This is a genomic window from Lactobacillus sp. HMSC08B12 (assembly GCF_001808415.1).
Lineage (GTDB): Bacteria > Bacillota > Bacilli > Lactobacillales > Lactobacillaceae > Lactobacillus > Lactobacillus delbrueckii.
The window spans coordinates 1-40,518 of record NZ_KV793116.1; the positions used below are offsets into that span (position 1 = coordinate 1).

The 40,518-nt window shown below is 50.7% G+C and carries 36 protein-coding genes and 1 pseudogene; 28 read left to right on the forward strand and 9 right to left on the reverse strand.

Annotated features, from left to right (window positions below; genetic code table 11):
- Positions 1 to 45: 45 nt before the first annotated feature.
- From HMPREF3168_RS01750 to HMPREF3168_RS01795, 10 genes and pseudogenes are all read left to right on the forward strand, one after another.
- Positions 46 to 774: a tyrosine-type recombinase/integrase gene (locus HMPREF3168_RS01750; protein WP_246825667.1), complete on the forward strand. Its 729-nt coding sequence runs from the start codon at positions 46 to 48 to the stop codon at positions 772 to 774.
- A gap of 113 nt (positions 775 to 887) precedes the next feature.
- Positions 888 to 1,829, forward strand: a complete 942-nt coding sequence (gene ribF, locus HMPREF3168_RS01755) for a riboflavin biosynthesis protein RibF (RefSeq protein ID WP_003613798.1) — start codon at positions 888 to 890, stop codon at positions 1,827 to 1,829.
- A gap of 136 nt (positions 1,830 to 1,965) precedes the next feature.
- A complete protein-coding gene (hrcA, locus tag HMPREF3168_RS01760) occupies positions 1,966 to 3,009 on the forward strand; it encodes a heat-inducible transcriptional repressor HrcA (protein ID WP_003613789.1) in 1,044 nt (347 codons plus the stop codon).
- Positions 3,010 to 3,020: 11 nt separating this feature from the next.
- Positions 3,021 to 3,638: a nucleotide exchange factor GrpE gene (gene grpE / locus HMPREF3168_RS01765; protein WP_003613758.1), complete on the forward strand. Its 618-nt coding sequence runs from the start codon at positions 3,021 to 3,023 to the stop codon at positions 3,636 to 3,638.
- 59 nt (positions 3,639 to 3,697) lie between these two features.
- Entirely contained in the window at positions 3,698 to 5,542 is a 1,845-nt protein-coding gene (gene dnaK, locus HMPREF3168_RS01770; protein ID WP_003613738.1) for a molecular chaperone DnaK, read from the forward strand.
- An 82-nt stretch (positions 5,543 to 5,624) separates the two neighbouring features.
- Positions 5,625 to 6,764 (forward strand): molecular chaperone DnaJ, encoded by a 1,140-nt coding sequence (dnaJ, locus tag HMPREF3168_RS01775; RefSeq protein WP_070488183.1) that lies wholly within the window; start codon positions 5,625 to 5,627, stop codon positions 6,762 to 6,764.
- 121 nt (positions 6,765 to 6,885) lie between these two features.
- On the forward strand, positions 6,886 to 8,724 hold the full coding sequence (gene lepA, locus HMPREF3168_RS01780; RefSeq protein ID WP_003613756.1) for a translation elongation factor 4: 1,839 nt from the start codon (positions 6,886 to 6,888) through the stop codon (positions 8,722 to 8,724).
- Positions 8,705 to 9,414, forward strand: a pseudogene (locus tag HMPREF3168_RS01785) (class A sortase). Before lepA ends, HMPREF3168_RS01785 begins: the two are co-directional and overlap by 20 nt.
- On the forward strand, positions 9,411 to 11,687 hold the full coding sequence (gene recJ / locus HMPREF3168_RS01790; protein ID WP_070488185.1) for a single-stranded-DNA-specific exonuclease RecJ: 2,277 nt from the start codon (positions 9,411 to 9,413) through the stop codon (positions 11,685 to 11,687). The pseudogene HMPREF3168_RS01785 and the gene recJ overlap by 4 nt, the downstream one beginning before the upstream one ends.
- Positions 11,677 to 12,204, forward strand: coding sequence for an adenine phosphoribosyltransferase (locus tag HMPREF3168_RS01795; RefSeq protein WP_003613786.1), 528 nt, complete (start codon positions 11,677 to 11,679; stop codon positions 12,202 to 12,204). The genes recJ and HMPREF3168_RS01795 overlap by 11 nt, the downstream gene beginning before the upstream one ends.
- A gap of 78 nt (positions 12,205 to 12,282) precedes the next feature.
- Here HMPREF3168_RS01795 and HMPREF3168_RS01800 read toward each other — a convergent pair whose 3' ends face one another.
- A complete protein-coding gene (locus HMPREF3168_RS01800; protein WP_070488187.1) occupies positions 12,283 to 12,594 on the reverse strand; it encodes an ArsR/SmtB family transcription factor in 312 nt (103 codons plus the stop codon).
- A gap of 111 nt (positions 12,595 to 12,705) precedes the next feature.
- On the opposite strand from HMPREF3168_RS01800, the gene HMPREF3168_RS01805 reads away from it, so the two are divergent.
- The 3 genes from HMPREF3168_RS01805 (at position 12,706) to HMPREF3168_RS01815 (ending at position 16,072) form a co-directional block, all read left to right on the forward strand.
- Positions 12,706 to 13,593 (forward strand): cation diffusion facilitator family transporter, encoded by an 888-nt coding sequence (locus HMPREF3168_RS01805; protein ID WP_003613792.1) that lies wholly within the window; start codon positions 12,706 to 12,708, stop codon positions 13,591 to 13,593.
- 202 nt (positions 13,594 to 13,795) lie between these two features.
- Positions 13,796 to 14,821, forward strand: a complete 1,026-nt coding sequence (locus tag HMPREF3168_RS01810) for a branched-chain amino acid aminotransferase (protein ID WP_070488189.1) — start codon at positions 13,796 to 13,798, stop codon at positions 14,819 to 14,821.
- 117 nt (positions 14,822 to 14,938) lie between these two features.
- Entirely contained in the window at positions 14,939 to 16,072 is a 1,134-nt protein-coding gene (locus HMPREF3168_RS01815) for an AI-2E family transporter (protein ID WP_003613762.1), read from the forward strand.
- 282 nt (positions 16,073 to 16,354) lie between these two features.
- Here HMPREF3168_RS01815 and HMPREF3168_RS01820 read toward each other — a convergent pair whose 3' ends face one another.
- Entirely contained in the window at positions 16,355 to 18,613 is a 2,259-nt protein-coding gene (locus HMPREF3168_RS01820) for an HAD-IC family P-type ATPase (RefSeq protein WP_070488191.1), read from the reverse strand.
- Between the two features lie 177 nt (positions 18,614 to 18,790).
- On the opposite strand from HMPREF3168_RS01820, the gene HMPREF3168_RS01825 reads away from it, so the two are divergent.
- On the forward strand, positions 18,791 to 19,645 hold the full coding sequence (locus HMPREF3168_RS01825) for a LysR family transcriptional regulator (RefSeq protein WP_003615387.1): 855 nt from the start codon (positions 18,791 to 18,793) through the stop codon (positions 19,643 to 19,645).
- Between the two features lie 47 nt (positions 19,646 to 19,692).
- On the opposite strand, the gene HMPREF3168_RS01830 is transcribed toward HMPREF3168_RS01825, so the two are convergent.
- Positions 19,693 to 21,195 carry an ABC transporter substrate-binding protein/permease gene (locus HMPREF3168_RS01830; RefSeq protein ID WP_070488193.1) on the reverse strand — a complete coding sequence of 501 codons (1,503 nt, stop codon included), beginning with the start codon at positions 21,193 to 21,195 and terminating at the stop codon, positions 19,693 to 19,695.
- A 24-nt stretch (positions 21,196 to 21,219) separates the two neighbouring features.
- Positions 21,220 to 21,960 (reverse strand): amino acid ABC transporter ATP-binding protein, encoded by a 741-nt coding sequence (locus tag HMPREF3168_RS01835; protein ID WP_070488195.1) that lies wholly within the window; start codon positions 21,958 to 21,960, stop codon positions 21,220 to 21,222.
- Positions 21,961 to 22,468: 508 nt separating this feature from the next.
- Here HMPREF3168_RS01835 and HMPREF3168_RS01840 point away from each other — a divergent pair.
- Positions 22,469 to 23,077 carry a DUF4230 domain-containing protein gene (locus HMPREF3168_RS01840; RefSeq protein WP_003618661.1) on the forward strand — a complete coding sequence of 203 codons (609 nt, stop codon included), beginning with the start codon at positions 22,469 to 22,471 and terminating at the stop codon, positions 23,075 to 23,077.
- Between the two features lie 256 nt (positions 23,078 to 23,333).
- On the opposite strand, the gene eno is transcribed toward HMPREF3168_RS01840, so the two are convergent.
- The gene (gene eno / locus HMPREF3168_RS01845; RefSeq protein WP_002879863.1) at positions 23,334 to 24,611 is read right to left on the reverse strand and encodes a phosphopyruvate hydratase; all 1,278 of its coding nucleotides are present in this window, start codon (positions 24,609 to 24,611) and stop codon (positions 23,334 to 23,336) included.
- A gap of 306 nt (positions 24,612 to 24,917) precedes the next feature.
- On the opposite strand from eno, the gene HMPREF3168_RS01850 reads away from it, so the two are divergent.
- Positions 24,918 to 25,754, forward strand: a complete 837-nt coding sequence (locus tag HMPREF3168_RS01850; RefSeq protein WP_003613785.1) for a DegV family protein — start codon at positions 24,918 to 24,920, stop codon at positions 25,752 to 25,754.
- A gap of 95 nt (positions 25,755 to 25,849) precedes the next feature.
- Here the strand turns inward: HMPREF3168_RS01850 and HMPREF3168_RS01855 are convergent, their stop codons facing one another.
- Positions 25,850 to 26,437: a phosphatase PAP2 family protein gene (locus HMPREF3168_RS01855; RefSeq protein ID WP_002879859.1), complete on the reverse strand. Its 588-nt coding sequence runs from the start codon at positions 26,435 to 26,437 to the stop codon at positions 25,850 to 25,852.
- Between the two features lie 272 nt (positions 26,438 to 26,709).
- Between HMPREF3168_RS01855 and HMPREF3168_RS01860 the strand changes: the two genes are divergently transcribed.
- Positions 26,710 to 27,507 (forward strand): hypothetical protein, encoded by a 798-nt coding sequence (locus HMPREF3168_RS01860; RefSeq protein ID WP_060598058.1) that lies wholly within the window; start codon positions 26,710 to 26,712, stop codon positions 27,505 to 27,507.
- Between the two features lie 70 nt (positions 27,508 to 27,577).
- On the opposite strand, the gene HMPREF3168_RS01865 is transcribed toward HMPREF3168_RS01860, so the two are convergent.
- Positions 27,578 to 28,480 carry a LysR family transcriptional regulator gene (locus tag HMPREF3168_RS01865; protein WP_070488197.1) on the reverse strand — a complete coding sequence of 301 codons (903 nt, stop codon included), beginning with the start codon at positions 28,478 to 28,480 and terminating at the stop codon, positions 27,578 to 27,580.
- Between the two features lie 394 nt (positions 28,481 to 28,874).
- On the opposite strand from HMPREF3168_RS01865, the gene HMPREF3168_RS01870 reads away from it, so the two are divergent.
- From HMPREF3168_RS01870 to HMPREF3168_RS01890, 5 genes are all read left to right on the forward strand, one after another.
- Positions 28,875 to 30,617, forward strand: a complete 1,743-nt coding sequence (locus HMPREF3168_RS01870) for an ABC transporter ATP-binding protein (RefSeq protein WP_070488199.1) — start codon at positions 28,875 to 28,877, stop codon at positions 30,615 to 30,617.
- Positions 30,614 to 32,386 carry an ABC transporter ATP-binding protein gene (locus tag HMPREF3168_RS01875; RefSeq protein ID WP_070488202.1) on the forward strand — a complete coding sequence of 591 codons (1,773 nt, stop codon included), beginning with the start codon at positions 30,614 to 30,616 and terminating at the stop codon, positions 32,384 to 32,386. Before HMPREF3168_RS01870 ends, HMPREF3168_RS01875 begins: the two co-directional genes overlap by 4 nt.
- Before the next feature lie 166 nt (positions 32,387 to 32,552).
- Positions 32,553 to 32,963, forward strand: coding sequence for a hypothetical protein (locus tag HMPREF3168_RS01880; RefSeq protein ID WP_231521212.1), 411 nt, complete (start codon positions 32,553 to 32,555; stop codon positions 32,961 to 32,963).
- A complete protein-coding gene (locus tag HMPREF3168_RS10570) occupies positions 32,963 to 33,478 on the forward strand; it encodes a hypothetical protein (RefSeq protein WP_231521211.1) in 516 nt (171 codons plus the stop codon). Before HMPREF3168_RS01880 ends, HMPREF3168_RS10570 begins: the two co-directional genes overlap by 1 nt.
- Positions 33,479 to 33,724 carry a hypothetical protein gene (locus HMPREF3168_RS01890; RefSeq protein WP_002880208.1) on the forward strand — a complete coding sequence of 82 codons (246 nt, stop codon included), beginning with the start codon at positions 33,479 to 33,481 and terminating at the stop codon, positions 33,722 to 33,724. It begins immediately after the preceding gene.
- 34 nt (positions 33,725 to 33,758) lie between these two features.
- Here the strand turns inward: HMPREF3168_RS01890 and HMPREF3168_RS01895 are convergent, their stop codons facing one another.
- Positions 33,759 to 34,658, reverse strand: coding sequence for a YitT family protein (locus HMPREF3168_RS01895; RefSeq protein ID WP_050952542.1), 900 nt, complete (start codon positions 34,656 to 34,658; stop codon positions 33,759 to 33,761).
- An 81-nt stretch (positions 34,659 to 34,739) separates the two neighbouring features.
- Between HMPREF3168_RS01895 and HMPREF3168_RS01900 the strand changes: the two genes are divergently transcribed.
- A complete protein-coding gene (locus HMPREF3168_RS01900; RefSeq protein WP_003613764.1) occupies positions 34,740 to 35,930 on the forward strand; it encodes a CCA tRNA nucleotidyltransferase in 1,191 nt (396 codons plus the stop codon).
- Between the two features lie 25 nt (positions 35,931 to 35,955).
- On the opposite strand, the gene HMPREF3168_RS01905 is transcribed toward HMPREF3168_RS01900, so the two are convergent.
- Entirely contained in the window at positions 35,956 to 36,618 is a 663-nt protein-coding gene (locus HMPREF3168_RS01905) for a PAQR family membrane homeostasis protein TrhA (RefSeq protein WP_050952540.1), read from the reverse strand.
- Between the two features lie 108 nt (positions 36,619 to 36,726).
- Between HMPREF3168_RS01905 and HMPREF3168_RS01910 the strand changes: the two genes are divergently transcribed.
- The 5 genes from HMPREF3168_RS01910 to dprA all read left to right on the forward strand — a co-directional run bounded on the left by HMPREF3168_RS01910 (position 36,727) and on the right by dprA (position 40,455).
- The gene (locus HMPREF3168_RS01910) at positions 36,727 to 37,599 is read left to right on the forward strand and encodes a DegV family protein (protein ID WP_003613742.1); all 873 of its coding nucleotides are present in this window, start codon (positions 36,727 to 36,729) and stop codon (positions 37,597 to 37,599) included.
- A gap of 3 nt (positions 37,600 to 37,602) precedes the next feature.
- Positions 37,603 to 37,833 carry a YozE family protein gene (locus HMPREF3168_RS01915; RefSeq protein WP_003613715.1) on the forward strand — a complete coding sequence of 77 codons (231 nt, stop codon included), beginning with the start codon at positions 37,603 to 37,605 and terminating at the stop codon, positions 37,831 to 37,833.
- A gap of 74 nt (positions 37,834 to 37,907) precedes the next feature.
- Complete coding sequence (gene ylqF / locus HMPREF3168_RS01920; protein ID WP_003613736.1) at positions 37,908 to 38,765, forward strand: ribosome biogenesis GTPase YlqF; 858 nt, start codon at positions 37,908 to 37,910, stop codon at positions 38,763 to 38,765.
- Positions 38,755 to 39,525, forward strand: a complete 771-nt coding sequence (locus HMPREF3168_RS01925; RefSeq protein WP_003613711.1) for a ribonuclease HII — start codon at positions 38,755 to 38,757, stop codon at positions 39,523 to 39,525. Before ylqF ends, HMPREF3168_RS01925 begins: the two co-directional genes overlap by 11 nt.
- A 90-nt stretch (positions 39,526 to 39,615) precedes the next feature.
- Entirely contained in the window at positions 39,616 to 40,455 is an 840-nt protein-coding gene (gene dprA, locus HMPREF3168_RS01930; RefSeq protein WP_003613722.1) for a DNA-processing protein DprA, read from the forward strand.
- Positions 40,456 to 40,518: the final 63 nt, after the last annotated feature.

A 40,518-nucleotide genomic window follows, 5' to 3' on the forward strand; every position in this document is an offset into this window, starting at 1 on the left:
TTATTTACACAAAAGAATTGACAGTGTCCTAAAAGCTTTGATAGAATGATAGTTTGGACTTCAAAAGTCCTTAAATATGCTTTCAAGGTCGGCCTAATAGATAGCAATCCTTTTGATCGTGTTATCGTGCCAAAAAAGCCAGCCAAAAGGAAGAAAGACAACTTCTATACTAAAGATGAGCTGGAAACACTCTTGAACGGTGCCAGGGATGCTGGAATGATGAAATATACTTTATTCCGCCTGCTGGCCTTCTCCGGAATGCGGATCGGGGAACTGATCGCTTTGGAATGGTCGGATGTTGATTTTGCAAGCCAATCAGTTTCCATAAATAAAACGTTAACGCTGGACAAGTACGGACAAGCGACGGTAGGGAGCCCAAAAACGACGAATAGCAATAGAGCGGTCTTGCTGGATGATGTAACGATGACCATTCTTAGACAATGGCGGGCTGAACATGCAAGGCGAATCATCTATTTTGGCAAGCCCCGCAATAACCTTGTTTTTGCTAGCGAACACGGGGGGCACCTAAGCAATGGCACAATTAAAGGCTGGAACAAAAAAATCGCTGAAAACAAGGGACTAAGGGCAATTAGTTTGCATGGGTTCAGACATACACACGCAAGTTTATGTTTTGAAGCTGGTTTGACTATGCAAGATGTTAAAGAACGATTAGGACATTCAAGCATTTCAACCACTATGGAGATTTACACTCATGTAACCAATGATAGAAAGGAAGAAAGTGTTCAACAACTAGCCAAATTCATGCGGGCTTAGGTGCTTTTGGTGCAATATTAGGTGCAATATTTTTATGTTAGCTTGCTGAATGGCGGTATTGCGCTATTCTGTGATATTATGTAATTAAGTAATGAGTAATTGAGGGATTAAGTTTGAAAGTGATAAATCTAAGCTATCCGTTCAAGAAAGAGCTGACGGCTGGCAAGGTTGTTCTGGCCCTGGGCTTTTTTGATGGAGTTCATATCGGCCACCAGAAGTTGATCAAGGAAGCCAGGATAATTGCAGTTGAGAAGGATCTACCATTGATGGTGCTGACCTTTGACCGCCACCCCAAGGAGGTCTATGCCGGAGTTAAGGACTTTGAATACTTGAACACACCGGAGGAAAAGGCCTACGAAATGTCCAAGATCGGGGTCGACTACCTGGTGATTCTCAAGTTTACGCCGGGGTTCAGCCACCTGGCTCCCCAGGCCTTCGTTGATGAGATCATCATGGGCCTGAAAGCAGACACGGTGGTAGCCGGCTTTGACTACAGCTACGGCCCAAAGGACGTGGCCAATATGGAAAATCTGCCGGCCTTTGCCAAGGGCCGCTTTGACATCAAGGTGGTTCCAAAGCAGATCTTTGCCGGGAAAAAAATCGGTTCAACTGAAATCCGCCAGGCTGTTAAAAGCGGCAATCTCCGCTTGGCCACGGAACTTCTGGGCCACCCGTATTTGACCAGTGGCAAGGTCGTCCACGGCTTCAGAAACGGCCACAAGCTGGGCTTCCCAACCGCGAATTTGGAGCTGGCCTGGCCAAAAGTTTTGCCGAAAATCGGAGTCTACGCGACCATGACCCAAGTAGGGGACAGCTGGCACCAGTCAATGACCAGTGTCGGCTACAATGTCACTTTCAATGATGAGAAGAAGATTTACATCGAATCTAACATCTTTGATTTTGACCAGGACATTTACGGCCAGCAAATCACCATCGCCTGGTACAAATACTTGCGCGGGGAAGAAAAGTTTGCCGATATGGCGGCTTTAAGCGAGCAGCTGAAGCTGGACCAAGTCGCTAGTGAAAACTATTTTAGTTCACTGATTGAGCAGTAATAAGAACGGTCTTTTAAGCGAGACCGTTTTTTTGCGGGATTTTTTTAGCATTCTCCTTGACTAACTGCTAATTTCTTGTTAATCTATGCCATGTTAGCACATGAAAGTTGTGAGTGCTAAAAGCGAGGGCGATGTTATGTTGACCGAACGTCAAGAACTTATTCTAAAGACAATTATTCAAGACTTTACCAAGACGCATGAGCCGGTTGGCTCAAAGACAGTCATGAATCAATTGGCGATTAAAGTGTCCAGCGCGACAATCCGCAACGAGATGGCGGTTCTGGAAGAGCATGGCTTGATTGAAAAGACCCACTCCTCCAGTGGCCGGGTGCCATCGACTGAGGGCTATCGCTATTACCTGGACAATTTGGTGCAGCCGCTGCAGCTGCCGGAAGAAATGTACAATCAAATTGGCTACCAGTTTGACCAGCCGTTCAACCAAGTGGACGAAATCGTCAAGGAAGCCGCCAGGATCCTGTCAGACTTGACTGACTACACGGCCTTTGCAGAAGGGCCGGAAGCCAAGAATGTCAGCATCACTGGCTTCAGAATCGTGCCCCTGGCTCCCCGGCAGGTCATGGCTATTCTGGTAACCAGCGATGGCAGCGTCAAGAACCAGCTCTACACCTTGCCGCGGCACATCTCAGGGGATGAAATTGAACAGGCGGTCCGCTTGATCAATGACCAGCTGGTTGGCAAGAATTTAAGCGAAATCAACAAGCAGACCTTTGAGCAGCTGTCCAGCAGCCAGATCGTGGGCAAGAATGCCCCGGAATTTCTGGAATTGCTGGAAGCCGTCATTAAGGACGCGGCAAGCGAGCAGATGTATGTTGACGGTCAGCTGAACCTGCTCAACAATACTGAAAACAGCGATTTAAAAGCCATCAAGTCGCTATATGAACTGATCAATTCCAGCTCTCTGGCTGGAGAACTGATCGATCTCAGCGACAGTCCCAGCCATTACCCTGTCCATGTCCGCTTAGGAGCGGAACTAGAGAACGACCTGCTGAAGGATTTCAGCCTGGTAACGGCTGAATATAGCGTTGGCCACTACGGGCGGGGGACGATCGCCCTGCTGGGGCCGAGAAACATGCCTTACTCGGAAATGATCGGATTGATGGAATACTTCCGCCAGGAACTGGCCCGCAAGTTGTTAGATTACTATGGCAGATTTAAATAAGGAGGTTTGTCGTGAGCAAAGAAGAATTTCCAAGTGAGAAAGATTTGCCGCAAGAAGACCAGGAAAAGCAAGCCAAGTCAGCTGAAGCTGACAAGGCCGGCGTAAAAGAAGACAAAAAGGCAAAAGACAACAAAGAAGAAGCAGCCAAGCCAGCTGATGCAGAACTGGACCAGCTCAAGGCTGAAGTTGCCGCTTTGACCCAGAAGAACAAGGACCTGGAAGACAAGTACTTGCGCAGCGAAGCTGAGATTCAAAACGCCCAGCGCCGCTACAGCAAGGAAAGAGCCAACCTGGTCAAGTACGAGTCCCAGCGTCTGGGCAAGGATATCCTGGCCAGCGTGGACAACTTGGAAAGGGCTCTGCAGGTCAAGGCCGACGACGAGGCTTCCAGTCAGCTGAAGAAGGGGATCGAAATGACCCTGGAAGGCCTGGTCAGAGCCTTGAAGGACAACGGCATTGAAGAAATTAAGGCTGACGGCGAAAAGTTTGATCCGACATTGCACCAGGCGGTCCAAAGCGTACCGGCTGAAAATGATGATCAAAAAGGCCATGTCGTACAGGTCCTGCAAAAGGGTTACGTCTACAAGGACCGGACCCTGCGGCCAGCCATGGTTGTCGTTGCCCAGTAAGGCAATTTTTTAACAAAGCAATAAACAAGCAAAAATAAAGCAAAGGAGATAAAAAGACAATGTCTAAAGTTATTGGGATTGACTTAGGTACCACCAACTCAGCAGTTGCGGTTTTGGAAGGCAAGGAACCAAAGATTATTACCAACCCGGAAGGCGCTAGAACTACCCCTTCAGTAGTTGCCTTCAAAGACGGCGAAATTCAAGTCGGTGAAGTTGCCAAGCGGCAAGCCATCACCAACCCGAACACCATTGTTTCCATCAAGCGGCACATGGGCGAAAGTGACTACAAGGTTAAGGTTGGCGACAAGGCTTACACCCCGCAGGAAATTTCAGCCATGATCCTGCAATACATCAAGAAGTTCTCAGAAGACTACCTTGGTGAACCAGTTACTGACGCGGTTATCACTGTTCCAGCCTACTTCAACGACGCGCAACGGCAAGCAACCAAGGACGCCGGCAAGATCGCGGGCTTGAACGTGCAACGGATCATCAACGAACCAACTGCTTCAGCCCTGGCCTACGGCTTGGACAAGGATGAAGACGACGAAACTGTTCTGGTTTACGACCTTGGTGGTGGTACTTTCGACGTTTCCGTCCTGCAATTAGGTGACGGCGTCTTCCAAGTTCTGTCAACCAACGGTGACACTCACCTGGGTGGGGACGACTTTGACAACAAGATCATCGACTGGCTGGTTGATGGCTTCAAGCAAGAAAACGGCGTTGACTTGTCCAAGGACAAGATGGCAATGCAACGTTTGAAGGATGCGGCTGAAAAGGCCAAGAAGGACTTGTCAGGCGTATCTTCAACCCACATCTCCCTTCCATTCATCTCTGCTGGTGAAGCAGGTCCTCTGCACTTGGAAGCAGACCTTACCCGGGCTAAGTTCAACGAACTGACTGACGACTTAGTGCAAAGAACCAAGATCCCATTTGACAACGCCCTGCGTGACGCTGGCCTGTCAGTTGGCGACATCGACAAGGTTATCTTGAACGGTGGTTCAACCCGGATTCCAGCAGTTCAAGAAGCTGTAAAGCAATGGGCCGGCAAGGAACCAGACCACTCAATCAACCCAGACGAAGCCGTTGCTTTGGGTGCCGCAATCCAAGGCGGGGTTATCTCCGGTGACGTTAAGGACATCGTTTTGCTTGACGTTACTCCGCTTTCCCTGGGTATCGAAACCATGGGCGGGGTCTTCACCAAGCTGATCGACAGAAACACCACCATCCCAACTTCCAAGAGCCAAATCTTCTCAACTGCCGCTGACAACCAACCAGCTGTTGACATCCACGTTTTGCAAGGTGAACGGCCAATGGCAGCTGACAACAAGACTTTGGGCCGCTTCGAACTGACTGACATTCCAGCTGCTCCACGTGGCGTGCCACAAATCCAAGTTACCTTCGACATCGACAAGAACGGTATCGTTAACGTTTCAGCCAAGGACATGGGGACTGGCAAGGAACAAAAGATCACCATCCAATCAGCTTCCGGCCTGTCAGACGAAGAAATCGAAAGAATGAAGAAGGAAGCTGAAGAACACGCTGACGAAGACGCCAAGAAGAAGGAAGAAGTTGACCTCAGAAACGAAGTTGACGGCTTGATCTTCCAAACCGAAAAGACTTTGAAGGAAGTTGACGGCAAGCTCGCAGACAGCGACGTTCAACCAGTTAAGGATGCCCTGGAAGACTTGAAGAAGGCCCAAAAGGACAACAACCTGGACGAAATGAAGGAAAAGAAGGACGCTTTGAGCAAGGTTGCCCAAGACCTGGCTGTCAAGCTCTACCAGCAAAACGCCCAAAACCAGCAAGGTCAAGGCGGTCAAGCAGGCCCAACTGACGATGGTTCAAATGGCGCAAACGGCGACACGGTTGACGGCGACTTCACCAAAGTAGACCCAGACAAGTAAAGCGACTATAATTAAACAAAAGGAGAAGAACTGCTTGATGTAGTTCTTTTCTTTTGTTAGTAAAAGGAGCAATAATAAACAGATGGCAGCAAACCGTGACTATTATGACGTCTTAGGCGTGAGCCGGGATGCCAGTGACGCAGAAATCAGCAAGGCCTACCGGAAGTTGGCCAAGAAGTATCACCCGGACTTAAACCACGAAGCAGGGGCAGAAGAAAAGTACAAGGAAGTCAACGAAGCTTACGAAGTGCTTCATGACCCGCAAAAGCGGCAGCAGTATGACCAATTTGGCCAGGCTGGCATGAACGGCCAGGGCGGCTTTGGCGGCCAGTATGGGGGCCAGGGCTTTGGCGGAGCTGATTTTGGTGACTTTGGTGACATCTTTAACAGCTTCTTTGGCGGCGGCGCCCGCCAGCAGGTAGACCCGACCGCTCCGCAGCGGGGGGCTGACCTGGACTACACCATGACGATCGACTTTATGGATGCCATCAAGGGCAAGACCAGTGAAATCAGCTACAGCCGGTCAACCACCTGTGAAGTCTGCAAGGGTTCCGGGGCTGAAAAGGGCACCCACCCGATCACCTGCGACAAGTGCGGGGGCAGCGGCATGATGACCATTACGCAAAGAAGCGTTTTGGGCATGATCCAGCGGCAGACGACCTGTGACAAGTGCGCGGGCAGCGGGGTCATCATCCAGCATCCATGCCAGAATTGCCACGGCAAGGGGGTCAAGACCCAGAAGCAGACCCTGCAGGTTAAGGTGCCAGCCGGCATCGACAACGGCCAGCAGATCCGCCTGGCCGGCCAAGGCGAAGCCGGCAAGAACGGTGGCCCATACGGGGACCTGTACATCGTCTTCCGGGTGCGGCCAAGCAAGGACTTCACCAGACGTGGCCAGACCATCTACACGACCGTGCCGATTTCCTTTGCCCAGGCAACCTTGGGTGACGAGATCAACGTCAAGACAGTTTACGGCGACACGAAACTGAAGATTCCGGCCGGCACCCAGCCAAACCAGAAGTTTACTTTAAAGGAAAAGGGTGTTCCGAGCCTGCGCGGCGGCAGCACTGGTGACCAGGTAACCACGGTTGAGATCGTGATTCCGAAGTCCATCAACGAGGCCCAGCGCAAGGCCCTGCTGGAATTCGTCAAGGCCAGCGGTGGCTCCATTGCCCCGCAGGAAAAAGGCTTCTTTGAACGCTTGAAGGAGAAGCTGAGCTAAATTTTTAAGCAAATTAAGGAGGCAGTCTGCAAGGACTGCCTTTTTTGATGACTGGGAAAAGACAAATGCTTTGTTTTCGGGTATAATTGTTTAGTACTTTAGTAAGGATGCGAGAAAATATATGGACTTAGAAAAATTAAAAGACTACCAAAAGCACATCCGCAATTTTTCAATCGTGGCCCACGTTGACCACGGCAAATCAACGATTGCCGACCGGATTCTGGAACTGACGGACACGGTTTCCAAGCGGCAGCTGAAAAATCAAATGCTGGATGACATGCCCCTTGAACGGCAGCGGGGGATCACCATCAAGATGAACTCGGTGCAGGTCAAGTACCACGCCAATGACGGGGAAGACTACATTTTCCACTTGATCGACACCCCCGGCCACGTCGACTTCTCCTATGAAGTTTCCCGGTCCCTGGCTGCCTGTGAAGGGGCTGTCCTGGTCGTTGACGCCTCCCAGGGTGTCCAGGCCCAGACCCTGTCCAACACTTACCTGGCTTTGGAAAACGACCTGGAAATCCTGCCTGTTTTAAACAAGATCGACCTGCCAAGCGCCGACCCGGACATGGCTAAGAGCGAAATCGGCGACATGCTGGGCTTAGACGCCAGCGACGCCGTGGAAGTTTCCGGCAAGACCGGGGCAGGGATTCCGGAACTTTTGGAAAGAATCGTGACCGACATCCCAGCGCCGACCGGGGACTTGACCAAGCCCCTCAAGGCCTTGATCTTTGACTCCAAGTATGATGACTACCGGGGGGTGGTCATGTCAGTCAGAATTGAAGAAGGCATGGTTAAGCCAGGCGACGAAATCATGATCATGAACACCGGCAAAAAGTATGAAGTAACCGAAGTCGGCGTTTCCAGCCCCCACCCGGTTAAAGAAGATATCTTGATTGCCGGGGACGTTGGCTATATTACTGCCAACATCAAGTCTGTCCGGGAAACCCGGGTCGGGGATACCATCACCAGCGCTGAAAACCCGACGGCAGAAGCTTTGCCAGGCTACCGGCAGATTCCGCCAATGGTCTACTCTGGTATGTATCCAACCGACAACCGGGACTATGACGACTTGAAGGAAGCCCTACAGAAATTACAGCTTAACGATGCGTCTCTGGAATTTGAGCCGGAAACTTCCCAGGCCCTGGGCTTTGGTTTCCGCTGCGGATTTTTGGGCCTTTTGCACATGGACGTCGTGCAAGAGCGCTTGGAGCAGGAATTTGACGTGGACCTCATCATGACCGCGCCGTCAGTTGACTACCACGCCATCATGCCGACTGGGGAGGTCAAGCTGATCGACAACCCGGCTGACCTGCCGGATGCCGGTGAATACAAGGAATTGCAAGAGCCTTACGTCAAGGCGGAAATCATGGCGCCAAACGACTTCGTCGGTGCTGTAATGCAGCTGTGTGAAGGCAAGCGGGGCGAGTTCCAGACCATGGACTACCTGGACAAGTACCGGGTCAACGTGATCTACGAAATGCCCCTGGCAGAAATCATTTACGATTTCTTTGACCAGCTCAAGTCTTCAACCAAGGGCTATGCTTCTTTGGACTATGAAATCATCGGCTATAAGGCCACCAACCTGGTCAAGATCGACATTCTCTTGAACAAGGAACCGATCGATGCCTTGAGCTTCATCGCCCACCGCGAAGAAGCCCGGGACCGGGCTGTCCAAATGTGCAGCCTGTTGAAGAAGCTGATCCCGCGGCAAAACTTCCAAGTCGACATCCAAGGAGCAATCGGGTCCAAGATCATTTCCCGGGCTACGATCAAGCCTTACCGAAAAGACGTTACCTGGAAGATCCACACCGGTGACCCGGACCGGCGGTCCAAGCTTCTGGAGAAGCAGAAGCGGGGCAAGAAGCGGATGAAGTCAGTTGGCCGGGTGGAAGTCCCGCAGGACGCCTTTATGGCAGTATTACGGATGAATGACGATGACATCAAAGGCAAGTAAAAATACAAAAGGCCACCCAGTCCGCCGGATTATTCTGCGCCTAGTTGCCGTAATCCTCTTTTTGCTGGGCCTGGCTTTGGTCTTTAACCAGCAGATCAGCGCGTTTTTGGTCAAGCAGAACCAGAACGCGGCTTTAAAGGGCCTGACCCGGGACCAGGTCGTGCAGAACCAGAAAAAGAAGGGGATGTATGACTTCAAGAAGGTCAAGTCAATTGACTTTGCCCAGACCACCCGCAGCCGGGTCAAGAACACAGCTGGCGCAATTGGGGCAATTTCCATCCCCAGCGTCAAGCTCTACCTGCCAGTTATGCAGGGCCTCTCAGACGCGGCTCTGTCAACAGGGGGCGGCACCATGCGGGCTGACCAGAAGATGGGCAAGGGGAACTACCCTTTGGCCGGCCACTACATGACCGACCAGTGGGCCCTTTTTTCACCCCTTGAAAGGGTCAAGCTGGGCAGCATGGTCTATTTGACTGATTTAAAGAAGGTCTATGCGTCTATGCATACAAGATCTACTACAAGAAGGTGGTTGACCCTAGCGCCGTTTGGCTGGTTGCCAACACCAAGAAGGAGATCGTGACCTTGATCACCTGTGCCGATGGCGGGGTAAACCGCTGGTCTTTAAGAGGGAAGCTGACCGCGGTCAAGCCGGCAAGCAAGCAGAATTTGGAGATGTTTAAACTTCGATGAAATGGCAAGAAAGAACAGCTGCTCCTTTGGCCAGTGACCTGGTTGAGGAATTTCAACTTAGCCCATTAACGGCTAAGTTGTTTTCTTTGCGGGGAATTGACAACGAGGAAAAAATCGACTATTGGCTCCACGCCAGTGAAAATGACCTGGCTGATCCCTTTTTGATGCATGACATGGACAAGGCAGTCGGCCGGATCAACCAGGCCCTGGACGAGGGCGAAAAGATCACTATTTACGGGGACTATGACGCTGACGGGATCACCGCCACGGCCATCATGACGGAAATACTGACCATCATGGGGGCTGATGTTCATTACTTCATTCCTGACCGCTTCAAGGACGGCTATGGGCCAAGTTTAGACCGCTACAAGGATATTGTGGCAGACGGGACGAAATTGATCATCACCGTTGACAATGGGGTAACCGGGATTGAAGAAGTGGCATATGCGCAGTCTCACGGCGTGGACGTGATCGTTACCGACCACCACACCTTCAAGGAGGAAAAGCCCGACGCTTATGCCCTGGTGCACTGCAACTACCCAGGCCAGGCTTATCCTTTTGACGACTATTGCGGGGCCGGGGTAGCTTATACTATTGCCCGGGCAGTCTTAGAAGACACGGCCAGCGAATTTTTGGAACTGGCCATGATCGGGACCATTGGGGACATGGTCAAAGTTTCCGGTGAAGGGCACGTTATCGTTAAGCGGGGCTTGGAGATGCTGAATGAAAGCTCCCGGCCGGGCCTGGAGGCTCTTATCCGCAATGCCGGCCTTACCCCGGGGATGATTGATGAAGAAGACGTCGGCTTTAGCATCGCTCCCCGTTTAAACGCCTGCGGCCGCCTGGCTGATGCCAGCCTGGCCGTAAGGCTGCTTTTGGCGGAAAGCCCGGGCGAGGCCCAGGAATTAGCCGATCAGATTGAAAAGCTGAACAATGAGCGAAAAGACCTGACCCAAGCGACCATGCAGGCGGCTGAGGCTCAAATTAAGAGCCGGGGCTACCAGAAAGAAGCGACATTGACCCTGTATGACCCGGCCTGGCATGAAGGGGTCATGGGCTTAGTCGCCAACAAGATCGTGGAAAAATACCACAAGCCAACCTTGATGCTGACGAAAAACGAGGCCGGCCTGGTCAAGGGGTCTGGCCGGTCCAGCCAGGGCTTCAACTTGTTCAATGCCTTGAAGCCTTTTGAAGGCAAGTCCATCACCCAGTTTGGCGGCCACGACTTTGCCTGCGGCCTGTCGACGACTGAGGAAAATCTGAACCAGCTCAGGCGCGACTTTAACCAAAGCTATAAGGCGGGGGAGAAGGCTCCGGAAAAGGTCCAGGAATATGATGGCACGATCAGTCCATTAGATGTTGATTTGACCAGCGTTTATGACCTGGCCCAGGCCGGGCCTTTTGGCACGGACAACCCCCAGCCGGTCTTTTTGCTTGACAAGCCGCAGATCTCTAACTTCCGCCCTATGCGGAAGGGCTGCAGCTTCATGGTGGGCCCGGTCAGGGCGGTGGACTTTGACCACGGCTTAAACCAAACTGTCCTGCCTTATTTGCAGCAGATGTTGGTTAAGCTTGCTTCTAACACTTTTAAAGGCAAAACCAATGTCCAGTTCCGGATTGTTGACCTGCATTACGGCCAGTCCTTGTACGCGCCATCCGCCCGGATTGTGGACTTTCGCGGGCAGGAGAATTTGCTGGGTTTTGCGGACAAGTATTTCTTATTTGATGAGAAAAATCTCAGCCAGGCCATGAATCATTTTGGCATAACTAAAGAGCAGATTTCTCTGGCCAAGGACAATGAAGACCTCAGCCAGCAGGTCGTGTCAGTTCTTGACGTGCCGGCCAATGAGGCCCAGCTGAACTTTGTCCTGGCCAAGCCTTACCGCCAGCTCTACCTGCGCTTTCAGTTGGACCAGCTGCCAGGGGAGACCCTGCCCAGCCGGGGCAACTTCGGCCTGGTCTGGCAGTACTTTTTAGCCCACCCGGGACTAAAACCGAATGATTACATGCAGGCTGCCGGCCAGCTGGGGATGGATCCGGACAGCATCATGTTTATTTTGAGGGTGTTTTTTACCCTTGATTTTGTTAAAATGGAAGAGGACAGATTGCTCCCTAAGCCGAGTCCGACAAAGAAGTCTTTGGACGATTCAGCCTATTACCGGTCAGTGAAAGCAGAATATGCCTTCGTTAACAAATTACGAACAATCTCTTCGAATGAATTAATTCGCTATGCCAGTGGTCTAGCAAATGGAGGATTACAAAATGTCAATTGATTTTAAGAAGTACATTGCCAGCGTCAAGGACTTCCCGAATGAAGGAATCATCTTCCGGGACATTACCCCGATCCTGCAAGACGGTGAAGCCTTCGCGGCAGCTACTCACGAAATTGCTGAATACGCCAAGAGCCGGCAAGCTGACGTGATCGTCGGGCCGGAAGCCCGGGGCTTCCTGGTCGGGACTCCGGTAGCAATCGAACTGGGTATCGGCTTCGTGCCAGCCCGTAAGCCCCACAAGCTGCCACGGGAAGTAGAAGCTGCGGCTTACGACCTGGAATACGGGTCAAACGTCCTGGAAATGCACAAGGACGCGATCAAGCCTGGCCAAAGAGTAGTCATCTGCGACGACTTGATGGCTACGGCCGGCACCCTGCACGCCACTAAGGAATTGATTGAACGCCTGGGCGGGAAGGTTGTCGGGGCAGCCTTTTACATTGAACTGACCGACCTTAAGGGCAGAGAAAAGTTCCCGGACGTGGACATCTTCTCCCTGGTTAAATACAACGGCGCTTAATTTTAAGAGCAAGACAGAAAAAGCGGCTTTACCGGAAGGTAGAAGCCGTTTTTGTTTGTATTAAAAATAAAAGTAAAACTATTGCAGCCGGTCCAGGTGGTCCAGGTGGTCCAGGTGCTCGGTCATCGCGTCGATGATCTGCACGATGTCCTGGTCGTTGATTGAATAGTAGACAAAAGTGCCTGCTTTGCGTTTCTGCACGAAATCGTATTTTTTCAAAATACCGAGCTGCTTGGAAATTACCGGCTGAGAGACACCCAGGTGGCCGACGATTGCCGAAACCGGGCTTTCGCCGTGTTTTCTCAGGTAAAAGAGAATATGGATCCGCAGGCTGTTACCCAAGACCTTGAAAAGGCGGGCCGCCTGGTCGATCAGTTCTTCGTGTGTCATGCGGGTCTCCTTTCCAGTTTCCCCCTTGATTATATATCATTTTTGTAATATAGTGTATGCAAGAGTAAATATACCAAAAACGATATATAAAAGATTGCGCAGGTAAAAATCATGAAAGACCAAGCATCAAAAAGGTATTTGTGGGTGACTGTCTTCAATGTCATCATTACTGCCGCGGAAATTGCCGGCGGGATTATCTCCGGTTCCCTGGCCCTCTTGTCAGATGCTTTGCATAACTTGAGTGACGTTGTTTCCATCGTGGTTGCCTTTGCGGCTAATTTGATCGCCAAAAGAAGCAAGGACCAGCACAAGACCTTTGGCTACAAGCGGGCCGAAACCCTGGCTGCCTACACCAACGGCCTCTTCTTGCTGGCCATCAGCATCTATCTCTTTATTTCAGCCATTAAGCGTTTCAGCAAGCCTGAACCGATTGAAGGGGGCGTCATGTTCATCGTCTCCTTGATCGGCCTGGCCGGCAACTTGATCTCCATGCTGATCCTGGGCAAGGGGAGCAAGGAGAATTTGAATGCCCGGGCCCTCTTTTTGAATATGATGTCGGACACCTTGTCCAGCGTGGCTGTCGTGGTGGGGTCACTCTTGATTTACTACCAAAACTGGACCCTGGTGGACCCGGTCTTAACTATGGCCGCGGCAATTTTCCTCTTGAAAGAGGCTTTTGAAGTCACCAGGGACTCAGCTAACGTCTTGATGGAAGCTAACCCCGACCTAGACCTGGAAGCCATTGAAGAGGCTGGTTTGGCCTTTAAGGAGGTAAGACAGCTCCACCACCTGCATGTCTGGCGCTACAGTGATGACACCATCATGCTGGACGCCCACATTGTGGTTGACTCCGGTTTAACCGCCAAGCGGATTGAAGAGCTTGATGAAGAGATTGCTGCTTGTCTGAAGGAAAAGTTTGCCATCAACCACGTTACCCTGCAGGCAGAATGCAGCCGGGGCCTGGACGAGGACCTTTTGTCAACCAACAAGGAAAATTAAGAAAAGATTAGCTAACTTCAAAAAAAGAGAAAATTAGGGTCAAAAGGCTTGTCTTCGCAAGGCTTAGGCCTTAGAAGAATTAAAGTTAGCAAAAAATAGCAAGAAAATGAAAATGATTTTAAAAAGGCCTTGCGAACCTTCAGAAAGAGTATTATAGTTACAACTATAAAAACTAGTGATTGAATTTTTAGGAGGTAATATCATGGCAAAAAAAGATCTCGATTGGGCAAATATCGGCTTTGGCTATCATCAAACCGACAAGCGCTACGTGGACTATTTCCACGGCGGTGCCTGGGAAGGCGGCAAGCTGACCGACGACCCTAATGTCGTATTGAATGAATGTGCTGAAACCCTGCAATACGCCCAGCAAGTTTTTGAAGGGATGAAGGCCTACACCTGGAAGGACGGCTCTGTTGTTGTCTTTAGGCCAGACCAGAACGCGGAACGGATGTACAACTCCGCTAAGCGGATCGAAATGCAGCCTTATCCAAAGGACAAGTTCGTTGAAGCAATCGACCAAGTAGTCAAGGGCAATGTTGACTGGGTACCGCCATACGGTTCAGGCGCGACTCTTTACCTGCGTCCATACGAAATCGGCACTACACCAATCATCGGCGTTGCTCCGGCAACTGACTACATGTTCAGAATCTTTGCAACTCCAGTTGGCCCATACTACAAGGGCGGGGCTACTCCAGTTGCCGTTCAGGTTGCCCAATATGACCGGGCTGCACCTCGCGGGACTGGCAACGTTAAGGCCGCTTTGAACTATGCCATGAGTTTGAAGGCGACTGTCGCTGCCCACCAGGCAGGTTTTGCTGAAAATATGTACCTGGACCCAGCTACCCAAACTTACATTGAAGAAACGGGTGGCTCAAACATTATCTTCATCGACCAAAACAACCACTTGGTCGTTCCTAAGTCAAATTCAATTTTGCCATCAATCACTAGACGCTCCATTGTATACTTGGCTGAACACTACCTCAACTTGACGGTTGAAGAAAGACAAGTCCGCTTCGACGAAGTTCCATCCTTCAAGGAATGTGCTTTGGTCGGCACGGCTGCCGTATTGTCACCAGTTGGCCGCATCGTCAATGGCGACCAGGTCATCGACCTGCCATCAGGCATGGACAAGCCAGGCAAGTTCATGGAAGAACTTTACAACACTTTGACTGGCATCCAAAACGGGGAAGTCGAAGCCCCAGAAGGCTGGATCCACCACGTGATGTAAAAATCATAATCGAGAAGAAGATAAAAAATAGCAGTTTTCGCAACTGCTATTTTTTATTGCTTTGGCCAGGGCCGGAAACTGTTATAATAAAAGCTAGTCAAACTAGCGAGGTGTATGATGAACAAATTTTGGAACCACATTGATCAGAAGTATTTTAAGATTGCCCTCTACTGTCTGGGCACGGTCTTTGCCGGTCTCTTCATCCTGCTTTTAGCCTATGAGTCAACTGGCTTCTGGGTCCGGGTAGGCAAGATTCTGGCAGCAATTGCCCAGCCTTTGACTTACGGCTTAGTTTTAACCTATCTCTTGCTGCCTTTGACCAACTTCTTTGACCGGAAGTTTTCCAAGGGCAGCAGCCGGGGGGCAGTGGCGACGGCCAGCCGGTCAGCCGCAGTGGCCTTGACCCTGCTCTTGCTCTTGCTGGTTATTTTACTGGCCGCGACAGCGGTTTTCGTGACCTTCTCCAAGCAGCTGAGCCATTTCAGCCTGGGCAGCTTAGAAAGCCTCTATGACCAACTGAAAGCCCAGTACAGCAGCTTTATCAACGAAATCTTAGCCTACCTGCAAAAGCAGGGCTGGTCGACCAGCGGCCTGGTCTCTTATATGCAAAAGGGGGTCGGCCGGGTAACTGGCTTTTTGAGCGACTTCTTCTTCGGGGTGATTTTTGCCATCTACTTCCTCTACGATGGCCAGCGGATCGCGGCATACTGGAAGAGAAACCTGGGCACCCTCTTAAACAAAAAGGTGATCAAGGGAATCAAGCTCTTCTTAGCAGACGCCGACCGGGCCTTCTCCGGCTACATCAGAGGGCAAATTATCGATGCTTTTATCGTTGGCCTTTTAGTTAGCCTGGCCATGCTGATTGCCAAGGTCCCATATGGCCTTTTGATCGGCTTGGTAACCGGGCTGGGTAACCTAATCCCATACTTTGGTCCGATTTTAGGCTATGGGATGGTTATCTTAGCCTGCACCCTCAGCCAGAATATGACAGCTTTGATCGTGGGGATGATTATTCTCCTCTTGATCCAGGCGATTGATGGCAATATTCTTAATCCTAAGCTTTTGTCTTCAGCCATTCACATCCACCCCCTGTACGTTATCGCCTGCGTGATTGCCGGCGGGGCCATGGGCGGCTTTGTGGGGATGCTGATTGCCGTCCCGATAGGGGCCTTGCTGAAAACGGAATTCGAGCGCTTGATTGCCTACCGGCAAAAGCAGCTGGAAAAGAGCAAAGAGGCAAGTGAAGAGTAAGCAGTAAGCAGAAAGTAGATATAAGAACTAAGTAAAAGGACTCGCAAAAGCGAGTCCTTTTTGTCAGATTAAACAGTAATAAGTATAAAGCATTTAGTAGATGATATAGTTTGTCTTACTGGCCATTAGCCAGCTGAACTTTTTTCAGGCCAGCATGCCGGATAAGATGACCAGCAACAGAATTGCCAGACTCATGATGATTCTAAAAATTCTCTTGCGCATTAAATTCTTCTTTCCCTGTAAAGCTAATTGGCAAAAAATAGCCAAACACACATTTATTTGTTACTTGTTCTTCATGACCGGCTGGTAGACCAGGTCGATCAAAATGGCGGCCAGGAAGGCTACGGCCAAAGGGGTCAAGAGCTCCTTAATCCCGATGGCCGGCATGGCGATGCCCAAAAGTGCTAAAAGGCAGGTCAAAAGGATATCGGCGATCTGGACACTGGCTACCGGCTTAGATGGGGCAGACTGCCAGAAGAAGCGCTTGGTCCGGGTGATCAAGACGATCATCATGGCGCTCATAACTAAGAAGACGTAGACCATGGTCCCAACTTGATCATGATTTACTCCGGCCTTTGTTAAGGCAGAGACGAAGGCAAAACCGATGATTGTCCAGGCTCCGGCCAAGGAGAAGGCAATTTTAGCCAGCTTGCCCATGTCCCAGTTCTCCGGCTTGTAAGTGATGTGAGTCTTGTCGGTTCCGATCATCATGGTGACCATGTTGTTCATGATCGTGTAGATGACCATGGCATTTAAGGCCATCGGCAGGTAGCCGAAAATAAGATAAGAGAAGGTCAAGAGCATGGTCAGTTCAGCCGTTCTGGCTAGTTTGGTCAAAGACCAGGTCCTCATCCGCTGGTAAACCCGGTGGCCGGCATCCAAGATCTTGACGATAGGGCTAAGGCCCTCATCCAAAAGAACCATCTTGCTGCTCTTTTTTGCCACGTCAGCGGCATTTGATACAGCTATGCCGACTTCGGCCTGCTTGAGGGCAGGGGAGTCGTTAACCCCGTCCCCGGTCATGCCGACGATATAGCCAGCCTTTTGGAAGTACTTGACCATATCCAGCTTGTCTTCCGGCAAAACGTCGGCGATCCCGGCCAGGTCTTCCGCCTTTACCCCCTCTTTAAAGTCGCTGATCGAGATGACCTTGCCAGTCAAGCCGACTTCTTCAGCCACGCTGGCCGCGGTTTTCTGGTTGTCCCCGGTCAGCATGACTGGCTTGATTCCCCGCTTGACCAGTTCGGCCAGGGCGGCTTTTGAATCAGCTCTGACCTTGTCTTTAGTGATAAAAATACCCGCCAAACGGTCGTCGAGCAAAATCCCGACTGACCGGCCCAGACTGAGGTCGACAGCTGCCATTTGTTCAGAAATAGCCGGATCAATCTTACTGAACTGCTTGACTGAACCCAGCTTAACGTCGTGGCCTTCTCCTCGGCCTTCAGAATAGCCCTGGCTGGAAGTGAAGGGGGTAAAGGCTTCTGCTTCTTTAACTGGTATCTTTTTCTCTTGCAGAAAGTCCATTAAGGCCAGGTCGATCACGCTTTGGTTGCGCTGGTCGATGGCCAGGCTGGTCAAGGCTAGGACTTCTTCATCTGAGAGCTTTGAAAAATTAGCAAAAGAGGCGACAGCCGTCTTGTTTTCAGTAATGGTCCCGGTCTTGTCCAGTAAGAGCAGGTTCAGGTTGGCCGCGTCTTGAATCCCGGTTAAGTCACTGGTCAAAACTCCTTCTTTAGACAGGCGGGTGGCCTCAAAGGAATTGGAGAGGGCAAAAGTTGACGGCATAGCTACTGGAATAGAAGCGATAAACATCATGGCCAGGAAGGGCAGCATTTCCAAGATATTTTCACCCCGGATTACGGCCGCGATCAAGAGGATGACGGTCAAAACCCCGTCTAAGAGGCAGAGGTAGTAGATGATCTTGGTCAAAAGCTGCTGCAGGTGGCCAGGTGCCGCGGACCTGTTGATCAAGTTGATGGTCTGCCCGCTTCTTGAATTGGTCCCGGTCGCGCTGACTCTGCCTAGAGCCTCGCCGTCCATGACGGTCGTGCCCGCAAAAGCTGTTGCTCCGGCTTTTTTATGGACATTTTTGGCTTCCCCGGTGATTGAGGATTCATCTAAGGTCAAGTTCCCGTCCAAAAGGTCAATGTCGGCGGCCAAAATATCCCCTTTTTGCAGGTTGACGATATCGCCGACTACCAGGTATTTGGAGTCAATTTTTTGCCAGCGGTCATCTCTTAAAACAGCGACAACCGGGGTCAGCTGCTGGGAAATTGAACTCAGGACCTTGCGGGACTTCTTCTTCTGCGTGGCCCCGTTGTAGGCGGCAAAGAGCAGCATAAGCAAAACGAAGAGGGACTGGATCCACTTGCCTAGGGCACATTCCAGGAGGAGTGCCGCCTCCAGAATCCAGGCACTGAGATTCCAAAGCTTGCCGGCAAATTCCTTCCAGAAGCTGAATTCCGGCTCCGGCACCTGGTTGAGTCCGTCTTTTTTTAAGCGCAGGTCAGCTTCAGCCTGCGTCAAGCCTTTTACTTTCATGCAAAGATCTCCTTATAATTATTCTTCAGTCGTGACGTGTTACATTTAGAAGTTATTTTTCTCACTGTTCATTGTAGCCCCCAGGTTGATATAAATAAAATACTGATTTATGATGTTAGATATCTAAAGAGTTGATATCTACTAAGCTCAAAGATCATTAAAAAGAGAGGGAAGAAAATGAATTTCAAGCAGCTCAATTACTTTCTGGTCGTAGCCGAGGAAGGGCAGATTACTTCAGCCGCCAAGCGGCTCTTTGTCGGACAGCCAGCCCTCAGCTACCAATTAAAGCAATTAGAAGAGGAGCTAGGGGCTAAGCTCTTTATCCGTCAGCCTTATGGAATTGAACTGACCGAGGCTGGAAAAAAGCTGCGGGATTATGCTGGTCAGATTTTGACCTTAGCCAAAAACGTCCAAACCGAAATTACGGAGCTGGACCGGGGCGGGCGGGGAAGGGTTAAATTAGGTTCCGTCTCTTCTTCAATCGGCGAGCTTCCTTCCGCCAAATTGACGGCTTTTGCCCGCCAGCATCCCGGCGTCTCCTTTGACATCTACGAAGACAACACTTTCGGCATCCTGGACAAGCTGCAGGGCAACCTGCTGGACCTGGCCATCGTCCGCACCCCCTACAACCGGGTCAACTTGAACTTTGTCGACATCAGCGATGAGCCGATGACCGCAGTTACCTGCCAGGACTTTTTCCCTGGCAAGGAAAAAGTAGGGCTGCAGGCCCTGGCCGGCCAGCCCCTGGTCATCTACCGGCGCTTTGAGGACATGTTCAAGGAAGCCTTCGCGGAAAAAGGTCTCACCCCAAATTTTGTGGTTAAGTGCGATGATTCCAGAACCGCTATCCGCTGGAGCGACTCTGGCCTGGGGATTGCCCTGGTGCCGGAATCAATCGCCAAAACTTATGCCAAAGGCCACATCTACCCAATCGACTCGGCTAAGTGGCGGACCCGCCTGCAGCTGGTCTGGCGCAAAGACCGGGTGGTTACCCCCTTAATGCGGCAAATTATTGCCCTATATGCAAAATAAAAACTGGAAGCCAATCTAGGTTTCCAGTTTCTTTCTATTGTTTGTCTTTATGCCCGGCTTGAAGTCAGGTTCATCCGCCGTTCAAAGTAGTTGAGCAGACGGGTCAAAATAAAGGTGACCACGAAGTAGATGCACATGGTGATAAAAAGCGGCATGACCCCGCGGTAGGTCGCGGTTTGGACCAGGCCGGTCTCGTACATCAATTCCCCGACCCCGATGACGGAGACCAGGGAGCTGTCCTTGGTCAAGGTAATGAATTCATTGCCCAGGGCTGGCCAGATATTCTTCAAGGCTTGCGGGAATACTACGTAGCGGTAGGTCTTGGCCTGGCTGAGGCCCAGGGACCGGGCAGCTTCCGTTTGCCCCTTGGCCACGGAATTGATCCCGGACCGGATGTCTTCAGCCACGTAAGCCCCGGAGTTAAGACCGATGGCGATGATCCCGGCGGCCAGGGCCGGCATATTTTTGATCAGCATCCCGACCCCGAAGTAGACAAACATAATCTGAACCATCTGCGGAGTGCCCCGGAGGAACTCAATGTAGCAAACGGCAATGGCGTGCAAAAGCTTGTTCTTAGACAGACGCATCAAGGCGAAGATGACACCCAGGACTAAACCAATCGTGATGGAGCAAATCGTAATAATCATGGTGTAGCCCAGGCCAGTCGCGAAGTAGCTGGCGTACTTGCTCATGGAGTTGTTGGTCTTGCTTGAGGCCTGCTTCATGGCCTTGGCAGCGGCCGGGATGTACTTCTTGTTAAACAGGTCCTGCTTTTGGCAATTGTTGATGGTCTTGTTGATGGCCTTGACCAGGTCGCCTTGCCCCTTGGCCACCCCAACAGCGTTGCCCATCTGAGCCTGGCTGAGGCTGGACTTGACCAAAGACAGGGAAGTGTCGTTAGTGACGTAAGTCTTTGCGTTCAGTTCACCTAATAAAACAGCGTCAACCTTACTGGACTTAAGCGCCATGAGCAGGTTGCTGATCTTTGCCAGCCCCTTGACCTTGATCCCGCTCTTAGCAGCGTTTTTCTTCAAGGAAGTGTACTGAAGCGAACCGGTTTGGGCACCAACCGTCTTGCCTTTAAAGGAGGCGGTGCTGGTATACTTGGCCTTGTTGGTCTTGCTGATGACAAAGTAGTCGGACTTTTCAGCGTAGTAGATCTTGGAGAAGTCAATGCTCTTTTTCCGTTCGGCCGTTGGGGTCATCCCGGAAATGATCACGTCGATCTTGCCAGTTTCCAGGGCAACCAGGAGGGAGTCAAAGTCCATGTTCTTGATTTCCAGCTTGACTCCCAGGTCCTTGGCGATCTGCTTGGCCAGTTCAACATCGACGCCGACATACTTGTTTCTGCCGTTGACGTTCTTGGTAAATTCCAATGGCGGGTAGTCAGCGGACATGCCGACAACTAATTTGCCGGACTTCTTGATCTTCTTCATGACCGTGCTGCTGGCCATTTTCTTGCTGCTGGCGGCATCAACTGCTGGAATTGCCGCGGTAAAGAGCCCGGCCAAGAGGAGGAGGGCGGTCATAATTTTAATAAGTTTCTTCATCTTGCTTCATTCTTCCTTTGCTAGCTAGGCTTCCAAAATTTTTGCCAAAAAGTCCTTGGCCCGGTCACTTTGCGGGTGGTCAAAGACCTGGTCTGGGCTGCCCTGTTCCAAAAGATAACCGTCAGCCATGAACCAGACCTCATCAGCGACTTTTCGCGCGAAGCCCATTTCGTGGGTGACCACAACCATGGTCATCCCAGTTTGGGCTAAATCCTGCATGGTCTTTAAGACTTCCCCGACCATTTCCGGGTCTAAGGCACTGGTCGGTTCGTCAAAAAGCATCATGTCCGGCTGCATGGCTAAAGCCCGGGAGATAGCAACCCGCTGCTGCTGGCCGCCGGACAGGCTGGCCGGGGAGTGGTCAGCAAAGTCATCCAGGCCAACTTTTGCTAAAAGTTCATGGGCCAGGTCGCCGGCCTCCTGGTCGCTCATCCCTTTGACCTTCATCGGCGCCAGCTTGACGTTTTCAATGACGGACATGTTAGGGAAGAGGTTGAAGCTTTGGAAGACCATGCCCATCTTCTGCCGGAGTTGGTCCAGCTCTTCTTCTTTAAGGTCGGTCAGTTCCGTTCCTTCAAAAATGACCTGGCCGCTGGTTGGCTTTTCCAGCAGGTTCAGACAGCGCAAAAAAGTACTCTTGCCTGAACCGGATGGACCAATAACCGTGATGACTTTTCCTTTTTCGATGACGGCATTGATGTCCTTGAGAACTTCCTTGTCGCCGTAATTCTTCTTCAGATGCTTAACTTCGATGATCTTGTTCATGTTTAATCCTTCGTCTAAAAGGACACAAGCAATGAAGAGCTGACAAGCGGCAAAGTTCCGGGCAAGAGTACTTAAAATTGATCAAGTTGACAGTAATTGAAATACTGGAGCCAATGAGCGACTTATGACTATGACAGCTTCTCATTGCCAGTCCTCGCCTTGCAATGAAACAGCTTCAGTCACCATCGTGGATGGTGCTATGTTCGGTGGTGGTAAGTCCTCGTCCTCATTATGATCTGCTCCTTTAAAAATAAAAGTAAAGATAAATCTGAAATTAAATCTCTTATTGGTTTTTAATTTTAGCGTAAAAGGGAAGCTGATGCAAGGGAAAATGACAACTTTTATGAAAAAGATTGTAAAAATAGGTAAAATAGCCAGATATCCATATAAAGCTAAGAAAAGAAGCTTTTTGGGGGCAAATTGCTAAGATATTTAGAAATCACTGGCTTCTTGATTGTTTTTTCTAGCCGCCCTTGCTATGATAGGGGGCACGTAAGGAGGGACTTTTTTGCAAAAAAGAACAGATAAAGGGTCTGGCAGAAGGACCGGATTTCTCCAAAAGCTGGCTGCCCTCTTGATCGCCGTGGTCTTTCTGGCTGGCGGGATCATGATCGGCCAGCATCTGCCCAAGAAAAGCCGGGAGCAGGTAACGGTGGCCACGGTTTCCGCTAAATTGAAGGCTATTGGGGAGCTGGCGACTGAGCAGTACACCTATACTGGCATTTACAAACTATCTAACGGGCAGATTCCTTTTATCACCAAGAAGGGCTTCACTATGGTCTATACGGCCAACTTTAAAGCCGGGGTCAAGGTCAAGGACATCAAGGTCCAAGTCAATCAAGACCAGGTGACCGTGACTTTGCCGCAAAGCCAGCTGCTGGACAAGAAGATCGACCCGTCCTCAATCAAGTTCTATGACCAGAGCTATGCTCTTTTTAACTGGAACCAAAAAGAAGACATTACCAAGGCTGAGCAGGCGGCCTTAAAGAAGGCAACAGGCGTGGCCAAAAAGTCCGGCCTCTTGGCCCGGTCGCAAAAAAATGCCAAGAAACTGATCAGGCAGCTGCTCCAGGGGACCCTGGATGGCCGCAAGCTGGTCATCAAGACGGAAGAATAAAGCAAAGAAATACGCTCAAATCAAGCTGATCTGAGCGTATTATTTTTTGTCAAATGGCCAGCAGGGCTAAAAGCGCGGCCAAAATAATACTCCTATTGGCAAAAACAGCTTTTGCCCGCTTTTTAACTGCCTCGTCTGGCAAGTTGGTCTGAACCAGTATAAAGAGCAGGGGAAAAGATGTCAATTCTCCAGGGGAATTTTGCGTACAAAAAAAGATCCGCTTATGCGGATCTTTCTTGAGCTAATCTTTTAATGATTAGTCTTGAGCTGGGAAGAAGTCGAGACGTTCGCCGTCACCGAGTTGTTCTTCGATTCTCAACAATTGGTTGTACTTTTCAACACGTTCTGAACGAGCTGGGGCACCAGTCTTCAGTTGGCCGCCGTTAGTAGCAACAGCGAAGTCAGCGATGAAGGTGTCACCAGTTTCACCTGAACGGTGAGAAATCATGGTGTTGTAGCCGTGCTTACGTGAAATCCGGATGGTTTCCAAAGTTTCAGTTACAGTACCGATTTGGTTCAGCTTGATCAATGAAGCGTTACCTGCGCCTTCCTTGATGGCCTTTTCCAGCAAACGTGGGTTGGTGCAGATAAAGTCGTCAAGAACGATTTGCAGACGGTCCTTGTGGCTTTGAGTGAACTTAACCATACCTTCAGTGTCGTTTTCGTCGTATGGGTCTTCCATTGAGATCAATTCTGGGAATTCTGCGAGCAACTTGTCGTAGTATTCTGCCAATTGGTCACCGTCAAGAACCTTGCCTTCCAGGTGGTACTTGCCGTCTTCCTTGTTGTAGTAGTATGAAGCGGCACAGTCACAAGCGATGGCAATGTCTTCGCCAGGAACGTAACCAGCACGTTCAATAGCTTCGTGCAAAGCCTTCAAAGCTTCTTCTGAGTCCTTCATGTTAGGAGCGAAACCACCTTCGTCACCCAAGCCAGTTTCGTAACCCTTTTCTTCCAAAACCTTCTTCAAGGTGTGGTAAGTGTTAACGATCTTTTCGAAGCCGTCACGGAATGAAGTCTTCTTAACTGGAGTGATCATGAATTCTTGGATGTCGATGCCGTTGTCAGCGTGTTCACCACCGTTGATAACGTTGTGGAAAGTTTGAGGCATTGACAAGTCAGTACCGCCAAGGTAACGGTAAAGAGGTTGGTGGGTAGCCTTAGCAGCTGCTACAGCAGTAGCCATTGAAGTACCCAAGATAGCGTTAGCGCCCAACTTACCCTTGTTTGGAGTACCGTCAAGTTCGATCATAGCCTTGTCGATAGCTGGTTGGTTGAATGGGTCTGCGCCTTGCAGTTCGTTGTTGATGGCAGTGTTAACATTGTTAACAGCCTTCATAACACCCTTGCCGCCCAAACGTGAGCCACCGTCACGCAATTCAACAGCTTCGTTTTCACCAGTTGAAGCACCAGATGGAACTTCAGCGCGGCCAACTACACCGTTTGACAAAGTAACTTCAACTTCAACAGTTGGGTTACCACGTGAGTCAAAGATTTCTCTAGCATGAACGTTTTCAATAACAACCTTGGTCATTAAAAAATCCTCCTTAAAATACGCTGGCGGAGGAATTCTCCGACAGCAAGAGCATTCGCTCTGTAATTATTTACAAGTTCATTATAGTATAAGCTTGTGAATCCGTAAACAGCCAGTTTTTTGAAAACGATTCCCAAAACCGCTTTTTTACAAATTTTACTTTTTGCTAAGCAAGTTTGGTCAAAATCCAAGTTTGAAAGCGGTTAGTGAAAAAATTCCCCGGTTAAGGAAAAAATGTTAAAATAGATTTAGAAACAGACAAGGCAGGAAAAGCTGCCAGAGACAATGTAGAATCGGGATAATATTATGGAAAACGTGAGACTGATAGTTGATTCAAGCGCCAATACTTTGACCGACCCAAGCCGCGGCCTTGAGGTCGTGCCCTTGACTTTGACCATCGGCCAGGAAAATTGGCTGGATGACGAGCAGCTGGACATGGGCGCATTTTTGAACAAGATGGAGGCCAGCCAGGAGGCAGGCAAGACTGCCGCGCCAAGCATCCAGCGCTGGCTGGATAGTTTGGAGGGCTGCGAGAAGGCAGTGATCGTGACGATTACCAGCGGCTTGTCGGGGACCTACTCTTCCGCCTTGCAGGCCAGAGACATCTACTTAGAGACTCACCCGCATGCCCAGATCGTGGTCGTTGACTCCCGGTCAGCCGGTCCGGAACTGGAAGTAATCCTGGAAGGGATCGAAAGCATTCTTAAAGATGACAAGCTCCGCTTTGCTGACTTGGAAGCCAGAATTGCCGAGTACCGGACCAAGACTCACTTGCTTTTCGTCCTCCAGTCCCTGCGAAACCTGTCCTTAAACGGCCGGGTGTCGCCAGCCGTGGCCAAAATTGCGGGGATGCTGAAGATAAATTTAATCGGGACGGCCAGCGTTGACGGTGACTTGCAGCCTTTGACCAAGGCCAGAGGAATGAAGAAGGCCCTGCGGGAACTGGTCAAGCAGATGAAGGAAGAGAAGTACCAGGGCGGCCGGGTCGTGATTGACCACTGCGAAAATGAAGCTGATGCTGAAAAGCTGAAGGAACTGCTGCTAGCAGAATATCCGGATGCTGAGATTACCATCCGGCCAATGCAGGGCCTGTGCTCTTTCTACGCGGAAAGAGGGGGGCTCATGGTCGGCTTTCACAATTAATAAGCTGCAAAATAAAAAATCCAGGGTTCTGTTAAGTTAGAACTCTGGATTTTTTGCTCCTATATATCGTTATCGTCTCTGTTACGTATTATGTTCTACTTCAAAAAGAGGGCAGCATAGATTGTCTGCACGACTGTAAAACAGAAGACCGACAAGGCCACGGCTCCCAGGACGTCTGACGGGTAGTGGGCCCGGAGGTTAAGGCGGGAGATAACCACAAAGAGCCAGTAGATCAAAAGAATTACGGCAAATAACTGATCAAATTCCCGTCTGAGCAGGGCGTAAAGGATCAGGCACATGGTCGTTGCCCCTAAGACATGGCCGCTGGGGAAGCTGTAGCCTTCTTCTTCAGATAGGTGGGCATGAGGGCGGCTCCGCTTGACCAGGTGCTTGACGATAAAACCGGCTGCATCGGTCACGCCTAAGGTAGCCAGGACCCAAAGGCCGAGCCGGTAATTGTCTTCGTTTAAGAGCAGGCCGGCAATCAAGACGTCCCAGACAATGACCAGCTTGGGCTCGTTGATGAAGGCGATGATCTTCCAAAAAATATTCTTCTGCGTCCGCACCAGTTTCTTGTGCAGCTTCCGGTCCAGGCGGTTGAAGGCCGGGGAATAGAGAATGTTGAGGATCAAGACCAGCAGGACCAGCCCTGAGATTGTCAGTGAGATAAGGTCGACTTGCAAATTTTCATTTTCCTTCTAGCAAAACTTGACTTGTCCAGATGAAAACAACCGGACTTTTACGGAAAATATTCTACACGTCCCCGGCTGGAAAATCAACCAATAACGGAAGCGCATACAAGGCTGATAAAAGTTGGCCAAAATCAATGAAACCGCTTGCTTCACAAAGACCTTTTTGTTAAATTAGACCAGGAGAAAAATAACAACATATAAACGGTAAATAGTGTTAGGAGCTTGTTTAGGAGAAAATGAGAACGAGAAAGAAAATTTGCGATATGAATGTGGCGGTGGTTGACCGGCAGAATCTGCCTGCCTTACTGGCTAGCGGGAAAATAGCTGCCCAGGCCGACGAGGACTACCAGATAAACCAGAAGACGGTCGCGGCCTACGACTTCCAGATGGACCTGCTTTTGGGCAAGTACCGGACGATCATTTATGACGCCGATGCCGGTTGGGTCTTGCTTAAAAAGAAGACATGCCGCCGGCTGGTCCATGAACTGAGAAAGAAGGAGCCGGCCCACGAACTGACTATTAAAAAGCAGCTCTGCCGGCAGATCGGAATGTCGGACCAGTATGTGCAGTCCTTTGGCTCACATGCCTATTTCTCTTTTTTCATCATGCGCCACAAGCCACTTGACCTGGTGGGCCTGCACCAGATGAAGCTGTTTGAGTGCCTTGACAATCACGGTCTTTTTCTGACTTTAGACCGGCAGTATTGCTTCAGTTTGGAGATGCCCAGACAATCTGGCCGGGGCCAGCAGATCCTGCAAGACTGCATTACCCACAACGCTGCCTTTTTGCACCTGGCAAGCGCCCGGGCAGCCAGCTGGGGCTGCCAGTTAAAGCCGGTCAGCCGCAAGTCTCTCTTAAACGACCCGGCTTATATTAGGGAAAGCCGGCTGGCAGAAATCAAGGCCATGGATCCCCGGCAGATTTTGGAAGAAGCAGAGGACAACTACTTAAACTATTGCTCAGAGGAATTTTTGAAGGAATTCCGGGCCTGGAACTGGGGCAAGCAGGACATGCGGCAGCTGATCAACTACTGCAACAAGTCCTTTAATGAAATCAAATAACTCAAGTCGAAAAAACAGCAATGAAAAATGCTCATCAGCCGATGAGCATTTTTTCTGTATACTTATAATCTTAGCCCAGCTTTTGTGCCTTGAGCCAGTTCATCAAGTCCAGGACGTGTTCGTTAAGGACGTCCTTGCAAGTGAAGAGGGTCAGGTCTGAGCTGACCTTGACGTCCAGGGGAACCCGCTTTAGGCCGTTGACTTCGCAATTGTCGTCATCAAGCGGGCCGGTGTACGGCTGGATAGCCAGGCCCTGCTGGGTGTAAACCATCATAGTTTGCGCCACGACATTGTTGGCAAAGAAGATCCGGCTTTGCTTGCAGTTCTTTTCAATCCGGTCCTGCATCAAGGTAATCAGCGGTGATGAACAAGAAAGGTCCAGGAAGACCAGGTCCTTGCCGTCCAGGTCCTTTTCTGAAAGCAGGTCCTTTTCAGCCAGAGGGTGGTCATTTGGCACCAGGGTGCACCACTTCAACTTGCCGATCGTGTAGGCGGTGAAGTCCGGGAATTTCGGCATGGCTTCCGGAGTTGACAAGACCAGGTCAAGCTCGTGGGAGGCCAGCTTCTCAAAGAGAACCGGGCTGCTTTCAACGAAGAATTCGATGTTGACGGTGTCGCGGCTCCTGCGGAACTGGCGGATCAAGCCAGGAAGCATCAGCTGTTCGGCTAGAATTCCGATTAAGCCGACCTTCAAGGTGATTTGTCCTTCTGACATGGCGATCCGCTTGGCCTTGGAAACGGCGTTCCGGTAGTCGTTCAATTCGCTCTTGATGCTGTTGTACAAAGACCGGCCGGCCGGGGTCAGCAGCATCTTGCGGCGGGAGCGGCTGAACAGCTGGTAGCCCAGTTGCTTCTCGATTGAGGATATGGCCAGGGAAACCGCTGGCTGGGACATGTTCATATTTTGTGCAGTCTTGGTAAAGCTCTGCGTCTGCGCGGCGTTTACAAAGATCTCTAGGTGTTCGATTCTCACGGGTTTACTAAGCTCCTCATAATAAAAAGATTGAAATGTCAGATATATATGCTACGCGTATCAAACAGTTCTGATATAATAATATATCAATTCCTCAAGAAATAAAAACACTTGTTATTAAAAAATCGAAACTTTAAAAAAATTTTACCTAACTATTTCTGATTTTCCCGGTTAAAAAGTGCTACCAGGCAAAAGAAATTGAGGTATTAACAATGAAAAAGTGTTCATTCTTAGTATTATGACTAAACTTTATTGCTAATCCTGTAAAAAATCAAGTGGTAAACTCGGAAAAATGATCGATTTAGAATAAATTTAGAAATTTGCGCTTGTTGATTTTAATAAGAATAAAGTATGATAGAATTTCGAAACATCAAATAAATTAAGGAAGTGGAACATGAAATACGTCTTTAGCTACCTCAAAGACTATAAAAAAGAAAGCGTTCTGGCCCCGCTTTTCAAGCTGCTAGAAGCCCTGTTTGACCTGTTCGTTCCCCTGGTCGTGGCCAGGATTATCGATTACGGGATCAAAGAAAGAAACCAGGCCTATGTTTTCCAGCAGGTTGGCCTCTTGGCCCTTTTGGCCCTTTTAGGGATCACGGCCAGCATTACTGCCCAGTGGTTTGCCGCCAAGGCCAGCGTGGGCCTGGCCAGCCAGCTGCGGCAGGCGGCTTTTGACAAGGTGGAAAAGTTCAGTTTTGCCAATCTGGATCAGCTGCCGCCCAGCACCTTGATCACCCGCTTGACCAGTGATATCAACCAGGTGCAGACCGGCTTCAACATGGCTTTGCGCCTCTTATTAAGAAGTCCTTTTATCGTCTTTGGGTCAATGATCGCGGCCTTTACGGTCAATGTTAAAGCGGCCTTGATCTTTGCCGTAGTGATTCCGCTTTTGGCCCTGGTCGTTTTTGGCATCATGCTGGTCAGCATCCCCCTTTACCGGAAGGTGCAGAAGCGGCTGGATGAAATTACCCGCCTGAGCAATGAAAACCTGGCCGGGGTCCGGGTCATCCGGGCCTTCAGAAAAGAAAGAGCCGCCGTGGCCAAATTTGATAAAAAAGTTTCCGCCATGACCAAGCTGAACGAGTTCGTCGGCCGCCTGTCAGCCGCCATGAACCCGGTGACTTATGTCATGATCAACATCGCGGCCATTGTCTTGATTCAAGTTGGCGCCGTCCAGGTAAATACCGGAGCAATGGCTCAAGGACAAGTGGTGGCTCTTTACAACTACCTGGCCCAAATGATCGTGGAACTGATTAAGCTGGCCAGCCTGATTATCACCATCAACCGGGCCTGGGCCTGCGGAGACCGGGTTGGCCAGGTTCTGGCCACGGAAAATGACTTGACTTATCCTGAAGCAGGTCCAAAGGTCACAAACAGCCAGGTTGACTTTAAAAATGTTTCCTTTACCTATCCGGCAGCCTCCGCGCCGGCCGTTTCAAACTTGACCTTTACGATTAAGCCGGCCGCGACCGTCGGCATTATCGGGGGGACGGGCAGCGGCAAGAGCACCCTCTTGAATCTGTTGACCCGCTTTTATGACTGCGGGGAAGGGGAGATCAAACTGGGCGGCGTTTCCATAAAGGAACTGACCCAAGAGGAACTATTGGACCAGTATGCCCTGGTGCCGCAAAAGGCCCAGCTTTTTGCCGGCAGCATCCGGGACAACCTGTTGATGGGCAGGCTGGAGGCCAGTGATAAAGAACTCTGGCAGGCCCTCAGCCTGGCCCAGGCGAAAGACGTAGTCTTGGCTAAGCCCGGCCAGCTGGACTTTCAGCTCGAGCAGGAAGGCAGAAACCTTTCCGGCGGGCAAAAGCAGCGTTTGACCATCGCCCGGGCCCTGGTCAAGCAGGCTCCGCTTTTGATTTTAGATGACAGCGACAGCGCCCTGGACCTGGCAACGGGGGCGCGTCTGCGGCAGGCTCTGGCCAGCTTGAAGGACATAACTAAGATTCTGGTTTCCCAGCGGGCTTCCAGCATCATGCAGGCTGACCAGATTCTGGTCTTAGACGATGGCAAACTGGTGGCTAGCGGCAAGCACGAAGAGCTTTTGGCCAACTGCCAGGTCTACCAGGAAATCTATTATTCCCAGTTCCCGAAGGAAAAAGAAGCAAAAGAATATAAGGAGGGGAGCCGATGAAAAAGCAAGACAAGAAAATGGCCAGCTGGCAGGCGATGAAGCAGCTTTTGCCAATTATCGGCCGCTACCGCCTTCTTTTATTCATCAGCATAATTCTGGCGGCAGTCTCCGTTATCTCCCAGCTTTATGTGCCGATCATCTTTGGCCGGGCCATTGACCAGATTGTCGGCCCTGGCAAAGTTAACTTTCCAGCTATTGGCCAGGACCTGGTCCAGATTTTAATCTTGGTGATTGTCTCAGCCGCCGCCACCTGGCTGATGGGCCTGATCAACAATAAACTGACCTACCGGACCGTCCAGGATATCCGGGAAAAGGCCATCCGGCAGCTGCAGCTTTTGCCCTTGTCATATCTGGACCAGCACCCAAGCGGGGACATTGTTTCCAGAATCATTGCCGACACCGACCAGCTCTCTGACGGCCTGCTCCTAGGCTTTTCCCAGCTTTTCTCCGGCTTGATCACTATTGTGGCTACCCTAGCCTTCATGCTCAGCCAGTCGGTGGAAATTACCCTCCTGGTTTTGGTCTTGACTCCTTTGAGTTTCATCGTGGCCCGCTTTATTGCCAGCCGGTCCTACCAGATGTTCAGAAAGCAGAGCCAGACTCGGGGCGAGCAGACCAGCTTGATTGAGGAAATGGTGAGCGGGGTCAAGGTGGTTAAGGCTTTTGGTTATGAAAAAACCGCCTCAAGCCGCTTCGCTGAAATAAACCACCGCCTGCAAGAATACAGCCAGCAGGCGACCTTTTATTCCAGCCTGACCAACCCGGCCACCCGCTTTATCAATTCCCTGATTTATGCCCTGGTCGCCTTGGCGGGTGCTTTTGCCATCATGGGCGGGCGTCTTACGGTTGGGGGGCTCAGCATTTTGCTGAATTACTCTAACCAGTACATGAAGCCGTTTAACGACATCAGCTCGGTGATTACTGAGCTGCAAAACGCGGCTGCCTGCGCCGGCCGGGTCTTTGAACTGATCAATGAAGAGCCGGAAGCTGATCCGGTTGACTTGAACAAGGCTGATGGCAATTTGCCTGAAGTCAAGACCGGTTCAGTCGTCTTTGACCATGTCAACTTCTCCTACCAGGCGGACAAGCCTCTGATCAAGGACTTCAACTTGACTGCCAAGCCGGGGATGCGGGTTGCCCTGGTCGGGCCGACCGGCTGCGGGAAGACGACCACCATCAACCTGCTCATGCGCTTTTATGACGTGGATTCCGGCGGAATCTACTTAGGCGGTAGAAATATCAAGGACATGTCCCGCCATGCCTTAAGAAAAAATTTCGGCATGGTCTTGCAGGACACTTGGCTGGAAGAGGGGACAGTCCGGGATAACCTGGCTTACGGCAAGGAAGATGCTACTGACGAGGAAATCATCGCAGCGGCTAAAGCTGCCCACAGCTGGGGCTTTATCCGCCGCCTGCCCCAGGGCCTGGACACGCCCCTTTCCGCTGACAGCTTAAGCGCCGGGCAAAAGCAGCTGCTCTGTATCACCAGGGTCATGCTGCTGGACCCGCCAATGCTGATTTTGGATGAAGCAACCAGCTCTATCGACACCCGGACAGAAATGCTGATTCAAGCTGCTTTTGACAAGTTGATGCAGGGCCGGACCAGCTTTGTCGTGGCCCACCGTTTGTCCACGGTCGTTAATGCTGACTTGATCCTGGTGATGAAGGATGGGCAGATTATTGAACGCGGCAAGCACGCTGACCTTTTGGCCCGGGGCGGCTTTTACAGCCAGCTTTACCGCAGCCAGTTCGCGAAATTGCCATCATAACTGAATACTTTTTAAGTTCTTAACCGTTCTCTAAGTGAGAGCGGTTTTAATTTGTAAAATAATTGCAAAAATACTATTATTTTTTGAGAAAAAGATAGAAGGATTTAGTATAATTACTTTGTACAAGTCTCTAATGACAAAAAATAGCTAGATGGAAGCTGGTAATATGATTGAAAAAGATGATCTGACAAATTTCTTGCGAAAGTCTTTTACTTATATCCGGGAGCCCTTCCTGGTTCTGGAAGTCAAGGATAATAAAACGGCCATCGTCTATGCCAATAAGAAGCTGCTGGATTTGTTTGCCTGCAAAAATATGGCTGAACTGACTGATTTTGCCTGGGAAAAGCTCTTCCCGCTGACTACAGGTCTAAGCGGTGATCATGCCGAATTTGAACACATGACAGTTGCAGATGCCAAGGGGCAAGAGCACCTGCTTAATGCTGAGGTTCGCAAGGCTGAAGTTGCTGGCTGGAAATCAGCAATCTGTTGGCTAAAGAAGAGTGCCAGGCTGAAAGTGACAAATTGGTTCAGCAATTATCAGCTATTAAGGAAATTGATGGCTTTAGCTGCCAGCTAATGCCGATCGCTGGTCTCGCCCAAGGCAGCGAAGTAGCCAGCGGCCAGGAGGCGATCAACCTGGCCACCCGCCGCAGCAAGAGTCGTGCAGGTAAAATAGGTACTTTTAAGGCCTTTGATGAATATCTGGACTTGCCATTGCCGATGGTGGTCAATAAGCCCCTGCTCAATGCTCATGGCGATAAGGTGATCGATACGATAAATGTCTTTGCCAATGAACGATACTGCGAGTTAGCCGGTGTCAACAAGGGGCAGCTTTTTGGCGAACGATACAAGGATTATTTCATTAGCGATGAGGGCTGGATGACGACCAGCCTGCAAGCCTTGAAGGGGCATGCTATCACTGGTCAGTGCTACCACCGGGGCCTGCGCAGCTGGGTCAATTACTATACCAAGGCCTCGACCATGCCAAACTGCGTGGTGACGGTCTTTGCCCTGGATGAAGGCGGTGAGTCGGAATTCAAGCGGATCGCAGCAACTGACGCGGAATTTTCGAGGTCAACCAGCAGCTCCTAAATGACCGGAGATACTTCAGCTCGAGAGGCTGACTTTGCTGAACAAGGGGATTTCTGCGCCAAGAATGATATTGACCGCATCCTGCTGGTTCCGGTTAAGAATGACTTTGGTGAGATCCAAGCCTATTTGCTTCTGACTAATGTCTATGACAAGGGCGAAATTAATCCGGTCAGCCTCCTGCAGCACCTGGCGCCTGTCTTTAGCAAGAAGCTGCGGGACGCGGCTCTCAGGATTAAGCAAGATTAAGGCAAGAAAAAAGGAGTCACGCTGGTGACTCCTTTTACTTTCTGATAAATAAGCTTGGCGACTTAGTCTTGTAGCTGAAGCCTTCGCCCAAAGCTTCGTTGACGTCAAAGAAGATGATGAAGGCCTGCGGGTCTTCTTGCTTGACGATTTTCTTTAATTCCGGGATTTCCCTTGGCGACAGGACCAGGTAGATCATGTGACGGGGTTCGTTGGAATAGCCGCCTTCAGCGTTAATGTAGGTGAAGCCCCGCTCTAAGCGCAGGTCAATCAGCTTGGCGATATTCCGGTAGTTCTGGGAAATGATAAAGGCCCCCTTGGCCTGGGTCCCGCCTTCAGTAACCAGGGCCATGACCTTGGATAAAATGAAGCAGGAGACCATGGTGTAGCCGACATGGAAGAAGTCCAGGTAAGACAGGGAGCAGGCCAGGGCTAAGAAGTCCAGGGCCAGAAGGCCCTTGCTGGGCGTGATCCCGTATTTTTCCTGCAAGACCCGGGCGGCAATATCGCTGCCCCCGGTGGTCCCGTTAAAGCGGAAGACCAGTCCCAGTCCCAGCCCCGACAAGCAGCCGGCCGTGACAGTAGCCAGGAAGGGGTCGTGATGGAGGGGAACTTGGTCTATAATAGACTGCAGGGTCCACATGCTTAAGAAGAAGGACAGGCAAAGGGTTCCCCAGACGGTATAAATCATGGCCCGCTTGCCCACATATTTAAAGCCTAGAAAGATCAAGGGAATGTTGATGATGAAGGTGCTGAGACCGGGGTTGACCCCCCAGAAGTGGCGGATGATCAGGGTGAAACCCGACAATCCCCCGTCGGCCAGCTTGTTGGGAATCGACACCATGTCCACGCTGAAGGCGTAGATGGCCGAGCCCAGGGCAATCATCAGGATATCGATCGTGTCACTAGTGGTCCATTTGAATTTTGGCTTGTTCATTTCGATACTCCTTTCTTATTTCTTAAATTATTCCCCATACGTAATCAATTTTAGCAAAAAACAGTCGAGGTGGAGAAGAAGATGACTAATATTCGTATAACGGAAGTTTTTACCCAGGCCATGCCGGTCCTGGAAAAGTTGGAAGAAGCAGGCTTTGAAGCTTACTTCGTCGGCGGCTGCGTCCGCGACCTGCTCTTAGAGCGGCCGATTCATGACGTGGATATCGCGACCAGTGCCTACCCGGAAGAAGTCAAGGAGACTTTTGCCAAAAGTATCGACACTGGCATCCAGCACGGGACAGTGACCGTCCTTTATGGGGGATCCAGCTACGAAATCACGACTTTCAGAACGGAATCCGGCTACCAGGACTTCCGCCGGCCAGACAAGGTCACCTTCGTGCAGAACCTGGACGAGGACTTAAAGCGGCGGGACTTTACTATCAATGCCCTGGCCATGAACCGGCAAGGGGAGATCATTGACCTTTTTGACGGTTTAGGCGACTTGAAGCGGCGGGTGATCAAAGCTGTTGGCGTGGCTGAAGACCGCTTTCATGAGGATGCCTTGCGGATGATGCGGGCAGTCCGCTTCATGAGCCAGCTCTCTTTCAGCCTGGAAGAAAAGACCAGGCAGGCTATTATCGACAACCACGAGCTTTTAAGCAAGATTTCCGTGGAAAGAATCAGGGAAGAATTTGTCAAGCTGGCCCTGGGCAAGAACAGCCGGCAGGCTTTTAAGGACTTTTTGGCCACCGGCTTAAGCGAGGAATGCCCGGGTCTGGCCGGGAAAAAGGACCAGCTCTCTGTCTTCACTGACCTTAAGGCTGGTCCGGATGACGAAGCAGTCTTTTGGAGCTTGATCGCCGTTTTAATCAACCTGCCGGCTGACAAGATTTCGCCTTTCATGCGGGCCTGGAAGAACTCCAATGCAATGAACCAGCAAGTCAGACAGATCGTGGCCGCCTTTGACCTCTTGAGCCGGGGGGAAGAGAGCGATTTTGACCTCTTTGAAATCGGCCAGGAGAACCTGGAGGCGGCTTTAAAGCTAGCGGGGCTTTTGGGCCAGCCTCTATCCAGCCAGATCCTGTTAGACCGCTATAACCGTCTGCCAATCAAGGCGGCAGGGGAGCTGGCCATTGACGGCCAGTGGCTGATTAAGCAGGGGATTAAGCCTTCACCGGAACTGGGCCAGCTTTTGCGCAAAGCCCTTGAGGGCGTGGTCAGCGGCCAGGTAGAGAATAGCCAGGCGGCAATCGCGGAATTTTTGGCAATCTAAAAGGCGCTGGTCACCAGCGCCTTTTTTATACATAAAATAAAACTGAAAAGAAAATCAAGATGGAGCCCAGCAAAACGAAGAAGTGCCAGATGACGTGGCTATATGGCAGGCCCCGCATAGAGAAGAAGAGGCAGCCGAAGGTGTAGGCAATCCCGCCTGAGACTAAAAGCCAGAAGCCGGTCGGCCCCAGGCTGAAATAAAGCTGGCTGCCGGCCAGGATCACCATCCAGCCCATGGCGATATAAAGGATGGTGTCGCCGATAACGTGTTTGCCCTGGTTGAAGATATAATAGAGGATCCCAAAGACCGTCAGGGCCCAGATGATGCCGAACATGACCCAGCCTTTAGCCCCGCCGATCGTGACCAGGGTATAAGGGGTATAAGAGCCGGCAATCGCGATAAAGATTGAAGAGTGGTCGAAGATCTGGAAGACCTTGTTCGCCTTGGTAAAGACCAGGCTGTGGTAGAGGGTCGAGAAGAGGTAAAGCAGGATCATGCAAGCCCCGTAGATGGCAAAAGTTGTCACTCTGAGGGCGCTGTGGCTGTGGGCGGCCCGGACCACCAAAATAACCAGGCCGGCGATTGAGAGGCCGAAGCCGATCCCGTGCACGACGGATGAGAGAACATTGTCAATGATATAGTAAGATTTGGGCCGGTCTTTGACCGGCTGCCAAGGATTGAAAGCCATATAAAGTCCCTTTCAGTTTTGATCAATTAATTATAATTTTTAGCCGAAAATTTGCTATACTAAAGTCTGTATTAAGTCTAATTCTATCACAACTGAGAAGCTGATAGGATGATTTGGAAATTGAGGTCAGTTAAATTGTCTAAGATCAAGATCATGACGGATTCCTCAGTACAGCTGAGTCCGAAAGAAATTGAAAAATACGGTATTACGGTGGTGCCCCTGTCGCTGACAATCGACGGACATACCTACACGGATGGCGTTGACATTACCCGGGCCAACTTTATCCAAAAGATGGATGAGGCAGAGAAGCTGCCCAAGACCAGCCAGCCCCCGGTCGGCCTGTTCGTGGAGAGAATGGAGGAACTGACGGCTGACGGCAGTGAAGTCCTGGGGATTTTCATGGCCAAGACCCTGTCGGGGACGGTTGATTCCGCCCGCCAGGCCGCTGAAATGGTAGCCGGCAAGATCACGGTCATCGACTGCGGCTATACTGACCGCTCTCAAGGCTACTACTGCATTGAGGCGGCCAAGGACGCGGAAGCGGGCAAGGAAATGGATGAAATCCTGGCTCACCTGGACCAGATCGGCAAGAATATGTACCTGGAAATGATGGTGCCCAACCTGCAGAACATTTTAGCCGGCGGCCGTTTGGGCAAGTGGGCCGGCCGGGTGGTTTCAGCTTTGAACTTCCACGTCGGCCTAACCATGAAAGAGGGCAGCTTGAATGTCCCTTACCGGGGCCGGGGGAAGAAATTCATCAAGAAGTTTGACGACATGCTTGTCGACCAGTTGAAAGAACTGGGCGACAAGGTCAAGTATGTCGGCATCTCCTATGTCGACACCAGAGACAAGATGGAAGAGCTCGCCCAGCGCTTCAAGGAGGTCAACCCGGACCTGGAGATCCTGGTCCAGGAAACCAGCCCGATCATCATCACCCACGCCGGCCATGGGGCCTACGCGGTCATGTTTTATACGGAGTAATATATGGTCTACCGACAAAGTTTTTACCAGTTTTTGATGACTTTGCGCGATCCGGATTCAAATGGCGACCTGGCCCAGTTTGCCAACAACGCCCAGTTTGATTCTACCTTTCCCAGACAGGAACAGGACCGGACCAGGCTGTCAGAATATCTGGAGGAAAATGCCGCTTACCTACCCAGCATGACGATTTTTGACGATGCTTACCAGGCTTATGAAGAGAAAATGCAGTACTAGGATAATTTTTAGGATTCAGTGACAAGCACGAAAGGGAGCCCCGGCTTCCTTTTCTGCTGTTTTTGGGAGGAAAAATGACTAAAATTCAATGGTATCCAGGCCACATGAACAAGGCTAGGAATCAGCTGGAAGAAAAATTAAACTTAATTGACGTTGTTATTGAAGTTTTGGACGCCCGGATTCCCAGCGCTTCCAGAAACCCGATGATCAGTGAACTGGTCGGCGACAAGCCCCACCTGATCGTTTTAAACAAGACCGACCTGGCTGACCCGGTGATGACCAAGCTCTGGCAAAAGAAATTGCAGGGCCCGCGCACCTTGGTCATGGCTATGGATGCCCAGCACAACACTAATATGCAGGCCTTGATCACCTTGATCAAGAAGGCAGCCAGCGAAAAGGTCAAGAAGCTGGAAGAGAGAGGGGCCTCCAACCCGATCATCCGCATCTGCCTAGTTGGCGTGCCTAACTGCGGCAAGTCCACTATCATCAACCGCCTGGTTGGCCGCAATGTCACCATGACCGGGGACCGGCCGGGGGTAACCAAGGGCCAGGCCTGGCTGAAGACCCCATATGGCATCCAGATCCTGGACACGCCGGGGATTCTCTGGCCAAAGTTTGAAGACCAGGACGTAGGCTACAAGCTGGCTGCTTTTGGGGCCATCAAGGACACAATTTTCCACGCTGACGACGTTGCCCTTTTTGTCATCCGGCAGCTGCGGCAGTACTACCCGGCTTATCTGGCCAAGTTCGCCAACTGCACTAAGGACAAGCTGGAAAATATCGGCGACACTGACCTGCTTTTGGCCATGACTCAAAACAACGGGATGCGGGACGACTATGACCGTTTCTCCCTCTTCATGCTGCAGCGGTTAAGAAAGGGCAAGCTGGGCAGGATCAGCCTGGACCGGCCAAGCGCGAATAATGAAAATTAATGAAATTAAAGACCTGCTGCAAGCGGATTCTATCGACCCAGCTATTCTGGCGGAATTAGCCAAAGACGACCGCAAGGGGGTCCAGAAGCTGCTGGTCAGCTACCAGCGCCGGCAGGAAAAGCTGGCTAAGCAAAAGGAAGAATTCTTGGGCCGCTTCAGTTACGAGAAGGATTTTTGGGCTAAAGGGCAGCTCGTAGCCGGAGTCGATGAAGTCGGCCGGGGTCCTTTGGCTGGCCCGGTTGTAGCGGCTGCCGTCATTTTGCCGGAAGATTTTTCCTTACTGGAAGTCAACGACTCAAAGAAACTGAGTCCGCAAAAGCGCCTGGCCCTGTATCCCAAGATCCTGCAAGAGGCTGTTGCTGTCGGCGTCGGGGTCATGGACAACAAAGTGATTGACCAGATCAATATTTACGAGGCTGACCGCCTGGCCATGAAGCAGGCCGTGGAAGCTTTGAGCACCAGGCCAGATGCTTTGCTGGTCGATGCCATGAACGTGCCGGTGGACTTGCCCCAGCTAGAATTGATCAAGGGGGATGCTAAGTCTAACTCGATTGCCGCGGCCTCGATTGTGGCCAAGGTTTTCAGAGACTCTTTGATGGACGATTACGCCCGTCTTTATCCAGACTATGCCTTTGACCATAATGCCGGCTATGGAACCAAGGACCACCTGGAAGCATTAAGAAAATACGGCCCAACGCCGATTCACCGCCTGACCTTCAGTCCGGTGAGCGAGATGGTTGGACTTAAAAAGGCTGACTAGATCGGTCTTTTTCTTTTTGGTCAAAAAAGAAAAATTTTGAGAAAAAGGAAAATTCCCGCTTTTTGGCGTAATAGTAAGTGGAGGGAAAAAATGAATAAAACCGAATTCTTACTGCGCCTGAAGCTGCAGAAGGGCCTCAGCTATCTCAAAATATTGCAGGTCATGCAGCAGATGCCCCCGGATGAGGACGTAGACCATGAATGGCTGAACTGCCTGGAACTGCCTGATGAAATCCTCTACCGGGTGGAGCGGGCCTTTTTAAGTGACCGCTACGAAAGTGCCATTGAAAACTTGCAAAGGAATTTCAAAATAATTAGTTTCTTTGACGATGCTTATCCAGTACGGTTAAGAGAAATTTATCGGCCGCCGATTTTGCTTTTTGCCAAGGGGGACTTGTCCCTTTTGGAAAAAGAGGTGACGGTGATCGTGGGGTCAAGAACGCCAAGTCAATATTCCGGCAAGGTGATTGAGAACCTCATGCCGGTTTTGCTAAAGAAAAAACAGGTGATCGCCAGTGGCCTGGCTAAGGGCGTTGATGCCCTGGCCCACCAGAATGCCTTGAATTTTGGCGGCAAGACCATCGCGGTTGTGGCTAATGGCCTGAACTATTTTTACCCCCGGGAAAATACGCTCTTGCAGCAGCAAATTGCCGCCCGGGGTCTCCTACTTAGCGAATACCTGCCCGACACGCCGCCAAGGCCCTTCCGCTTTCCAGAGCGCAACCGGATTTTGGCCGGGATTTGCAAGAACGTGATCGTGACTGAAGCCAAAGCCCATTCCGGTTCGTTGATTACGGCCAATTTGGCCCTGCAGGAAAACCGAAACGTATTTGCCGTCCCGGGTGCAATCACCAGCCCCTTGTCGGCCGGCACCAACCAGCTGATTTCAGCCGGGGCAACCCCGGTTATCGACAAGGAAATTGACCTGTGAAAGATTAAATTCTTGCAAAAAATGCCTGTCTGCTCCGAATTCAAAAACATATCCAATGCTATT

Bases quoted from the DNA above. Each gene is read 5' to 3' on its own strand.
- HMPREF3168_RS10570 (WP_231521211.1), top strand. From the start codon at position 32,963: ATGCCGATCGCTGGTCTCGCCCAAGGCAGCGAAGTAGCCAGCGGCCAG.
- HMPREF3168_RS01915 (WP_003613715.1), top strand. From the start codon at position 37,603: ATGGTCTACCGACAAAGTTTTTACCAGTTTTTGATGACTTTGCGCGAT.
- eno (WP_002879863.1), bottom strand. From the start codon at position 24,611: ATGACCAAGGTTGTTATTGAAAACGTTCATGCTAGAGAAATCTTTGAC.
- HMPREF3168_RS01900 (WP_003613764.1), top strand. From the start codon at position 34,740: ATGACTAATATTCGTATAACGGAAGTTTTTACCCAGGCCATGCCGGTC.
- dnaK (WP_003613738.1), top strand. From the start codon at position 3,698: ATGTCTAAAGTTATTGGGATTGACTTAGGTACCACCAACTCAGCAGTT.
- ylqF (WP_003613736.1), top strand. From the start codon at position 37,908: ATGACTAAAATTCAATGGTATCCAGGCCACATGAACAAGGCTAGGAAT.
- hrcA (WP_003613789.1), top strand. From the start codon at position 1,966: ATGTTGACCGAACGTCAAGAACTTATTCTAAAGACAATTATTCAAGAC.
- HMPREF3168_RS01825 (WP_003615387.1), top strand. From the start codon at position 18,791: ATGAATTTCAAGCAGCTCAATTACTTTCTGGTCGTAGCCGAGGAAGGG.
- HMPREF3168_RS01875 (WP_070488202.1), top strand. From the start codon at position 30,614: ATGAAAAAGCAAGACAAGAAAATGGCCAGCTGGCAGGCGATGAAGCAG.
- HMPREF3168_RS01860 (WP_060598058.1), top strand. From the start codon at position 26,710: ATGAATGTGGCGGTGGTTGACCGGCAGAATCTGCCTGCCTTACTGGCT.
- HMPREF3168_RS01800 (WP_070488187.1), bottom strand. From the start codon at position 12,594: ATGACACACGAAGAACTGATCGACCAGGCGGCCCGCCTTTTCAAGGTC.
- HMPREF3168_RS01910 (WP_003613742.1), top strand. From the start codon at position 36,727: ATGATTTGGAAATTGAGGTCAGTTAAATTGTCTAAGATCAAGATCATG.
- HMPREF3168_RS01835 (WP_070488195.1), bottom strand. From the start codon at position 21,960: ATGAACAAGATCATCGAAGTTAAGCATCTGAAGAAGAATTACGGCGAC.
- HMPREF3168_RS01795 (WP_003613786.1), top strand. From the start codon at position 11,677: ATGTCAATTGATTTTAAGAAGTACATTGCCAGCGTCAAGGACTTCCCG.
- HMPREF3168_RS01820 (WP_070488191.1), bottom strand. From the start codon at position 18,613: ATGAAAGTAAAAGGCTTGACGCAGGCTGAAGCTGACCTGCGCTTAAAA.
- HMPREF3168_RS01850 (WP_003613785.1), top strand. From the start codon at position 24,918: ATGGAAAACGTGAGACTGATAGTTGATTCAAGCGCCAATACTTTGACC.
- HMPREF3168_RS01905 (WP_050952540.1), bottom strand. From the start codon at position 36,618: ATGGCTTTCAATCCTTGGCAGCCGGTCAAAGACCGGCCCAAATCTTAC.
- HMPREF3168_RS01815 (WP_003613762.1), top strand. From the start codon at position 14,939: ATGAACAAATTTTGGAACCACATTGATCAGAAGTATTTTAAGATTGCC.
- HMPREF3168_RS01880 (WP_231521212.1), top strand. From the start codon at position 32,553: ATGATTGAAAAAGATGATCTGACAAATTTCTTGCGAAAGTCTTTTACT.
- HMPREF3168_RS01890 (WP_002880208.1), top strand. From the start codon at position 33,479: ATGACCGGAGATACTTCAGCTCGAGAGGCTGACTTTGCTGAACAAGGG.
- lepA (WP_003613756.1), top strand. From the start codon at position 6,886: ATGGACTTAGAAAAATTAAAAGACTACCAAAAGCACATCCGCAATTTT.
- HMPREF3168_RS01830 (WP_070488193.1), bottom strand. From the start codon at position 21,195: ATGAAGAAACTTATTAAAATTATGACCGCCCTCCTCCTCTTGGCCGGG.
- HMPREF3168_RS01805 (WP_003613792.1), top strand. From the start codon at position 12,706: ATGAAAGACCAAGCATCAAAAAGGTATTTGTGGGTGACTGTCTTCAAT.
- HMPREF3168_RS01925 (WP_003613711.1), top strand. From the start codon at position 38,755: ATGAAAATTAATGAAATTAAAGACCTGCTGCAAGCGGATTCTATCGAC.
- dprA (WP_003613722.1), top strand. From the start codon at position 39,616: ATGAATAAAACCGAATTCTTACTGCGCCTGAAGCTGCAGAAGGGCCTC.
- dnaJ (WP_070488183.1), top strand. From the start codon at position 5,625: ATGGCAGCAAACCGTGACTATTATGACGTCTTAGGCGTGAGCCGGGAT.
- HMPREF3168_RS01895 (WP_050952542.1), bottom strand. From the start codon at position 34,658: ATGAACAAGCCAAAATTCAAATGGACCACTAGTGACACGATCGATATC.
- HMPREF3168_RS01870 (WP_070488199.1), top strand. From the start codon at position 28,875: ATGAAATACGTCTTTAGCTACCTCAAAGACTATAAAAAAGAAAGCGTT.
- HMPREF3168_RS01750 (WP_246825667.1), top strand. From the start codon at position 46: ATGATAGTTTGGACTTCAAAAGTCCTTAAATATGCTTTCAAGGTCGGC.
- HMPREF3168_RS01810 (WP_070488189.1), top strand. From the start codon at position 13,796: ATGGCAAAAAAAGATCTCGATTGGGCAAATATCGGCTTTGGCTATCAT.
- recJ (WP_070488185.1), top strand. From the start codon at position 9,411: ATGAAATGGCAAGAAAGAACAGCTGCTCCTTTGGCCAGTGACCTGGTT.